This is a genomic window from Polaromonas sp. P4_F4, from assembly GCF_056401355.1.
Window position 1 is genome coordinate 1 of sequence record NZ_JBFUJO010000017.1, and the last position, 54381, is coordinate 54381.

General features: G+C 61.1%; 59 protein-coding genes and 3 pseudogenes (1 of these 62 only partly in view). 11 read left to right on the forward strand and 51 right to left on the reverse strand.

Features of this window, described 5'->3' with window-relative positions; all coding sequences use genetic code 11:
* Positions 1-197: 197 nt before the first annotated feature.
* Entirely contained in the window at positions 198-1109 is a 912-nt protein-coding gene (locus AC1DUR_RS17250; protein ID WP_477721768.1) for a LysR substrate-binding domain-containing protein, read from the forward strand.
* Positions 1110-1212: 103 nt separating this feature from the next.
* On the opposite strand, the gene AC1DUR_RS17255 is transcribed toward AC1DUR_RS17250, so the two are convergent.
* The 5 genes from AC1DUR_RS17255 to nbaC all read right to left on the reverse strand — a co-directional run bounded on the left by AC1DUR_RS17255 (position 1213) and on the right by nbaC (position 5900).
* Entirely contained in the window at positions 1213-1968 is a 756-nt protein-coding gene (locus AC1DUR_RS17255; protein WP_477721769.1) for a pirin family protein, read from the reverse strand.
* 398 nt (positions 1969-2366) lie between these two features.
* A complete protein-coding gene (locus AC1DUR_RS17260) occupies positions 2367-3719 on the reverse strand; it encodes an amidase (protein WP_477721845.1) in 1353 nt (450 codons plus the stop codon).
* Between the two features lie 17 nt (positions 3720-3736).
* The gene (locus AC1DUR_RS17265) at positions 3737-4216 is read right to left on the reverse strand and encodes an OsmC family protein (protein WP_477721770.1); all 480 of its coding nucleotides are present in this window, start codon (positions 4214-4216) and stop codon (positions 3737-3739) included.
* A gap of 8 nt (positions 4217-4224) precedes the next feature.
* Complete coding sequence (locus tag AC1DUR_RS17270) at positions 4225-5289, reverse strand: maleylacetate reductase (RefSeq protein ID WP_477721771.1); 1065 nt, start codon at positions 5287-5289, stop codon at positions 4225-4227.
* Between the two features lie 20 nt (positions 5290-5309).
* Entirely contained in the window at positions 5310-5900 is a 591-nt protein-coding gene (nbaC, locus tag AC1DUR_RS17275; RefSeq protein WP_477721772.1) for a 3-hydroxyanthranilate 3,4-dioxygenase, read from the reverse strand.
* 367 nt (positions 5901-6267) lie between these two features.
* On the opposite strand from nbaC, the pseudogene AC1DUR_RS17280 reads away from it, so the two are divergent.
* Positions 6268-6390 (forward strand): annotated as a pseudogene (locus tag AC1DUR_RS17280) (hypothetical protein); the annotation flags it as partial.
* Here the strand turns inward: AC1DUR_RS17280 and AC1DUR_RS17285 are convergent.
* From AC1DUR_RS17285 to AC1DUR_RS17360, 16 genes and pseudogenes are all read right to left on the reverse strand, one after another.
* The gene (locus AC1DUR_RS17285) at positions 6377-7252 is read right to left on the reverse strand and encodes an alpha/beta hydrolase (protein ID WP_477721773.1); all 876 of its coding nucleotides are present in this window, start codon (positions 7250-7252) and stop codon (positions 6377-6379) included. The pseudogene AC1DUR_RS17280 and the gene AC1DUR_RS17285 overlap by 14 nt on opposite strands.
* Positions 7249-7398, reverse strand: coding sequence for an SDR family oxidoreductase (locus AC1DUR_RS17290; protein WP_477721774.1), 150 nt, complete (start codon positions 7396-7398; stop codon positions 7249-7251). Before AC1DUR_RS17290 ends, AC1DUR_RS17285 begins: the two co-directional genes overlap by 4 nt.
* A 68-nt stretch (positions 7399-7466) precedes the next feature.
* Positions 7467-8123 (reverse strand): annotated as a pseudogene (locus AC1DUR_RS17295) (SDR family NAD(P)-dependent oxidoreductase); the annotation flags it as partial.
* A complete protein-coding gene (locus AC1DUR_RS17300; RefSeq protein WP_477721775.1) occupies positions 8039-8341 on the reverse strand; it encodes a hypothetical protein in 303 nt (100 codons plus the stop codon). The gene AC1DUR_RS17300 and the pseudogene AC1DUR_RS17295, both read right to left, overlap by 85 nt.
* Before the next feature lie 117 nt (positions 8342-8458).
* Positions 8459-8785 carry a 2Fe-2S iron-sulfur cluster-binding protein gene (locus AC1DUR_RS17305; RefSeq protein ID WP_477721776.1) on the reverse strand — a complete coding sequence of 109 codons (327 nt, stop codon included), beginning with the start codon at positions 8783-8785 and terminating at the stop codon, positions 8459-8461.
* Positions 8786-8813: 28 nt separating this feature from the next.
* Positions 8814-10067: an NAD(P)/FAD-dependent oxidoreductase gene (locus AC1DUR_RS17310; protein WP_477721777.1), complete on the reverse strand. Its 1254-nt coding sequence runs from the start codon at positions 10065-10067 to the stop codon at positions 8814-8816.
* A 19-nt stretch (positions 10068-10086) separates the two neighbouring features.
* Positions 10087-10563 (reverse strand): aromatic-ring-hydroxylating dioxygenase subunit beta, encoded by a 477-nt coding sequence (locus AC1DUR_RS17315; RefSeq protein WP_477721778.1) that lies wholly within the window; start codon positions 10561-10563, stop codon positions 10087-10089.
* Complete coding sequence (locus AC1DUR_RS17320) at positions 10563-11882, reverse strand: aromatic ring-hydroxylating oxygenase subunit alpha (protein WP_477721779.1); 1320 nt, start codon at positions 11880-11882, stop codon at positions 10563-10565. Before AC1DUR_RS17320 ends, AC1DUR_RS17315 begins: the two co-directional genes overlap by 1 nt.
* Positions 11883-11912: 30 nt before the next feature.
* The gene (locus AC1DUR_RS17325) at positions 11913-12620 is read right to left on the reverse strand and encodes an ABC transporter ATP-binding protein (protein WP_477721780.1); all 708 of its coding nucleotides are present in this window, start codon (positions 12618-12620) and stop codon (positions 11913-11915) included.
* A complete protein-coding gene (locus tag AC1DUR_RS17330) occupies positions 12617-13372 on the reverse strand; it encodes an ABC transporter ATP-binding protein (protein ID WP_477721781.1) in 756 nt (251 codons plus the stop codon). The genes AC1DUR_RS17325 and AC1DUR_RS17330 overlap by 4 nt, the downstream gene beginning before the upstream one ends.
* A complete protein-coding gene (locus tag AC1DUR_RS17335) occupies positions 13365-14315 on the reverse strand; it encodes a branched-chain amino acid ABC transporter permease (protein ID WP_477721782.1) in 951 nt (316 codons plus the stop codon). The genes AC1DUR_RS17330 and AC1DUR_RS17335 overlap by 8 nt, the downstream gene beginning before the upstream one ends.
* Positions 14312-15304, reverse strand: coding sequence for a branched-chain amino acid ABC transporter permease (locus tag AC1DUR_RS17340; RefSeq protein WP_477721783.1), 993 nt, complete (start codon positions 15302-15304; stop codon positions 14312-14314). The genes AC1DUR_RS17335 and AC1DUR_RS17340 overlap by 4 nt, the downstream gene beginning before the upstream one ends.
* Complete coding sequence (locus tag AC1DUR_RS17345; RefSeq protein WP_477721784.1) at positions 15305-16474, reverse strand: ABC transporter substrate-binding protein; 1170 nt, start codon at positions 16472-16474, stop codon at positions 15305-15307.
* 52 nt (positions 16475-16526) lie between these two features.
* Positions 16527-17588 carry a maleylacetate reductase gene (locus tag AC1DUR_RS17350; RefSeq protein WP_477721785.1) on the reverse strand — a complete coding sequence of 354 codons (1062 nt, stop codon included), beginning with the start codon at positions 17586-17588 and terminating at the stop codon, positions 16527-16529.
* Positions 17581-17901 carry a Dabb family protein gene (locus AC1DUR_RS17355; protein WP_477721786.1) on the reverse strand — a complete coding sequence of 107 codons (321 nt, stop codon included), beginning with the start codon at positions 17899-17901 and terminating at the stop codon, positions 17581-17583. Before AC1DUR_RS17355 ends, AC1DUR_RS17350 begins: the two co-directional genes overlap by 8 nt.
* Before the next feature lie 4 nt (positions 17902-17905).
* Positions 17906-18778, reverse strand: coding sequence for an intradiol ring-cleavage dioxygenase (locus AC1DUR_RS17360; protein ID WP_477721787.1), 873 nt, complete (start codon positions 18776-18778; stop codon positions 17906-17908).
* Between the two features lie 130 nt (positions 18779-18908).
* On the opposite strand from AC1DUR_RS17360, the gene AC1DUR_RS17365 reads away from it, so the two are divergent.
* Positions 18909-19868, forward strand: coding sequence for a LysR family transcriptional regulator (locus tag AC1DUR_RS17365; RefSeq protein WP_477721788.1), 960 nt, complete (start codon positions 18909-18911; stop codon positions 19866-19868).
* A gap of 77 nt (positions 19869-19945) precedes the next feature.
* On the opposite strand, the pseudogene AC1DUR_RS17370 reads toward AC1DUR_RS17365, so the two are convergent.
* The 5 genes and pseudogenes from AC1DUR_RS17370 to AC1DUR_RS17390 form a co-directional block, all read right to left on the reverse strand.
* Positions 19946-20179 (reverse strand): annotated as a pseudogene (locus tag AC1DUR_RS17370) (DUF3363 domain-containing protein); the annotation flags it as partial.
* Entirely contained in the window at positions 20145-20621 is a 477-nt protein-coding gene (locus AC1DUR_RS17375; protein WP_477721789.1) for a transporter substrate-binding domain-containing protein, read from the reverse strand. The gene AC1DUR_RS17375 and the pseudogene AC1DUR_RS17370, both read right to left, overlap by 35 nt.
* A 40-nt stretch (positions 20622-20661) precedes the next feature.
* Positions 20662-20967, reverse strand: a complete 306-nt coding sequence (locus AC1DUR_RS17380; RefSeq protein ID WP_477721790.1) for an enolase C-terminal domain-like protein — start codon at positions 20965-20967, stop codon at positions 20662-20664.
* 11 nt (positions 20968-20978) lie between these two features.
* A complete protein-coding gene (locus AC1DUR_RS17385) occupies positions 20979-21671 on the reverse strand; it encodes a hypothetical protein (RefSeq protein WP_477721791.1) in 693 nt (230 codons plus the stop codon).
* Positions 21617-22375 carry a type IV toxin-antitoxin system AbiEi family antitoxin domain-containing protein gene (locus tag AC1DUR_RS17390; RefSeq protein WP_477721792.1) on the reverse strand — a complete coding sequence of 253 codons (759 nt, stop codon included), beginning with the start codon at positions 22373-22375 and terminating at the stop codon, positions 21617-21619. The genes AC1DUR_RS17385 and AC1DUR_RS17390 overlap by 55 nt, the downstream gene beginning before the upstream one ends.
* Positions 22376-22915: 540 nt before the next feature.
* On the opposite strand from AC1DUR_RS17390, the gene AC1DUR_RS17395 reads away from it, so the two are divergent.
* Entirely contained in the window at positions 22916-24526 is a 1611-nt protein-coding gene (locus AC1DUR_RS17395; protein WP_477721793.1) for a Fic family protein, read from the forward strand.
* Between the two features lie 90 nt (positions 24527-24616).
* Here AC1DUR_RS17395 and AC1DUR_RS17400 read toward each other — a convergent pair whose 3' ends face one another.
* From AC1DUR_RS17400 to AC1DUR_RS17430, 7 genes are all read right to left on the reverse strand, one after another.
* Positions 24617-25255, reverse strand: coding sequence for a hypothetical protein (locus tag AC1DUR_RS17400; protein ID WP_477721794.1), 639 nt, complete (start codon positions 25253-25255; stop codon positions 24617-24619).
* 539 nt (positions 25256-25794) lie between these two features.
* Entirely contained in the window at positions 25795-26112 is a 318-nt protein-coding gene (locus AC1DUR_RS17405) for a type II toxin-antitoxin system RelE/ParE family toxin (protein ID WP_041388545.1), read from the reverse strand.
* Positions 26109-26426 (reverse strand): YlcI/YnfO family protein, encoded by a 318-nt coding sequence (locus AC1DUR_RS17410; RefSeq protein WP_477721795.1) that lies wholly within the window; start codon positions 26424-26426, stop codon positions 26109-26111. Before AC1DUR_RS17410 ends, AC1DUR_RS17405 begins: the two co-directional genes overlap by 4 nt.
* 4 nt (positions 26427-26430) lie before the next feature.
* Positions 26431-27699 carry an integrase domain-containing protein gene (locus AC1DUR_RS17415; RefSeq protein ID WP_477721796.1) on the reverse strand — a complete coding sequence of 423 codons (1269 nt, stop codon included), beginning with the start codon at positions 27697-27699 and terminating at the stop codon, positions 26431-26433.
* A 5-nt stretch (positions 27700-27704) separates the two neighbouring features.
* Positions 27705-28442, reverse strand: coding sequence for an SIR2 family NAD-dependent protein deacylase (locus AC1DUR_RS17420; RefSeq protein ID WP_477721797.1), 738 nt, complete (start codon positions 28440-28442; stop codon positions 27705-27707).
* Between the two features lie 60 nt (positions 28443-28502).
* The gene (locus AC1DUR_RS17425) at positions 28503-29360 is read right to left on the reverse strand and encodes a DUF2726 domain-containing protein (RefSeq protein ID WP_477717915.1); all 858 of its coding nucleotides are present in this window, start codon (positions 29358-29360) and stop codon (positions 28503-28505) included.
* Positions 29361-29511: 151 nt separating this feature from the next.
* On the reverse strand, positions 29512-30849 hold the full coding sequence (locus AC1DUR_RS17430; RefSeq protein WP_477717916.1) for a hemolysin family protein: 1338 nt from the start codon (positions 30847-30849) through the stop codon (positions 29512-29514).
* A gap of 23 nt (positions 30850-30872) precedes the next feature.
* On the opposite strand from AC1DUR_RS17430, the gene AC1DUR_RS17435 reads away from it, so the two are divergent.
* Complete coding sequence (locus AC1DUR_RS17435) at positions 30873-31700, forward strand: symmetrical bis(5'-nucleosyl)-tetraphosphatase (RefSeq protein ID WP_477717917.1); 828 nt, start codon at positions 30873-30875, stop codon at positions 31698-31700.
* 107 nt (positions 31701-31807) lie between these two features.
* Here the strand turns inward: AC1DUR_RS17435 and AC1DUR_RS17440 are convergent, their stop codons facing one another.
* The 3 genes from AC1DUR_RS17440 to ypfJ all read right to left on the reverse strand — a co-directional run bounded on the left by AC1DUR_RS17440 (position 31808) and on the right by ypfJ (position 35432).
* Positions 31808-32794: a YihY/virulence factor BrkB family protein gene (locus AC1DUR_RS17440; RefSeq protein ID WP_477717918.1), complete on the reverse strand. Its 987-nt coding sequence runs from the start codon at positions 32792-32794 to the stop codon at positions 31808-31810.
* A gap of 96 nt (positions 32795-32890) precedes the next feature.
* A complete protein-coding gene (locus AC1DUR_RS17445; protein WP_477717919.1) occupies positions 32891-34369 on the reverse strand; it encodes a DEAD/DEAH box helicase in 1479 nt (492 codons plus the stop codon).
* 163 nt (positions 34370-34532) lie between these two features.
* On the reverse strand, positions 34533-35432 hold the full coding sequence (gene ypfJ / locus AC1DUR_RS17450) for a KPN_02809 family neutral zinc metallopeptidase (RefSeq protein WP_477717920.1): 900 nt from the start codon (positions 35430-35432) through the stop codon (positions 34533-34535).
* A gap of 238 nt (positions 35433-35670) precedes the next feature.
* On the opposite strand from ypfJ, the gene AC1DUR_RS17455 reads away from it, so the two are divergent.
* The gene (locus AC1DUR_RS17455; RefSeq protein ID WP_477717921.1) at positions 35671-36315 is read left to right on the forward strand and encodes a DUF4136 domain-containing protein; all 645 of its coding nucleotides are present in this window, start codon (positions 35671-35673) and stop codon (positions 36313-36315) included.
* 111 nt (positions 36316-36426) lie between these two features.
* On the opposite strand, the gene AC1DUR_RS17460 is transcribed toward AC1DUR_RS17455, so the two are convergent.
* Positions 36427-37269 (reverse strand): 2-keto-4-pentenoate hydratase, encoded by an 843-nt coding sequence (locus AC1DUR_RS17460; RefSeq protein WP_477717922.1) that lies wholly within the window; start codon positions 37267-37269, stop codon positions 36427-36429.
* 94 nt (positions 37270-37363) lie between these two features.
* Here AC1DUR_RS17460 and pcp point away from each other — a divergent pair, with 94 nt between their 5' ends.
* A complete protein-coding gene (pcp, locus tag AC1DUR_RS17465) occupies positions 37364-38041 on the forward strand; it encodes a pyroglutamyl-peptidase I (RefSeq protein ID WP_477717923.1) in 678 nt (225 codons plus the stop codon).
* Positions 38042-38044: 3 nt separating this feature from the next.
* Here pcp and AC1DUR_RS17470 read toward each other — a convergent pair whose 3' ends face one another.
* The 4 genes from AC1DUR_RS17470 to AC1DUR_RS17485 form a co-directional block, all read right to left on the reverse strand.
* A complete protein-coding gene (locus AC1DUR_RS17470; protein ID WP_477717924.1) occupies positions 38045-38293 on the reverse strand; it encodes a hypothetical protein in 249 nt (82 codons plus the stop codon).
* 93 nt (positions 38294-38386) lie between these two features.
* A complete protein-coding gene (locus AC1DUR_RS17475; RefSeq protein WP_477717925.1) occupies positions 38387-38758 on the reverse strand; it encodes a hypothetical protein in 372 nt (123 codons plus the stop codon).
* Positions 38759-39196: 438 nt separating this feature from the next.
* Positions 39197-39670, reverse strand: coding sequence for a hypothetical protein (locus AC1DUR_RS17480; RefSeq protein ID WP_477717926.1), 474 nt, complete (start codon positions 39668-39670; stop codon positions 39197-39199).
* Positions 39671-39938: 268 nt separating this feature from the next.
* Positions 39939-41324, reverse strand: coding sequence for an FAD-containing oxidoreductase (locus AC1DUR_RS17485; protein WP_477717927.1), 1386 nt, complete (start codon positions 41322-41324; stop codon positions 39939-39941).
* Between the two features lie 294 nt (positions 41325-41618).
* On the opposite strand from AC1DUR_RS17485, the gene AC1DUR_RS17490 reads away from it, so the two are divergent.
* On the forward strand, positions 41619-43643 hold the full coding sequence (locus AC1DUR_RS17490) for a spermidine synthase (protein ID WP_477717928.1): 2025 nt from the start codon (positions 41619-41621) through the stop codon (positions 43641-43643).
* A 170-nt stretch (positions 43644-43813) separates the two neighbouring features.
* Here the strand turns inward: AC1DUR_RS17490 and AC1DUR_RS17495 are convergent, their stop codons facing one another.
* Positions 43814-44104, reverse strand: coding sequence for a GYD domain-containing protein (locus tag AC1DUR_RS17495; RefSeq protein WP_477717929.1), 291 nt, complete (start codon positions 44102-44104; stop codon positions 43814-43816).
* Positions 44105-44478: 374 nt separating this feature from the next.
* Between AC1DUR_RS17495 and AC1DUR_RS17500 the strand changes: the two genes are divergently transcribed.
* A complete protein-coding gene (locus tag AC1DUR_RS17500) occupies positions 44479-45570 on the forward strand; it encodes an alpha/beta fold hydrolase (RefSeq protein WP_477717930.1) in 1092 nt (363 codons plus the stop codon).
* Between the two features lie 188 nt (positions 45571-45758).
* The gene (locus AC1DUR_RS17505; protein ID WP_477717931.1) at positions 45759-46031 is read left to right on the forward strand and encodes a DUF4242 domain-containing protein; all 273 of its coding nucleotides are present in this window, start codon (positions 45759-45761) and stop codon (positions 46029-46031) included.
* 124 nt (positions 46032-46155) lie between these two features.
* Here AC1DUR_RS17505 and dcd read toward each other — a convergent pair whose 3' ends face one another.
* The 4 genes from dcd to queE all read right to left on the reverse strand — a co-directional run bounded on the left by dcd (position 46156) and on the right by queE (position 49260).
* The gene (dcd, locus tag AC1DUR_RS17510; protein ID WP_305634601.1) at positions 46156-46722 is read right to left on the reverse strand and encodes a dCTP deaminase; all 567 of its coding nucleotides are present in this window, start codon (positions 46720-46722) and stop codon (positions 46156-46158) included.
* Positions 46723-46867: 145 nt separating this feature from the next.
* Entirely contained in the window at positions 46868-48181 is a 1314-nt protein-coding gene (guaD, locus tag AC1DUR_RS17515; RefSeq protein WP_477721798.1) for a guanine deaminase, read from the reverse strand.
* 54 nt (positions 48182-48235) lie between these two features.
* Positions 48236-48628 (reverse strand): 6-pyruvoyl trahydropterin synthase family protein, encoded by a 393-nt coding sequence (locus tag AC1DUR_RS17520; RefSeq protein ID WP_477721799.1) that lies wholly within the window; start codon positions 48626-48628, stop codon positions 48236-48238.
* Positions 48625-49260, reverse strand: a complete 636-nt coding sequence (gene queE, locus AC1DUR_RS17525; protein WP_477721800.1) for a 7-carboxy-7-deazaguanine synthase — start codon at positions 49258-49260, stop codon at positions 48625-48627. Before queE ends, AC1DUR_RS17520 begins: the two co-directional genes overlap by 4 nt.
* Before the next feature lie 48 nt (positions 49261-49308).
* Here queE and AC1DUR_RS17530 point away from each other — a divergent pair, with 48 nt between their 5' ends.
* Entirely contained in the window at positions 49309-49461 is a 153-nt protein-coding gene (locus tag AC1DUR_RS17530) for a hypothetical protein (RefSeq protein ID WP_477717935.1), read from the forward strand.
* 142 nt (positions 49462-49603) lie between these two features.
* On the opposite strand, the gene AC1DUR_RS17535 is transcribed toward AC1DUR_RS17530, so the two are convergent.
* The 5 genes from AC1DUR_RS17535 to AC1DUR_RS17555 form a co-directional block, all read right to left on the reverse strand.
* The gene (locus AC1DUR_RS17535) at positions 49604-50863 is read right to left on the reverse strand and encodes a YbfB/YjiJ family MFS transporter (protein WP_477721801.1); all 1260 of its coding nucleotides are present in this window, start codon (positions 50861-50863) and stop codon (positions 49604-49606) included.
* A gap of 63 nt (positions 50864-50926) precedes the next feature.
* Positions 50927-51967: an adenosine deaminase gene (locus AC1DUR_RS17540; protein ID WP_477721802.1), complete on the reverse strand. Its 1041-nt coding sequence runs from the start codon at positions 51965-51967 to the stop codon at positions 50927-50929.
* A gap of 218 nt (positions 51968-52185) precedes the next feature.
* Positions 52186-53346: a BMP family ABC transporter substrate-binding protein gene (locus tag AC1DUR_RS17545; RefSeq protein ID WP_477721803.1), complete on the reverse strand. Its 1161-nt coding sequence runs from the start codon at positions 53344-53346 to the stop codon at positions 52186-52188.
* A 66-nt stretch (positions 53347-53412) separates the two neighbouring features.
* A complete protein-coding gene (locus AC1DUR_RS17550; protein ID WP_477721804.1) occupies positions 53413-54333 on the reverse strand; it encodes an ABC transporter permease in 921 nt (306 codons plus the stop codon).
* On the reverse strand, positions 54333-54381 hold the 3' portion of the coding sequence (locus tag AC1DUR_RS17555) for an ABC transporter permease (RefSeq protein WP_477721805.1). The gene runs 1064 nt beyond the window's last position; 49 of the gene's 1113 nt are visible here — the last part of the coding sequence; its start codon lies beyond the right edge, outside the window — the gene reads right to left on this strand; its stop codon occupies positions 54333-54335. Before AC1DUR_RS17555 ends, AC1DUR_RS17550 begins: the two co-directional genes overlap by 1 nt.

Genomic DNA, 54381 nt, shown 5'->3' on the forward strand with positions numbered 1-54381 from the left:
AACCTGAGTTGCTCAGTTCACGTTCAGATCGGCGCCGCATGACTTGTTTATTCGCGTTTGAGTTCTGCACCGCAGAAAGAGCGAGACGGCACGCTCGGTTCCAGATCTGGAACGAGCGTAGTAAAGTCAGGTCCTAGTTCGGTGACGCTGGCGGTGGTGTGAGTTGTACCGTTCTGTTTCAAAAGGAATGAGCCAAGATGGAAGATCTTGACGATCTTTATTACTTTGCTTGCGTGGTCGAGAGGCGCGGATTCGCGGCCGCTTCGCGCGCACTTGGTATTCCCAAGTCTCGTCTATCGCGTCGACTCTCTGAACTGGAGAAGCGCTTGGGCGTTCGTCTATTGCAGCGTAACTCGCGAGCCTTTGCCGTTACCGATCTTGGTGCACAGTTCTATAAACACTGCCAGGCCGTCGTTCTGGAAGCTACCCGCGCATACACATTGGCTAACGACAGCCGAGTTGAGCCTATGGGAGTTGTACGCATCTCTTGCCCTACGGGCTTGGGGCGGACGCTTGTGGTTGATCTGCTCCCGGCGCTTTGCCGAAACTATCCCAAGCTGCGACCCGTGGTGCGTATCAGCGGTGTCTTTGTCAATCTTATCGAAGACAGCGTTGATGTCGCGGTACGCGCCAGTACAGTGCCATTGGAGTCTTCGGGAATGGTGTGCCGCACTGTTTGTACTATCCCCTACGCTGTTGTCGCCAGTCCTCTATACCTCTCCCAGCGCGGTACCCCCAAAACGCCTGAGGATCTACTCCGATTTGATCACTTGACTCGCGATTGTTCGGAGCAGCCCGTTTGCTACCAGTTCTCCGGAATCGGAGGTAGAAGAGATACCCATGTCCAACCTTCGCTGCGCTGCGATGACCTTCTAATGCTGCGAAGCTTGGCAATCTCCGGCATCGGAATTACTACTCTTCCAGAGTATCTTTGTCACGAGGCACTTGCTGCAGGCCAACTGGTCAAGGTGCTGCCTGCATGGGGAATACCGGACGCCACACTTTACCTGCTCTTTCCCTCACGTGAGGGCCTGTCCACTGCTGTGCGAGCATGTATCGACTATCTGTTGATTCACCTTCCGAAGGCACTTGATCCTAAGGCAGCATAAGACGCAACGCCCCTGATGTGGATTGTTGTGATCTGTCAACTTACCAGCAATGGCCGCTCGACTCCTAAGCTCACGTTTACATCACTGACCAGATGGAGATACCTCAGGCTTGGACGCTGCCAGTTAGCATCACGAAATGGGCGTTCTCAGTGCCTACAATCCGAGCAATCGATCCTGCAGCAGTTGCTCGAAGTGCAATCGCGAAGCCTTCATTCAAGCGCACCCGTTCGTCCCCAATCTCGAGCTGGATAGCACCGCGAACTATGTAGAACCATCCCCCCCAAGTCTTGGTGACCGGTACTTCGACGGATGTACCAGCGTCCACATATCCATCCAAGAATGAAAATGGCTGGGGAAGTCGAGCCGGCGAGGACAAGCCGAAAAGTTCCCCGGCCACTACTCGGACCAACACGCCCTTCTGACGGTACTCCGGAACATCGGCTGAGTTGAGATGAACGGCGTATGGCGGGATCGCTTTCTTACTCAGAGGTAGATCAACGAAAATTTGCAGAGCATGGACGACCGCGTTGTCGCTTTCAGGTTTTTCGTCGTGCTCGGCGCCTTGGCCGGCCACCATCCAATGCATATCGCCTTGACGTATAGGGAGATTGTTCCCCATCGAATCCTCGTTCAGGTGTGCACTCCTGGAGTCCTGAAATACGTAAGTGACGGCCGAGATCCCTTCGTGACGATGAAGGCCGAATGTCTCCCTTCGCATCCAGAAATGGTCGACCATAAGCAATGGTCCCATCGGTTCGCTGAACACGCGCGGGCGGAAACTATGAGCGAAGAAGTGATCGCCGAAAGCCAATGGGGCGCCTCGTCTTGGTTCCGACATTACTGAAATATTCGATGTCATGCGACACTCCAAATTTGATTGCATTGTTCTGGTGGCGATGTCAAACACTCACGCACTGAGGGGCTCCTCTCTATCTGGAAGAACACGAGTGCGTAGTCCTCAATGTCTCGATCGATCAGCCTCTTTGTTCGTATGGCCCGATGCGCATCCACAATCACTTCGGTGACGTTCAGCGCCCCCCGTCGCATGCTGAACGATCACGCCACTGAAGTCATTCTGGTTGCTGGAAGGGGTACTCCATTTCCTGCCGAACAAACACCTTTCCAAAGACGTCATGCCAGTACTCTGCTCTATGCAGCGGTGAAACGGTGCTGGTCGAATGAACTGTCTGCTGCATGGACGCCTTTGAAACTCATTGCATAGGCCAGTAACCAGGTACGCTTCCTGTCGTACTCGTACTAGTTGTCTCCAGAAGTATGGCTGGCCAGAAGTGCCTCGACGGCCAATGCGATTGAAAGCACGCGGCCATCCGACATAGCGCTTCCGCCGAGCATCAGTCCAACTGGTGCCGCTCCATCCTCATGGCAGGGCAGTGAGATAGCACACCCGTCGAATAGGTTGAACAGCTTCGCATTACGCATGACGCGAAGATTCGTCGCATAGTAGAGCTCATCAGAGGCTTCAAGAGGCGCCAAAGGCGGAGCAACCATGGGAGCCGTCGGCATAATCAACGCCGCACAGTCCGATATCTCGGTGCTGACCTTCGCGGACCACCTCTGGCGGGCTAGCAGTAGGCTTGCGTAGGAGCTGTTGGAGATGTCGGCTCCCGCTTCGATGCGTAGGCGGACTCTCGGGTCGTAATCGGCGGCGTGCACTGCCAGAAGATCCCGGTGATGCAGCCACGCTTCGCGAGAGTAGATCTCGCCAAAGCTGTTGCTTTCTTCCAGCGACGACAACCTACGCTCCACAATGAGGACACCCGCACGCGAGAGGATTGCTAGCGAGCGCTCGAAGCTCGCCGCAACAGCAGGCTCCAGGTCATTGAGGACGAAGTTCGAGGGCAGCAACAAGCGCAACCCTCGAAGGTCTGTCGGGAACAGGTAATGACTCGCGCCTTCCGCCATCACCCGGTCCAGCGTCACGCAGCATCCTACGCTGCGGCCGATACTACCGACCGAGTCCAAGGGGGGGGCGAGCGGAAACACACCTGCATGAGAGATCCGTCTCGCAGTCGGTTTGAATCCGACCAATCCGCAGAAGGCTGCCGGGATGCGGACTGATCCTCCCGTGTCAGTGCCGATTGCGGCTAAGGCCATCCCATCACTGACCGAGACAGCCGCGCCGGCCGATGATCCGCCAGGGATACGCCCCGTGTTCCGATCATAGGGGCACAGCGGCGTGCCGAAGTGTGGGTTCAAGCCTAATGCGGAGAAGGCGAACTCGGTCATGTTGGTACGACCGGTGAAGAGCGCACCGGCCGATGTCAGTCGGCGAACGACCTCGGAATCCTCATGCGCTGGTTGAGTTCGACTCAACGCCTTTGATCCTGCAGTTGTAACCTGACCAGCTTCGTCGAAGTTATCCTTGAGGGATAAAGCAATACCCTCTAGAATCCCGCGAGGCTTACCTTGCGAGCGACGCGCGTCTGATACTCGGGCTTGCTGATGGAGCTGGTGGTTCACTCGAACGTAGGTACGGTTTCCCTCACCATGCGACGCATGGATGGCTAAGTGGATACTCTCGGCAAGCGAAGCCGCAGTTAGCGATCCGCGCGCCAGAGCCATACTCGTCGCTGTCAAAGTGCCTAGCATCTCGCTCATGCGCGTGCTTACTTGCTTTGAGCCGCAGTGCGCTGCCACTGCACATCGAGTTTGGCCGAAGTGTCCTTGAGCAGATTGAAGACGGGGCTGCGCGCAAGCGTTTCCTGCGCCGCAGCGGCGAGGGCTTCAGCTGATTCATTGGTCGCTACCGACACAACGGCAGTGACCTCGTTGAAGTAGGGCAGCACGCCCTGCATACCGAGCCGCCCCCGGATGTCGATCGCAAACTCCGCGCTCAGTTCTGCGCCTGAATACTGAAAGCCACGGACGGATGCAATACGTTGAAATGTGATGGCGAGGCAACCACATAATGCACCAAGAACAACTTGAAGAGGTGACGGGCCAGTGCCAGTACCATTAGGCGAAGCCTCGTCTATGGAGAACTCTCCGGAGTCTCCGATTACGACGGTTCTGATCGCGCCGAAGTTCTTTGCTTTGATTGATTTCCGTCGCACGATGGGTGCGCTCATTTCTTGTTCAGAGAACATTTGATACCTCAGGTTTTCGGCTGTTTTCCGTGAAAAGCATCTTCCAGGAGTCTTCGGATTGCCACGTGCTCGACTGGGCGTGGACTGTAGTATGGGGACAGCATCGCCAGTTCAGCGGCACGATCGAGGTCAGATTGCTGCATGCCAATCTCTCGTAGCGACGTTGGGCCACCCAGGCGTTTAACGAAAGACCACAACTCGCTTGCTGCGCTTGCATCGCTGCCGAGGGCACGCGCCACGCGTGATATCGCCTCAGAGGCGGCCTGCGCGTTGTAATCTACCGCGTAGGGGAGTACCACTGTGTGCGTTTCGGCATGAGGTAAGCCGAAACTCCCTCCCAATGTGTGGCACAGCTTGTGGTGCAGCGACATGCCGACTCCCGCCAGCGCCATACCGGCAAGCCACGAGCCATAGAAGGACACCCTACGAGCCTCGGGATCTCCGGGATTAGCGATCACAATAGGCAAGCTTTGCGCGATGGCACGAATGCTTTCTTCAGCCATCAATGAGATTATGGGGTTGGCGTCCTGCGCATACAACGCCTCTACGCTATGTGCCATTGCATTCATTGCGCTGGTGAGAGACAGTTTTGGTGGCATCGAGACGATAAGCATCGGGTCGTAGATGACCGTCTTGGGCAGACTCGCAGGATCACGATGTCCATGCTTGACGCCGTTCTCCGTCATCCCATAGATCGGCGTTACCTCCGAGCCGGAGTAAGTTGTCGGCACTGCGATGATCGGGAGCTGTTGCTCCACCGCCACTGCCTTTGCCAGGCCAATTGTGGACCCTCCACCCAACGCAACAATGCTGTCCGCTGCACTAGCCTTCGCTCGAAGTCGGACGGCCTGGGCTACCTCGATCCGCACGTGCGGTGCTTCTTCGTTGAAGTGGTCGACGAGGCGAGAGCCCAGTGCCTTGACAACGGCTTCGGCTTCCGCCTGCTTGCTGGGCGTGCTGATAAGAAGCACGCGCTTGCCACCGAGCCGCTCGACTTCCTGCTCAATTCTCAGCAAACCTCCGAGCTCGACGATTACCCGCAGGGACAACGCTTCGTATATGAACCGATCCATTCTTAGTACTTTCCTTGCCGTTATCGCGGCATGTCGCAGTCACGCAAAGGGTTCCCCTGCTCGTCCCAGTGCTCAAACGTGCGTGGATCCGGTAGAACTGCAGTGCAGTGCTTGCAGGTGCGAAGCTCGACGTCGTCATTGAAGGCGAAGATGATCTCCTTGAGACCCTTCTCGATGTCTTCACACCAGAAATCGTGGCGATGCAGAAGATTGCCGCAGTTCTCGCAGAACCAGGCGGCGGAATCCTTCTCATCAGGCTTGCGGGGTACTTCGATGACCAGGCCGACGCTTCCAGGTGGACGCCGTGGCGAATGGGGGACGTTCTTTGGCAAAAGGAATAGTTCCCCTTCATTGACCCTTTGGACCTTCGTGCTTCCATGCTCGTCGATATAGTTAACGAAGATGTGCCCTTTCAGCTGAAAGAAGATCTCATCCCAGGGATCGATGTGAAAATCGTTGCGCGCATTCGGGCCGCAGATGATCTGGTAGACGAAATCGGTGTTCTTGAAGACTTCCTTGTTGCCAATAGCTCCATTGACTGCAGGCATGTACTTGTCAATCCATGCTTGTTGATTGAAGGCTGGTTTGACATTGCCAGGGGATGGAAACATATTCGACTACTCCAAGTTGTGCGCCAGAGGCAAGCTTCTCTGCAAGAAACTTCCCGGCAGAAATGTGAACTTTGCGATACCGTTACAGTTCGGCAAGGTTAGCAGCTCATCTCCGAAGAAGATAGCTCGGTGGCGTCAACGCACCGTTCTATATTCGGAACGGTGACGTGGCGATCCTGGCCTGCTGCTTTCGAAACAGAAGGAGCGGTGGAAGGCGTATGTCGTCAGAAGGGGTAGTGAGGAATGTCCGGTGAAACCGTGAGCCACTTCCAAACCATGTACTCGTCCCTCCAAACCAGGTTTCCCGTGCGGGAGCCGTTACCGGAAGCACCCATTCCGCCAATCGGCGCCGACACCCAGCACGACGGTTGCTGAAATCGCCTATCGCAGCGGCTTTATTCCCCACTTCAATCATCTCTACAAGCGGCGATTTGGTTTAACGCCGAGTGAATACCGGGCGACAATTCGCCAAATCCCTAAGCAGCGATAAAGAACTCGCGCATGAGTGCAAGCAGCAAGCCATCTTCGCCCTGTAGCGAATCTAGCACGCTGAAATGGTCTTGCCCTTCCACTGGCAGGAACCGGCTTCGATTACCTGCGCTGGCCCAGCGCCCGGCCATCGCTTGGCTTTGCTCCTGGAACGCCGAGGTTTCGTCACCCCCTGCCAAGAAGAAGCCCGCCGGCAGTCGGTTCGAGTGCACTCGGTAGAGAGGCGAGCAGTCGTGGGCCTCCACAGGGTCGAGCGCCAGCTTCTGGTTGAGTGAGGTGCTCACCAACGGGATGAGGTCGAAGATGCCGCTGATGCAGATGACGGCCTTAACTTGCGTGTGCCATGCCGAGGACGGGTCCGCGGCAAGCTCGATTGCGAGATGAGCACCTGCAGAGTGGCCGCACAAGAACAGAGGCAGACTCTTCTGGTTCTCAGGCAGTGTCCCCATGAGGGTCGGGACGGCCGCACGCACCGCCTCGGTAATCTGCGGGATACGGACCTCCGGGGACAGCGGATAGTTAACCATGACTACATTGCATCCAGYATCGGCCAAAGCCGGAGCGAGAAAACGGAACTGCGCCTTGTCGCGTGAATGCCAGAATCCCGCGTGAAAGTAGAGCAGCGTGCCTCGCGCATCGCCGACTGCGGGGCAGAGATCAAGGGTCTGCCGCTCATGCGGACCGTAACGGAGATCCAGCTGCCAGCGATGTGAGTTCAGGGCTTGGACGTTGAGTGGTTCGAATCCGGCAAGTAGCGAAGCAAAACTGTCACGGAATTGCCCCGATAGGTACTGGTACTCGGCGCCACGGTCGTCTTGCGGTCTCGCAGATTGGAGATTCATCGCCTCCGGTCCGGCGCTCATGGCGTGAGCCTTCCGCCATTGAGATGCAACACCTGGCCGGTCATATAGCCAGACGCCGGGCCAGCCAGAAAAAGGATAGGCCCCACCACATCGGCGGGCACCGCCACCCGCCCCAGGGGAATGGTTGCAACGTACTTTTCCACCATGGCGTCGAACCAGCTTCGGTCCGCGTCGCCGTCCTCTCTTGCGGGCCGCCAACCAGAAAATCGGTTTTCTCTACCGCGCCCGGAGCGACCACATTGGCCCTGATTCGCGGTGCACACTCCGCCGCAAGGGCCTTCGTGAGACTCACCAGCCCGCCTTTGGACGATGCATAGGCGCCCATCCCAGGCATCACCTGGTAGGCCAGGGAAGACGCCACGGTAACGATCGCTGCCTGCTCGCTCTTGCGCAGCATGGGCAGAAACGCATTGGCGAGCAGGTAGGCCGAGGTCAGATTCACGGACATCAGGTGGTTCCACTGGGACAAGGAAACCTCGGCAAGCGGTCGCCGTGGCAGGATCGGGTATCCGCAAAGGAAAACGAACGAGTCCACGCGGTCCCATTGTGTTGCGACTTCCGCGGCGGCCGCTTGAATTGTGGCAGGGTCGTTGGCGTCGAAGCCGATGTAACGGGCGCCTTCGACCTTCGTGTCGTCGCGCATGCCTCCAGGCAAATCCAGCACGACGACTTCGACGCCGCTTGCGATAGCTTGGGCGACCAGCTCGCGCCCGATGCCGCCGCATCCGCCTGCGACCACCATGCGACTCGAGCGAGCCGGGCCCAGTCTGTTTTCGTATGACACCATCATTTCACCTCCTGAAGATCGATACCGTATTTGCCCGGACTGATGACGCCATTGGGGTCCAGCGCCTGCTTGATCGCCCGGCATGCCCGCCGCAGCGAAGGCATCATCTGCTCCATGTGCAGGTCGGCGTAGTCGGCTGGTGCGCGGCCCACGCCGATGCCTCTCTTGGCAAATTCGAGTGTGAGCTCGCGATAGCAGGCATCTGCCCTTGCGTTCTCGTTCGCGTCCTCCTTGTTCCAGACCAAGACATGAAGACCGCGGGCGAAACGTGCTGACGCCACGTGCATCACGACGTAGTCCATTCCGTGCTTCTCGTAGATGGAACGGCCCAACCGGTCGAGTTCCATATCGTTACTGGAAATGCTCCTATGGATTGGTTCTCGTAGTACGAATCAAGCGCGTATCAAATTTGACGTCGGTCAGCCCTGAGGAGCCAGTTCAACACGCAAGCCGGTTAACGTTGGCAGCAGCACGATCTGGCAACTCAGGCGCGACGTTCCCTCTCGATAATGGTCTGACTCGGAGAGCAGATCGACTTCATCCTCATCAGGTGGACTAACTTGTGGAGAACCGTCGCTGACATATACGTGGCAGGTTGCACACGATTTCGTCCCACCACATGTGGCTGCCACAGGAAGCCCCCGCGCCTTAAGGGCCTCCATGAGCGTTAAGCCCGGCGTGCCCGTAACTGTAAGTTGGCTGATATGGCCTTTCCGATCGGTGGCTTCGATTTGTATATCGAACATAGGTGATTCCTTAAACATGGAACAGGATTTACTTAGCCGGTTCTTCTTCTGTCAACCGACCCGTTCGGATATCGCGCAGACTGACAAGTGGGTTGCACAACAATGCGGCTGGGAACGTACGCCTTTCAGCGATCATTTTCTTGGCTGCGGCGAAGTCACCCGGTGCATTGACACATTGAATCGCCGTCATTCGATCGGCGTTCTGATAGATGACGCTGAAGCGGCCGCTCTGCGGTTCACCGCGCACCAGTTCTGTGTCGCCTGGCAAAGTCAGTCCCGCCATTTGCAACTTGATGTCGAATTGATCTGACCAGAACCAAGGTACTTCGTCATGTTCTGCGGATTGCCCAGACATCGCCGCTGCGGCTCGCCTAGCTTGCGAGATAGCGTTCTGTACTGACTCCAACCGCTGAGGCGTGTCAAACCCTTCGCGGCAACTGACTGTGCAGTCGCCGGCAGCGAACACATTGGGGTCGGTGGTACGTCCGTCGCGATCGACCATGATCCCGCGATCGACCCGAACGCCATCGTTGCGTGCCAGCCCATCGCTGGCTTGATTCCCAACGCTCACAAGCACCATGTCAGCGGACAGTCGGCGGCCATCCGCCAGTACAACGGCGCTGACGCGCTGTTCACCCTCGATATGCGTTACGCTCGCCCGCGTCAGCACGCGCACGCCCCGTTTTTCATGCTCGCCTTGCAGGTATCGAGCGACCACCGGAGAGAGCGACCGTGACAGAACCATGGATTGGTTCTCCAGAACAGTGACCTCACAGCCGGCTTGGCGCGCCGTTGCCGCGAACTCCATGCCAACATAGCCGCCGCCGATGATGACGATCGGTCTTCCCTCCACCAGGTAATCCCGCAAGCGATCCGTATCGTCCAGCGTCTTGAGCTCACAAACCCCATTCAGCTCGGAGCCGGGGATCGTCAATCGGCGTGCCTCACCGCCCGTGGCCAGCAACAGCTTGTCGTAGCCAAGCATCGCGCCTTTGCCCAGGTACACGCAGCGTTGCGCGCGATCGATCTCAGTGACCTCGGTGCCCAAGCACAACTCGATGTTTTGCTCGGCGTACAGCTGAGCGGGGCGGAGCCAAAGCCTGTCGCGCGCCAGATCGCCCATCAGATAAGACTTTGACAGTGGGGGACGCTCGTACGGTGGCCAAGTCTCCCTGCCGATAACCACGATGCGTCCCGCGTACCCGAACTCGCGTAGCGCGAACGCGGCTTCGGCACCAGCCAAGCCGGCGCCCACGATGACGATGCTGGAGTCGGATGTCATAGCCTTCGAGCCTCTGTCCTCACAGCGGAACGGCCAGCATGTTGTCGATGCTGAACGAGTCAACTATCACCAACCGCTTGCGCAGCTTGAGTTCCCCGTCGATCTCCGCCAGAACGTCTTCGTAGCGTCCGACAATGTAGATAGAAGAGTTGCCCTCAAGATCGCTCTGCATGACCAGCAGGTTAGCGCTGGCGAGGATAGTGCCGTCGGCAGCCTTGTTGGTTCGCACGTTGGTGATGTAGTGGCGCATATACATCTGCCGGTAGGTCAGCGAGTCCTGAATGAGCATTTCCACGCGGTCTTTGACCATACCGTGCGTGTAGCAACCCAGCAGCGGAGCGGGCAGGCCCGCATCGTGATTCTCGCGCGAGACCACGCGGTAGTCGCAGTTGTCTGAGGCGAAATACCCAGGCCACTCGGCAAACCGACGCTGATTCAAGGCGTCTGCGTAGTCGAAGTTGAAGCGCTTTACGCGTTCTTGCAGGAAGAGAGACATTAAACGGGCTCCGTTTCGAGGTTCGAGTTGCCGGCTGGGGGAAAGCCCATCAAACGGTGATAGTGCTTCCAGAAGCCGCGAATAGAGATTTCCTGCGACAGGTAGTCCGTGTCTTTAATCTCACCTACGCCACCCATTTCGAGCACGGAGTGGTCGCCAAGGCGGGCCTTCGCACCTTCTTGCACCAGACGCAGTGCTTCGCCGTCCTCCATAGAGATGTAGCCGGCCGGGCCGATGAGGTTGACCGCGAGCAAGCGGTTGTGCAATTGTTCCGATGTGTCGCCTTCGAAGCCCAGGTAGGTGATGTGCAGTTCGACCGCATTCGGTCCCTTGGGGCGTAGGTGACGAATGGCGTATGTGTTGTCGACCTGGGCCACAATCAGAGTCGGGAACATGGACAGGAGCGTTGTCTTGTAGTTGTCGCCTAGGTCAAGCGGGACCTGCAGCAATGCCGGGTCATGCATCTTCAGGTCGGGCATGAGCTTGCCTGTGTCAGCGTAGGCTCCTTCGAGCTTGCCCAGATCGGCGTTGTCGTCAGCACTCATGATCGAATGATTCCAGGTGTTCTTGCCATCTTTGTCGAGCTTGATACCGCCCTGCATCGCCGGTGTCTGGATGCCAAACGAAACTTGGAACAGGTGCAGCAGCGACGCGTGGTAAGGGTCGCGGACGTTCTCGTTGTAGAGCTTCCAGTTTCCCTGGATCTTCTGTCGCAGGTAACCAATGACCTTGGGCTTGCGCTGAACGAGAAGGCGGTCAATCTGCGCCAGGCTGTGCGGGCCGATAAAGTCGTCGAGCGCCTCGGTAGCGTCGCTGTAGGTGCCGAAGATCAATCCGCCTCGAGTTGCCACGCGAAGCGTGCGCAGACCGTGATCCTTCTTGTCAAAGCAGGGCGGCATGCCGCCTTTTCCGTTGTGACCCTTCTCCAGCGGGACGCCGGTGAGGTCGCCCGCGAGGTTGTATGTCCACAGATGGTAAGGGCAGGTGTGGCGCTTGGCATTGCCGCGCACTTTGTCGACGATGCGTGAACCGCGATGCGCGCAGCTATTTTCGAACGCATGGACTGATCCGTCCTTGGCGCGTGTCACAACGATCTGGGTGTCGCCGACCCAGGTGGTCAGAAAGTCTCCCCACTCCGGTATTTCGCATTCCATTCCCAAGTAGTTCCAGAGCGCGCCGCGGAACAGACGTTCCATTTCCAGGCGATAGATTTGCGGGTCAGTGAATACGTCATAGGGCACGCGTGAGAAGTCCGCGGCCGGCCATTCCAGAGGCCTGCCGAGTCTCGGCGGTGTCGATGCTGAGGTGCTATTGTTCATACGAAACTTTCCTTTGAATTCAAGTGGTTTTCAAACACCGAGATATCGGTGCCAGAGATCGCAGTCTTTAGCCAATGCGGTTGAATCCCCTTCCCAGGCCACGCGGCCTCGTTCGAGAATGGTGTGGCGATCGACCAGTTGGATGAGTCGCTCGACGTACTTGTCGATTACCAGGATGCTGAGCCCAGTGCCCCGCAACAGCGCCAGACAACGCCAGATCTCGGCACGCACCAAAGGCGCGAGTCCCTCGGTGGCTTCGTCGAGGATCAACAGGCGCGGATTAGTCATCAGCGCCCTTCCGATGGCAAGCATCTGCTGCTCGCCGCCAGAGAGCTGGTTTCCCATATTGGTGGCCCGCTCACTCAAACGTGGAAACAACTCAAGAACGCGAGGGAGCGTCCAGCGACCGTCGCCCGATCGATTGGCGGCAAAGGCCGTCAGGTTCTCGTGCACGCTCAGGTTCGGAAATATCTGTCGGCCCTCAGGAACGACCGCAATGCCCAGCTGCGCGATTTCGCTCGTTGACAAGCCGTCAATGCGCTGGCCGAGGAAGTAAATCTCGCCGCGGCGCGGCGGCGTCAGGCCGAGAACCGAGCGCACCAGTGTGGTCCTGCCCATGCCGTTTCTCCCGAGCAAGGCGTGTGCACTGCCTGCTTGGATCTGGAGACTGACCCCGGACAGCACCTGGCTTTGCCCATAGGCCGTGTCGATGTCGATAATGTCAAGCAGAGCGGTCATGCGATGTCCTCCTCGCCCAGATAGGCCCGGACGACGTCTGGATTGCTACGAATCTCCTCGGGGGTTCCCGTAGCGATGATGCTTCCGTAAACGAGCACGGAGATGCGATCCGCCAAGCGAAACACGGCGTCCATGTCATGCTCGACGAGCATGACGGTCATCTGCCCGCGCAGGCCCTCGATCATCTCGACCATGCGGCTTGATTCCTGCGGACCCATGCCGGCCATCGGCTCGTCCAGCAGCAACATGCGCGGCGAAGTTGCCAACGCAATGCCTACTTCCAACAGCCGTTGGTCACCATAGGACAGGCTTGTCGCCGGACGCAGTGCATGCTCAGTCAGCGCCAGCCGATCAAGAACAGCCGCGGCTTCATCGCGCAACGCGGTGTCGCGCTGAATTGGACGCCAGAATGAAAGGCTATGGCCGCGCCGAGCCTGCACGGCGAGCGCAACGTTGTCTATCACACTTAGGCAACGGAATACATTGGTGATCTGGTAAGAGCGAGCAATGCCAAGCTGCACGCGCTCATTGACCGGCAGGGTCGTGATGTCGTGTGTATCCAGGGTGATCGTGCCAGCGTCGGACTTCAGCGTGCCGGCGATCTGGTGAATCAGCGTAGTCTTGCCGGCGCCGTTCGGACCGATCAACGCGTGCACTTCGTGAGGCCGAACCTGCAAATGTAGATCGTCGGTAACGCGCAGACCACCGAACTGCTTTCGAAGGCCACGGATTTCAAGCAATGATTTAGACATTCTGCAACTCCTTGCGTGCGCCGCCGGGGAGACGCCAGCCAGCCACACGTGCCAGCACGAGCGCGAGCAGCAGGAGCCCCATCGGCAACTGCCACCGTTCGGTGTAGTGGGACAAGACCTCCTCAAGACCAAGGAAGACGGCTGCGCCGACAACACCGGCCCACGGACGCCCGAGGCCGCCGACGATCACCATGACCATCAACATGCCTGATTGCGACCAGTGCATCACTGACGGACTGATGAAGCGATTGAGCTCGACGTTGAGCACGCCTGCCAGGCCGCATAGCACGGCAGCAATCACGAAGGCCACCAGCTTATAGCGATAGACGGGAAAGCCGATCGTGCTCATGCGCTCCTCGTTCTCACGCACGCCTATCAAAACGCGGCCGAAGCGCGATTGAATCAGCCGATGAACCAACAGCAACGCGAAAGCCAGCAGCACCAGGGCCAGGTAGTAGAACCCCATGTCCCCGCGTGTCGGCCACCAGGCTTCCCATCCGAAACTCGAGCGCCGGCTCATCGAGAGCCCATCGTCGCCACCATAACCGCGCATGGAGACGAAGACGTAATAGACCATCTGAGCCAGCGCCAGGGTGATCATCAAGAATTGAACGCCTTGTGTGCGCAGACTGATCGCGCCCGTGACGGCGGCCAACAGCGCGACGGTGCCAAGCGCCATCGGCCATGCCACCCATGCATTGCCAATGCCGTGTTGGGCGGCGATGGCCACCACGTAGCCGCCGATGCCGAGGAAGGCGGCATGGCCGAAGCTGACCATACCGCCGTAGCCGAGAACTAGGTTCAAGCTAGTCGCGGCCAAGGCGTAAATCATGATGCGCGTCAACAGACCTAGATAAAAATCCTGCCCCGTCGCGACGAGCAGCGTCGGCAATACGGCGAGACCTAGACCGACCAAAATGAATGCAATGAGCCCGCGCCTCATGATGACGCCCTCTCTTGCGTTGCGCTTGTCAGTAAAGACAGGCGGCGTAGCCACTTTGGCAACATGCTTGTCGCGCCGGGGCAGAACAGGCCCATGGGCTTGACCATTAGCACCACAGCCATCAACAGGTACACCGACATCGACGCCAACGCGGGTCCGAGGTCGGAGGCGATTTGCGCGGAAAAGACCCTGCCCAGAAGGCCCGGCAGCCAGGCGCGACCCATCGAGTCAACCATACCGACCAGCAGCGCGGCAATGAAGGCGCCACGGATCGAACCGACGCCGCCGACGACCACCACCACGAAGGCAAGAATCAGAACCTCCTCACCCATTCCGACCTGGACCGACATCAGCGGCGCGAGCGCGGCGCCCGCCAGCCCGGACAGAGCCGCACCGAGCGCAAAAATCGCGGTGAACAGCCGCCGCACGTTCACGCCCATCATCTGCACCATTTCACGATTTGAGGCACCAGCTCGCACCCACATACCGACCCTGGTGCGCGAGACGATCCAGTACAACAGCAGGGCCACAACGACGCCTGCGACGATCGTGGCCATCCGGTAGGTCGAGTAACGCAGATCGCCGACGATGGGAACTGAACCCGACAACGCAGCAGGTATGTCGTAGGGCAGGGGCTGTACCCCCCACACAATGCGGACGGATTCGTTGAAGATCAGAATCAGCGCGAAGGTGGCGAGCACCTGGGTCAGGTGATCCTGGCGGTAGAGCCGCCGGATCAACACGATTTCCAGCACCGCGCCGAACAGTCCCATGAATAGCAGGGCGCCCAGCAAGCCGATGACGTAGGAGCCGCTGAGCGCGGTCAGCGTCGCTGCGCTGTAGGCGCCCAGCATGTACAACGAGCCGTGCGCGAGGTTGACCAGGTTCATGATCCCGAACACCAAAGTCAGGCCGGCGGCAAACAGGAACAGCATGAGGCTGTATTGCAACCCGTTCAGGAGTTGTTCGATCCACAGCATGGTTTCCACTCACCTTTTCTTGCACGCCGCGCCGTAGGCGTCGGCGTGGTCGCTCAGGACGCGCGACTCGGTCTTGTTGTAGAGGCGACCCTTGGCGTCGCGCGAGACTACGCGAACGAAGTAGTCCTGGACGGGAAAGCGGTTAGCACCGAGACTGAACTTGCCGCGAACCGACTTGAATTTGCTTTCGGACAAGGCCTTGCGCAGCGCTTTTGGATCGTCCACGTTGCCGCCGATCGCGCGAACCGCAGCGTCGACCATCATGATTGCGTCGTAGCCTTGGGAGGCGTAAAAACTTGGCAAGCGGCCGAAAGCTTTCTCGAAGGCGGCGACGAACTCGCGGCTCTGTGCGGTGTCGGTGTCGGTGGACCAGTGGCCGGTGTTGTAGAGGCCGAGCATTGCATCGCCACTGGCGGCAAAGGTGTCCTGGTCGGCCGAGAACTGGTTGGTCAGAAGAGTTGTCTTTTCTGAGATCCCTGCGGCGCGGTACTGCTTGGCGAAGTTGATCCCCATGCTACCGGGCAGGAAGAAGTACACGGCGTCAGGTTTTTGCTCGCGCAGTCGCGCGATTTCCACTGCGAAGTCAAGTTGACCAAGCTTGGGGTAGAGCTCCTCGATCACCTCGCCTTTGAAGAATCGTTTGAAGCCGGTGGCGGCGTCACGCCCAGCCGGGTAGTTCGGTGCTACCAGAACCACGCGCTTGTAGCCCTTGTCGTGCGCATACTTTCCAGCGGCCTCATGGACAGCGTCGTTCGGCCAACTCACACTGAAAAAGCCGCTGTCGCATTGCTCCCCTGCATACTGTGACGGGCCAGCATTGGAGCTGAGATAGACGCTTCCGTTCTCCAGCGCGACTGGCGCCGCCGCAAGAAGGATGTTGGAGTAAATGATGCCCGTCAGCACCTGTACCTTGTCCTTCTTGATCAGCCGCTCGGCGATTTGCTTGGCGGCGCCGGGGTTGAACTGGTCGTCTGCCACAATCAGCTGAGTCTGCTGCCCCCCAACCTTGCCCGAGAGTTGTTTGACGGCGAGTTCAATGCCGTCTCGCATATCGACGCCCGGTACCGCCTGGGCACCGCTCAGGGTTGTCATGACCCCGATGCGAAGTTCTGCTGCGCTGGCAACGGCCATGCCCGTGCACGCTATGAGTAAAAGGCCCCAATGGGTGATTCGGTTCATTGCTTGTCTCCTGTAAAAAGTATGTTGTCGTCTCGCTCGGTAGCAAGACTGTTCATGACTCGGGTGGTGCTCCGGCCCAGGCGCGCCGCAACAACCCGGCAATGGCTTCACGGTCCAGTGGGCGCGGGTTCCAGTAGGGGTTTGTCAGGGCAAGGTCGGAGATGCGTTCCAGATCGGAGGCTGCCACGCCCAGATCGCGTAATGCGGTTGGCGCGCCGAGCTCATTTGCAAGCTCATACAGTCCCACACTGGCCTGGGGCCGTCCGATCGCGCGAGCGACGCGCCGCATCGCCTCGGGCGCGGCCGGTGCGTTGTAGGCCAAGGTGTGCGGCAACATCACGGCATGGGTTTCTGCGTGCGGCAGATCCAAGCTGCCGCCGAGCACATGGCACAGCTTGTGATGTAACGCCATACCCGCTTGCCCAAGCACCGTGCCGCACAGCCAGGCGCCGTACAGACAGTCGCCGCGCGCTGCGAGATCGCGCGGCGCCGCAACCACCCGGGGCAAGCCGGCGGCGAGGGCCCGAATACCCTCCTCGGCCATCAGGTTCAGCACAGGATTGCTGTCACACGCGTACAACCCTTCGGCGGCATGTGCGATAGCGTTCAAACCACTGGTGACAGACAGGGCCACGGGCAACCCAGACGTCAATTCGGGGTCGTAAATTACAGCGCGCGGCAGTACGCGCAAATCGCGCCCGGTTCGCTTGGCAGCGCCCTCGGTCAGCCCATAGATCGGCGTCATTTCCGAGCCGGCATAGGTAGTCGGAACTGCGACTATAGGTAGCCCTATGTCGAGCGCGATCGCCTTTGCCAACCCGATCGTCGAGCCACCGCCGACCGCCACGACACCATCCGCGTTGAGTGAAGTTGCGTACGCACAAGCCTTGTGAGCGACCTCGATGGGCACGTGCATGCGCGCACCGTCGAACAGACCTACGCAACGCTTGCCCAACAGGGCCGCGGCCGTCTCGGCCAGATCACGTTGATTGGGTGTGCACAGCACAAGCGCGCGTTCAATTCCCATCGCCGCCACTTCATCCGCGAGGCGGCCAAGACCGCCGGTAGCGAACACCGTGCGCATGGCCGATGCGTTGTAGACGAAGTCAAGCATGGCCCAAGTCCTCGCCAGGAACGTAGTCAACCTGAAAACGAGCCACGCGTAGGTCACCGAGTTCGCGCCTGACGCGCAGATGCTCGGGATGCTCGGCATAGGCCTCGAGTGCCTGGAGCGAATGGAACTCGGTGTAGAGAACCACGTCGCAGGCGTAGTCGGTACCACTTACGTCGATGCCGACCTCCAGTTTATGCAGGCCCGGGATCAGCGAGCGCAAGCGCTCGAACTGCTGTTTGACCTGCTCGCTGGCGGTGCGCCTGGCGTCGGACGTGTCACCGCGAACCTTCCACATGACAATGTGCTTGATCATGGCATCAGTCCTCCCGACGCATCGGGTTCAGCACGAAGTCGAAGTCCAAGGTGTAAAACGGGGTAGCAAGCACCTGGCCATCGGGGGTGGGCCCCGCCGGGTGACGGAGCCAATCCGCCACCAGCGACGAACGCACGCCAAACACGGCATCCGAGTCCAGGTACGGGTCCCCGTCGCGGAACACATGGGTCACCAATGTTTCATAGCCTGGCGCGCTGATTCGAAAGTGCAGATGCGCAGGCCGCCATGGGTGACGGCCCAACGCTGCCAACATCTGTCCGACCGGACCGTCGTGCGGGATCGGATAGGGCGTCGCAACGATGCTGCGGAAGTGGTAGCCACCATCTCGTGCGGATCGCAGCGTGGCGCGTGCGCGATGTTCGTCCATCGGCTCGTACTGCACGTCATACAGGCCGTTGGCGTCCGCCTGCCAGACCTCGATCACGGCACCCGCGATCGGCTCGCCTGCCAATCCACGAATACAACCGCGCACAAAACAAGGCTCCCCCTCGGCACCGTTCGCCACATCGCCGCCGAGTGGTCTTTCCGGGGCGCCTTCGACATGAAACGGGCCGAACACGGTGGCCTCGGTGCAACCGAGGGGCTTGCGATGGTTTTGGGCGGCTACTAAGGTCGACAAGCCCAGCGTGTCGGACAGCAGGATGAACTCTTGCCGCGTCGGGCTGCAGGTATGGCCTACGGCCGTGAGGAACTCGATACCCGCCACCCATTCGGCCTCAGTGAGGTGGACCTCCCGCGCGAACCCATGCAGATGTTGGACAAGACTGGTGATGACCGTCGTCAGGCGCTCATTCGTGAGGTTCGCGTGGCGTGCGATTACCGCCTGGGTAATCGTTGTCTCGTCGAGGTTTCGCATAGTCCTTGGTCTCCTGATGCCTCCGCTGTAAACAATCTCTTCGGGAGGATGGGATGAATGTTATTGATGACTTAAATGGAAATAAATGCCAAAATTGAAAATAATATTTTCATCCAATGAAAGAATTCCCATGAATCAGTGGACCGAGTACGAGTTTTTTGTGCGGGTGGTAGAACTAGGTAGCCTGAGCAAAGCAGCGGAAGTAATGGGCTTATCCAATCCTTCGGCAAGCCGCCAACTCGCCGCGCTGGAGCGCCGCCTCGGGGCTCGGCTGATCGAACGCAGTACGCGCCGTTTGTTCGTTACTGACGTCGGTCAGGACTTTTACGGCCGCTGCAAGGCCGCCCTGGACGACATGCGAGAAGCTGTCGAGGCAGTCAACGCGACGACGTCTAACCCGATTGGCGTACTGCGCGTGACCGCATCTTTGTCGTTGTCGCTGCAGCACATCGCACCGCTGCTACCAGGATTCGCACAGCGCTACCCCAACGTTCGCGTGGAGTTGGTCGCTGCCAATCGCTACTACGACATCATCGACAACAACATCGACGTGGCAATTCGGACGCGCGAATACGAACCGGATTCGAGTCTTGTGATCCGGGGTCTGGCGAATACGCGACGTCTGCTCGCCGCCTCGCCGGCCTATCTCAATCGCCAGGGCACGCCCAACGACCCCCAGGCATTGGCTGAGCACCAGTTGCTGCTGTACACCTACCATAAACCCGACGAACTGACGTTCCGGCGCGGCGACGAGGCCGTCACGATTCCGACCAAGGCAATGCTGGAAGCCAATGACGGCCAGATCCTGCGTGTCGCGGCCCTGCAGGGGCTGGGTATCCTGGCGCAACCGATGTACGTGATCTACGACGACCTTGTCGCTGGTCGCCTAGTTCCGCTATTGACCGACTGGGAACTGCCTCGGCTATCGATCAACATCGTTTACCAGCACCGCAGCCACGTGCCAGCGAAGACGCGCGCCTTCATCGACTTCCTGGTCGAAGATTTCCAGCGACAGGACTACCAAAAGCGCTGGGATTCGATGGTGTCAGGTCAGGCCGATCGAACCGACTCTTCTTCAGCGCGGCAGTAGTTACTCCGTCTTTGGCGGCATCCACCAGCAACAGCAGCACTACAGATTCGATACCCCTGCCCCGAGTAACGCAACCGTTACGCCACACTCGGCCCGCGCTGCCGCCCGAACGTCCAGGACGCACCACCGCCGCGTATGACTGTGGTCAAGGTCTTCCCCAAACGGTGTTCAATCGCCGGCTTCCATGGCACCAAGCTGAAGCAGATGCCATCGTCGAGCATCGCGAAGCGCCCGCTGACAAGCTGTACGCTACGACGATATACCCCGTTCGCACGTTCACCGTCGGCCAGAGGCCGATGTGTCATGCCGGTTGCCCTTCTTCACGAGGAGCGCGTCGACACTGGTCAGTTCAGGATTGCTGAAGCTTACGATCTTGCAGCGTTCCTCAGTAATCACGACGCTTGAGTCGACAATGTCGAAGCGATTCRCGATGAGTCCCGGAATGAGGGAACCAAAGTCTCCCGTCACGAAGTTGACCTTCACACCGAGTGGCTCGAATACGGCGCGAACGATGTCGACATTGAAGCCTTCCACCCCGCCGTCCGCCGTCTTGTAGCCCCACGGCTTTCCGTTGTGAATTCCCGCCGTCATCGTCCTCTCACTCAGGATCCTGTCCTTCGCGGTGGCGGCGTGCACCGCCGCTTGCGGCCAAAGGGCAGCCAGCACACAGAGTGCCGCTAGAGTGAGAGCTGAGCGAAGAGACCTGACCATGATTATTCCTTTGCCTGCGGGCGGATTTGATGGCGCATGCATGTATATGCATGCTTGTTGAGAGATTTGCTTCTGAGCCCGCTCAGCCAGCCTTGACGGTTTCCCAGAGGAACGGTTCGACGACCTTTTGATTCAGGTTGATCCCTAGTCCGGGCAGGTCGGGGATATCAATCTTCCCGCCCTTGATGCGCGCCTCGGGCGGGTTGTCGGTGAGTTCGACGTAACCGGGCATGGTCTGCCAGTACGGATAGACCTCTTGAATGGCGAAGTTCGAGATGCAGGCGCCGATCTGTAGTGCCGCTGCAGTGGCCACGGGACTGCCACACACGTGCGGCTGAACGCGCATGTTGTAGGCCTCAGCCATTGCCGCGATCTTCTTCGTTTCCATGAGGCCCCCGGTCAAGCAGATGTCCGGCTGAACGATGTCGACGGCATGTGCCCCTGAGGGTCAGGCCGGACGAGGCTCTGTCGCCGGCTGGCCTCTTGCGACAGCGCCGCCTCAGGTGCTTCCTCCAGCCGCGAGGCACCGATTCGCAGATAGGCTTCCGTCCTTCGGCTCCGTAGCCAGGCTGCTTGTGCGAAGCCGGCCACCGCCACCACAACGAGGCAGAGCGGAAGCGAGTTGATGAACGCGTCCGAGACACCGGTAAGCAGGCTGTAGTTGGTCACCGCGAGATAGGTACACGCGCTGATTGCGATGCCGCCGAGGATCGGCGCCACGGTCTTGCCGAAACTGAACTCGCGCCGCCGCGCGAAAAACAGGGGAATGCCCAGGCTGGTCAGCGCAAGCAGCGACATGAGCCCCACCGACCCCAGGCCGGCAAACAGGGTCGAGAGGTTCTCGAGAGGATCGAGACCTGTCAGTCCTGCGACGACCAAGACCGAGATGCAGATTGCCGAAAGCAGGACCGCGGCGACATGCGGCGAGTGAAAGGTGGGATGCGTCTTGGCCAGACGTCGTGCCAGAAAGCCATCGCGCGCCAAGGCGTAAACATAACGGGTGGCGCAGTTGAAAAGGCCGAGGGTCGCCGCGAGCTTTATCCATGAGGTTTCAGGCTCAGCAGGTTGCCATCTTTCATGCGGGTGATCCATCGTTTGTCGCTGCCGACAGGCAGCGTGTACTGCTTTTGCAGTGCTTCCACGTCGACCACATTGGTTTCGCGTGCCCAGGTCAGGAACAGGCGAACGGCTTTGATGCTGGTACAGGACTGCAACAGCTCGCCCAGAACCTCTTTGCGCAGGTTGCGAAGACCATCGAACAGGTTACGCGCCTCCTCCAGCCCCTGATGCGTACCGACTTCGTAAAGCAGTTCAAGGACGGCTCGCTCGGGGACTGAGACGCGCAAGCCATCAGTCACGCCCGGCGGCGTAGTCAAACTTTTGCTGGCAAGCGTGCCATCCGGCAAGTTGAACAGCCTGGCCGATACGTAACGCGATGGGAATCGGGAAGTGAACCACACCGGCAGCACAAAGCGCACGTCACCCCACAGCACCACCGCCTCGCGCGTCGCGAGGTTGTGGCGCACGCCCTGAAGCGTCAGTGCGCTCCTGCCTGCCACATGCAGGCCAACGACACGGGTTTGCAGGAGCTTGATCGCGCCATGCGCGCTCAGGGTGTCACCGGCAAACGCATAAACGCCCTGGCCCAACCGGTCCAGCCAGCCGCTTTCAGCGTAGTGGGCCGCGAGTTGGGCAGACACACCGATACGCTCCAGAGTGGCCAGATCGAACGGCATCCCGCGCGGCAGACTGGTCTGGAGCTTCTTGATTAGAGCGTGTCGTGGAGTTCTATCCATGTACTAAAAATAGCACGCATTCTAATCAAACTCAAGAATGAGATTGAATTAATCATATTTTTTAGTGTCTTGTACTACTTTCAAGACATTATCCAATCAAAAATCATCACATTGACTCTCAACAAAGACGGGCTAACCAGTGTCCGTAATGTCCACTGCTCTTATGCGAAGTTCGATCCAAAGATTGGACAACCAGACCCCGATGGCTAAGACCCCGTCAGCCGCCCTCCTCCAAGCGTGAACGCGGTAGCTTAGTTTTCAGCGCCGCCCGCATATTTCACGCTACCCCCTGTACGGTCTGATTTGCCTGCGCGCAGCTGGCGCAGCAGCCCAGAGTCTTGGGCGTTTCCCGTCCAAACTCCGCGACTTTTTTCAATGAATCCCGCCACCCCCTGCTTATTGTCATACGCATCCAGTGGACAATAAATTGATTTTGAGCAAAAATTGCAATAAATAATCATTTTTTTACAGCCGCAATTCACTACACCTCACCAAACGTCACCGGTAATCATTTTTGAGCAAACCGGAGTCGGTACCTCAATGACATCCTTCGACAACACACTCCCCTCCGATCCGATAGGGGCCGCTTGGCTGGCCAGGGAGTTCGATATCCTGCCCATGGGCCGATTCCCTGTCCTGAGTCAGGTTGGCAGCCGACGTGCGAGCCAGGTCGAAGATGGATTCCGAGTTGAAACGTATCCGGAGGTTATGCGTCCCGGGGCGGACCCTGCGTCGCACCTGCAGTTTCACCTGCGTCATGAGGTGATGCACCTGGAGTTCCTCGCCCGCGTTTTCCCGAAGACTGGGCCGGCTCCAGTACAGGGTTGGATCATCGCAGAGCCTACCGGGCAGTACGCTCGACGCGCCGCTTTTCTCTACGAGTGGCTCACAGGGGAGCAACTGCAGGTCCCCGAGCGACTGGGGGGCAACTACGTTGACGCGATCGACGGCGACGTGATGTTGGCCGCCTCCCCAGAGAAGATCGTCAAGGTTAGCCGGTGGCGGATCAACGACAACCTGCCGGGCTCTAGGTTTTTTTGCCCAACTGTCGCGAAAACGGATGCATTGAACGCGGCCGCGGCGCTCGATGTCCGGGCGCTGTTCGAGGAGCTCACGAATGAGTTTGGCGAGGAACTGCTGCTGCGTGCGGCCGCATGGATGACCCTGCGCGAGAGCAGGGCCAGCTTCACCATCGAGGGTGAGGCTGACCGCGGAACCAGGATCCAGCGCTTCGCGGATGTCATGGCCCGCCGCACTGGCCAGGGGGAATTGCCCCTGACAGATGGCGCCCTGGCTGAGCTGCAGCGTGAAATCCTTGGACCGGTGACCACACTTACTCGCCTCGGCATTCGGCAATCACCTGTCTTCGTCGGAGAGACAGTCCGGTACCAAGAAGTGGTGCACTATGTCGCTCCGCCGGATTCAGACCTGCGAGACATGCTGGAAGGCCTGCGCGTCTTCCTAGACCGCACCCAAGGGCAGTCCTCTGTCCTGCGCAGCGCTGTGGCGGCCTTTGCCTTCGTCTACATCCACCCGATGGCCGATGGCAATGGGCGTGTGCATCGATTTCTGATCAATGACATCCTGCGCCGGGATGGCGTCATTCCGGAGCCTGTGATCTTGCCTGTGTCAGCCGTCATCACCGCCGACGCCGGCGAACGCCGCTCCTATGACCAGGTACTCGACCAGGTGTCCCAGCCCTTGATGCAGTCCATCCGTGACCAAGTGGAATTTGCCAGGGTCCACACACCATACCCCGATGGAGTTGTCTCGAATTTCGTTTTCAATGCCCCGGAAATGGCCCGGCCGATCTGGCGCTATCCCGATATGAGCCCGCACATCGTCTATATGTCCAAGGTGATCGCGCGCACCATCTCTGAGCAGATGCGTGAGGAATCTAAATACCTGAGTGGCCACCATCGTGCGCGGGAAGCGATCAAGGAGGTCGTCGAGATGCCAGATCACCAGGCTGACCGGCTCCTGCGTTCCATGGAGCAGAACGAGGGCCGGTTGAGCAACGCGCTGGCCAAGGAAATGCCGGTGCTGACGCAACCTGGCATCTGGGAGGCTATCGCCGATGCGGTGAATCAGGCGTTCAAGGGCGATGAGCCGCTGGATAACAGTGTGACCAGCCGGTACAGGCCGAAGTAGATGCGCACGAAACCGGTGCCATAGGTCAAAGCGGCACAGGGTCCAAAGATGAGCCGCCGCTGGTCGGTTGGTGCTTGATTGGCTAAGCACTCACTTCGAACGCCAGTTTTCTGGCAAGGCTACCAAAGAGTGATTTCTAAGCAGCAGTGGATTGCCTGCGCGCAGTTGGCGCAGCAGCCCAGAGTCCTGGGCGTTCTGGTCTCCATGCATCACTTCGCTGGCCCACCGGGCAAGCATTTCCTGTGACATCGACTCGCGGCCGATAACATTGCGTCGAAAGGCAGGTCGAATCAAGCTCTGTCCCTGCTTGAAGCGGTAGAGCAAGCACAGCCAGTGCCCGCGCACGGAGCCATAACGCGTACGAACCACCTTCAGTGTTTGGGACTGGGCCACGTAATACATGTTCAGAACCATGGCGCGACGAGTTGCATCCTCGCTGGCGGTGGCCATCCCATCTGCTGCACGCAGCAGTTCGCGATGAGCGTAGCTGACGGCCGCATTCCGCCTGATATGGGACCCTTCCAGAATGTCCGCCGCCTGAATCAAGTCGTCAGGGGTGACCGCACAGGTTCCACTCCAGCCGGTGCTGATGTCGAAGGCGTAGATTTTGGCCGATAGATGCGCAAGGGCTGCACCGCCCTCGCCCCAACTTTCGGGCATGCTCACCGACCATCCCGGATTGCTGCCCACCAGCAAGTTTGCCCAGAACTGATCTTCGTTTTTTTGCATGCAGTCCCTGGGATTACAGGTTGGTCTCGGGGCCGTTGATTTGACCGGAAATACCGGCGCYATGGTGCATGACCAGATCAGCGTCGTACTGGATGCTGGCTGCAGGCCAGCATCACCGCGGACACCATGGCTGCTTTGAAGAGGGAGGCGGTCGTGTCATATGGGGTTCTTGCCGGAATCGATGAAATGGGTAATGGGTTGAAACCAGCTTCACACGGATTGCGGGTTTGTCAATGGAAGGGTCTGATGGAATTCGTTGCGGTAGGCCCGTAGCTTCGTTCAGGCCGATAAGACTGCGCATATGACGCAAGTGCATGACGGCTGTCTTCTTTCGACCCTCTTGGGTTGAAAGCTCGACGAACTTTCGAACCGGTGCCACGATCAGGGCGCTTTTGATAACTTCAACGTGTCCGCAGGCACCCGCCCGGCCACTACTTTTCGAATTTTGATGCCATGGCCAGCGCCAACGAAAAAGGCCCAGCCATCCAAAAGATGAACTGGGCCTTGAGGTTTGATAAAGATTGCTGCGCTGAGTTTGCTCAGTGGTAATCGCTTTCATGTTGATGCCTGATAGCACCGATGATGACTCGTTGAGAGTCAAGGATTTCGAACAACGCAACATAGCCGGAGCCGCCGAACGAAATTATGAGTTCACGCACGAATACGCTTTCCCCAACCTTTCGGCAACTGAACGGACTGTGAGCCAATAGCAGGCATGCCTGCTGAATCGTCTCTATTGCGCGAGCTGGAATATCCAGATCCCCAGTTGGGCTGTTCAACTCACGCGCTAATACGTGATCGAACAATCTCTCTAGGTCTTCAACGGCCTCACGGCTGAAGATAACCTGATATGTCATGCTCGCTTGGATTTCCTGGCTGCAGCCAACTTCATCTCCAGTTTGGCAATAACGGCCTCTGCAGGCACGCCATCATCAGAGGAGACGGTGCTGTGAATCGCAGCCATGCCACGACGCATGAATTCTGAATGAACTCGACGCCGGGTCACCTCATTGCGAACTGCAGTTTCCACCAATGATGCCAAGCTTTCTCCTCCTGCAAGGGATTGCTCAATATCTTTGCGAAACGAAGGATCAATTCGCACGGGGGGGATAGTTGCGGTTTTCATGCCAGCAGTGTATCGCTTATGTGATGCATTGGCAATACTTTGCATTTTCCTATCTCCTTAGCCGCGATACAGGTGTTTGATACGCCGATTGCGTTGCTAGGCGAAGGTCGGCCGAAGCAGATTGAGGGGCAGGCGACGTTCTCAAACACCGAACCATGAGTTCAAAGGTGTCGTCGGGCGAGCCGGCTTCAAAGTGCTCGCTGAGGTCAATGGCGCGGTCGTACATGCCCATGAGGCGCTGCTTGAGCATGAAGCGGGCATCCCCATCCAGGGGCTGGCGGCTGGCGGTCTGGACGATGAGACGGAATTTCTCGCTGGCATCGACCTCCAGGCCCATGGCAAAGCGTCCCCCCATCCAGACGGCGACAACGCCGGCTTCTTTCATGGCGGTCTGGAATCCAGGGTTCTCCTCGGTGCGCTCCACCCAGTCACGGATGCGCTGTTTGCGGCCCTTCTCCATCATGGGCAGGGAGCCGGTGTAAGCCTGGGTGATGTCGGGGCGGAAGTGGCCGAGTTCGCGGCTGATCTGTTCCCGGGCGGCCAGATCGGCGCTGCGCACCTCGTCGGTGACGTGCAGAGGGGCGTTCCTGGTCACTGGCGCACCCATGCCTGCCAGGCGCGCATACCGGCGGGCGGCGTACTGGTGGCGCAGGCCGTGGGCGGTGACGCCGAGCTGGTCGCGGGTGATGCCAACCTTGCGGCACTGGTAGTAGAAGTGGTCTTTGCTCTGGTCGAGGCGCTTGCCCTGGATGGACAGGGTTCCCTTGCGATTTTGCTGGGCGTAGAGTTTGGCCCGTTCAAGTACATCTCGTTGCCACTCGCGCATGACAGGGTCGTCGTCAAAGTCAACGACGCGTGGCAAGCCGCCTTTGGTGCCATGAAGTACACGCAGGTAGGTGCCGCAGTCTGACGCCTGGGGGTTGAGCTGGATCGACTCCTTCATGCGCAGGCCGAATGCCGCCTGTACCTCCAGTTGGATGGCGGTGATGGCGCTTTCCTTGCGCAGCTCGGCCAGTACCTTGTGCAGGTCTACCTGGTTTTCATCCCAGGCCTTGCTTTTAGTGGGGATGTTCTGGCGGGTAACGGCTGTAGTGACGCCCTGTTGGTTGAGCCAGGTCTTCAAGTCCTGGCCCTTGGGAATGGCGCTGTCTTTGCCGATGAAGGTGAGGAAGCGGCGCAGGATGCTGATCTTGTTCTGGATGGTGGAGGCGGCTTGGCCCTTGCTGCCCCAATGTTTGATGAGTTTAACGGCGTGGCTTTTGCCGATTTCACTAATATTCTGGACGCCTGCGCGAAGCTCGGACAGTTCATCGAGCATGCGAATCAGTTCGTCGGAGTAAACGGTGCGAGTGCGCTCAGAGACGGGGCGGGAACGGCCGATATTGCCATGCCAGCGCCGATCTCCACAATCACAACGCGCGCTTGACTGTCAGAAATCGCCTCCAGCCATTGCATCTCACGCCTGCGCTGCAATTCGGCTCGCCGCTCCACCCAGTTCCAGTCGCTAAACATCAGAATATTCGGTCGGGCCAGACCCGCGCAATGCGGACAACGTGGTGGGGCGTTCAGGAGACGGCACGCATCGGCATCTACTTCCGGGGTGAACTCTGCGGCACTCCACACCCCCGATTCGCAATCCATGCATTGCAGGTGATGGATCGAACCGTGGCATTCATGAATCTGCTCCTCAGAAAATTCTGCCTTCTGAAATTGCCCGTCCACGTTACTGGTAAATATCCAGGTGCCCAGGGGCATGCGCTCACCCCATTGCCGCAATATCCCAAAACCGGCATGGGGAACGGTCTTACGGTACAGGTCGAGGCGATGCCCGTAGAAGCCCCAAGCCAGACTGGCATCCTGAAGAAAAGTGCGTGGACTGGCCACCTCAGTGAAATTGAGATTCGCCTTGGCCAGCGCCGGATAGGCCTGCCAGAACCCCTGATTGCCACGAAAGTCTGGCAGGCCAGAGTCAACCCCCATGCCAGCACCTGCGCCAATCACCAGAGCATCAGCTTCGGCAATGAGTTCAGCAGCCTTTCGATATTGGGCCATGCTATTCATTTGTACTGCGCTGAGGTGGGGATCTTCACTGCAACCCTGCCGCGCTTAACCAGCAGGAACTTACCGCTTCTTGCTTTCGGGCAGCTGCCCATCTTGCGGCATGATGAAGGAGTCTTCCCACTGCACCGCGAAATTGTCACCCGCGTCCTCTTGCACGCTTTCCTCCACGTGGTCTGCACTGGCGCTGAGGGGGTCGAAATTGGTGAAGCGTATCTTGCGGTTGCGCTCAAGCTTGGCGCGCAGGCTGGCGCGGGCAGCCGCCACGGCCTCCATGTCGATTTCAGAGGACATTTCTGGCTTGGCGCCGCTGGCCGGACGCAGGGTGTCGGGCACCGTGGGCAAGGCCCCGTTGTCGAAGTCCATGTCCGCGAACGACTGCGACATCGGTGGCCGGCTGTTCAGGGCGAGGTCTTCATCCGAAGGATCGATTTCACCCAGGAAGGCAGCGCGCACCTCTTCCAGCGAGGGGAGTTTTCCCGCCCGGACGACGGCATACGCGATACGGCACTCTTCAAACAGCTTTTGCTTGAGGTCACGGTTACTGGCACTCAACCCGCGGGGTCCGGGGACATCCAGGCAGCCGATGACGGTGCCGTCGGAGGCGCACACGGTGAACGTGCAATAAACACTGTTAAGCAATTCATGGGAACGCAAGCCCTCGGAGACATTGCGGGGCGACGTGAAACGGATGGCGGAAACCTTGACCAGCACGTGCTGGTCAAAAAAAGCACGTTTCAGCCAGTGCCAAACATCCTGTTCCTGCTCCGTCAGAAGGGGTCTGGGCCGAAGCTGCCAGCGTACGGGAATGCGTCTTTTACTCTTCGCAGCGCGTGCCGCCCAGCGGCGATGGCACAGCGCGCCCAAAGCCATTCCGGACACCGCCGCGGCAGCCAGTGTCAATGCAAGAGAATTCAACATGCGCGCCCTATTTTTTTAGAGTTTAAACACAGCACCCAGAAAGTTACAACTATGAAGGCGCCGATTGTTGCGGCAATGTCTGAAATATGAGCAATAGCGCCCCGCGCGGCGCGAGTCCCCGCAAACTCCAACCAATTCGGAGTCATTGGGCCTAAGCGTCCGTGGACTCGGTCGTCCGGCTGGCCAGCACCTTGTCAATGCGCTTGCCGTCCAGGTCAAGGACCTCAAACCGCCAGCCTGCGCAATCGACTTGCTCGCCCGTCTTCAGCAGGCGGCCTGAGACGCTTTGCAGCAGGCCTGCCGCGGTGTTGTAGCGCCCCCTGTCCTCTTCCGGGAGCTCCCTGATATCGAGCCGGACCTTGAGTTCGGACACCGGCATGACGCCATCAATCAGCCAGCTGCCGTCTTCGCGCTGAGTCGCCCAGGCATCGATCTCGGCACCAGGCTGCAATTCACCGGTGATGGCCTCCAGCATGTCCATGGGCGTCATCAGCCCCTGCACCACGCCGTATTCGTCGACCACAAACACCATGCGGGTAGACCGGGCACGAAACTGCTCAATCAGTTCCATGCCCGTGAGGGTTTCGGGAACGAACACGGCCGGCACGGCATAGGCGCCAATGCGGTCGGCCACCGAGGGGGTTGCATTCTCGCCCGGCTCGGGGGGAGAGGACAAAATCCTGCCGCGCAGGCCCAGCAGCTTGGCCACATTGACCACGCCGATCACGTCGTCGAGGCTGCCCCGACACACCGGGTACCAGGAATGGCCGGTGGCCCCGGCTTTGTCAATGGCCTCGGCCACCGTGTCGGAGGCATCCAGCCATTCGATGTCGGAGCGCGGCAGCATCAGGGAGGTGAGCAAGCGGTCGTCGAGCAAAAACACGTTTTGCACCATCTGGTGCTCGTGTTCCTCGATCAGGCCGGCGTCAACACCCTCTTCCAGGCTGGCGGCGATTTCTTCCTCGGTTACGCCGCGCTCGCCCGCGTTGTCAACGCGCAGCAGCTTGAGCACCGCGTGGGTGCTGAAGGACAACAGCCTGACAAATGGCTTGGCGCCCGTAGCCACCCACATCATGGGCCGCGACACCAGGCGCGACACCGTCTCGGGGTAGAGCTGCCCGATGCGTTTGGGCACCAGTTCGCCAAACACAATGGTGATGAAGGTGATCACGGTCACAACCAGAGCCGTGGCGGAAATATCGGCGGCGCGCGGCGCGGCCCCGAAACTCTGTATCCAGACGGACAAGCCGTCGCTGAAAGCCGCCTCGCCAATAATGCCGTTGAGCATGCCGATGGAGGTGATGCCCACCTGAACCGACGACAGGAATTGTGTGGGGTTTTCCAGCAGGCCCAGCGCCGCGTGCGCCCCCTTGTCCCCTGATTCGGACATGGCGATCAGCCGGGCCTTGCGACTGGATGCCAGGGCCAGCTCGGACATGGCAAACACGCCGTTGAGCAAGGTTAAAAAAACGATCAGCAGGAAATCCATGAATCCGGAGGGAGAATAAACACATGTCACTTTACTGTATTGGCGACCTGCAGGGTTGCAATGCGCCATTTCAGCGGCTGCTGGAGAAGATTGACTTCTCCCCAAGCCGCGACACGCTGTACCTGCTGGGCGACCTGGTCAACCGCGGCCCGCACTCGCTGGCCGTGCTGCGCCACCTGAGCCGCCTGGGCGATGCCGCCCAGTCCCTGCTGGGCAACCACGATTTGCATTTGCTGGCCTTGTGGCAGGGCATGGGCAAGCTGCACCGCAGCGATACCGCACAAGACATCCTGCAGGCCAGCGACCGCGGCGCCCTGCTGGAGTGGCTGCGCCACCGCAACATGGCCATCCATGCGCACGGCTGGCTGATGGTGCATGCCGGTGTGCTGCCCCAGTGGAGCACCGCCAAAACCATGGCACTGGCCGCCGAGGTGGAGCAGGCCTTGCGCGGGCCCGATCTGAAGGGATTCTTGAGCGACATGTATGGCAACACCCCTAACCAGTGGCACGAGAGCCTGCAGGGCGCGGACCGGCTTCGGGTCGTGGTCAATGCGCTGACGCGCTTGCGCTTTTGCACTCCGCAAGGGGTGATGGAGTTTGCCACCAAGGAAGGCGCAGAGGCGGCGCTGCACGGCTACCTGCCATGGTTTGATGTGCCGGGCCGTCAAACCGCAGACACGCCGGTCATGTTTGGCCACTGGTCAGCGCTAAAGGCACAAGACGCCCAGAAATCGGGCAGCCTGCTGCTGCCGCTGGACACGGGTTGTGTCTGGGGCGGGAGCCTGACCGCCGCCAGGCTTGGGGCAACGCCAGCGGCGTATGAACTGATCTCGGTGGCCTGCGCAGATTGAACACCTTCCCACCGTCCCGCTCGCGAACCTCGTCAACCCAGGCCCGCGCGACGCTGGCCGCCAGGCTGGGAGCCCTTGCCTCTTACCCTTCCTCTTACCGTTCGCCTTTACCCTGACACCTCAGACCGAACCACCGCGTCGCCCGCAGGCGGCGCCACGTTGCCGGAAGCCTCGTCAGACCAGGCGCGCGCCACGCTCGCAGCGAGCAGAAGCACCGCAGATGAAAAATAAATCCACATCAAGATGACCACCAGGGAGCCTGCGGCGCCGTAGGCAGATACCACGGCTGCGGTAGACAGGTAAAAAGCCATCAGGTGCTTGCCGACCGCAAACAGCAGCGCACCTACCGCCGCCCCCCTCACCAGGTAGCGCATGGCCGGCTTGGGCCCAGCGCTCATTCTCATCAGGGCCACAAACAGCGCCACGGAAAAGCCGAAGGACGCCACTTCATTGATGGCGTAGGCGAATTTCTCGACAGGCCAATACTCGCCCGCCCAGCCCGACAGAAGGTTTAATAAAGTGGAAACCACGAGCGAAACCAGCAACAGGAAGCCGATGGCCAGGATGTAAGCCACACCACGCAGGCGCAAGGAGGCGGTGTACCACCACTTCTGCTGGGGCGCCTTGCCGCTGCCCTGTCGCCACAAACGTTCGAACGCGTCCTGCAACTCGGCAAACACGCCGGTGGCGCCGGAAAGCAGCAGGCCAAACGCCACCAGCGAGGCGGTAATTCCCTGCGAGGGCTCCCGCGCGCTGGAAAGCGCCTGCTGGACCACCTGCGCGCCCTGGGCACCCACCACACTGCGGATCTGGTCGACCAGGCTGATTTCAATAAAGCTCTGATCCACCCACCAGCCCAGCACCGCCACCAGCAAGACCAGCAAGGGCGCCAGACTGAGAATGCCGTAGAAGGACATGGCCGCACTCATGCGCAGGCCATCGGCCTCAATCCACTGATCCACAGCGCGCCAGAGCGGTCTGTAGATATGCTGGAGCCTGTGCTGGAGCGATGAAAGGCCAACCGCCGGCAGGCCCGAAAGGCGCCGGTGAGCGGACTGGTTATCGGTATCGGTGTCGGCGGTTTTTGCCGTCATTCAGACAGCATGAGGATACGGCGGCAGAACCCGCGCCGGACGGCCCCGCGAAGAATCGTAGGTGCGCGCCGACGGTCCGGCCGGACGGGAAAGATCTCAGTCGCTGGTCTTGAACAGCGCAGCGACTTTTTTCTTGGGCTTGATGTTGGCCGAGACGCTGCTGCGCGCAGGGCCGGCCTTGGCGGTGGCTTCCCAGGCTGGTTGGGCGTCCGCTATAACGGTCGCCTCGTAGGGCTGGTCAAAAAACGGATCGCGCGGCGCCGCCGGCTGGCGATGCGGCATGTATTCGCGACGCTCCCTGCGCTCCGGCCGGTCACGCGGTTCCCGCGAAACAAACGCTTCACGCCCCGCGCCCTCTTCACCGTCGCTGCCCTGGCGGTACATGCGGCGGCCGTCGTTGATGCGGCCCTGCTCGCTGATGCGCGGGCGGTCTTCATCAAACTCGATCGGCTCCAGCTCGATCTTGGTCTTGATCAGCTTTTCAATATCGGCGACCAGGCGCTGGTCGCTGCTGGCGACAAAACTCACGGCCAGGCCTGAAGCCCCGGCACGGCCGGTGCGGCCAATGCGGTGCACATAGTCTTCGGCATTGAATGGCACGTCGAAGTTGAACACCGCCGGCACATCCTTGATGTCCAGGCCGCGCGCAGCGACGTCGGTACACACCAGCAGGTCCACCTCGCCTTTTTTGAATGCATCCAGCGCCTTCAGGCGCTCGTCCTGGCTTTTGTCGCCGTGCAGCGCGGTGGTTTTAAGGCCTTCGCGTTCCAGTGAACGGGCCAGGCGTGCGCAGCCGAGCTTGCTGTTGACGAACACAAAGGCCTGCTTCATGCCGCGCTCTTTGAGGATCTGGTGCAGTGCACGACGCTTGTCGTCAGCGCCCACACTGTAGAAGTGCTGCTCGACTGTCGAGGCGGTGGCGTTGGAGCGCGCCACCTCGATCGTCACCGGATCCTGCAGGTAGCTGGAGGCCAGGCGCTTGATTTCAGGCGAGAAGGTCGCCGAGAACAGCAGCGTGATGCGCTGCTTGGGCAGGTAGCTCAGAATGCGCTGCAGATCCGGCAGAAAGCCGATGTCGAGCATGCGGTCGGCCTCGTCGAGCACCACGTATTCAACCTGGTTGAGTACGGTATTTTTGGCTTCGATGTGGTCGAGCAGACGGCCTGGCGTGGCCACCAGCACTTCAACGCCTTTTTTGAGCTCCAGCGTTTGCGGCTTCATGTCCATGCCGCCAAACACCACCGCACTGCGCAGGTTGGTGTGCTTGGCGTAGAGCTTGACCTGTTCGGCTACCTGGACGGCCAGCTCGCGTGTGGGCAGCAGCACCAGCGCGCGCACCGGGTGGCGCGCCGGCGAGGTCGAGGCGTTCTCGTGCTTGAGCATGCGCTGCAGCAGCGGCAGCGAAAAGGCAGCGGTTTTACCGGTACCGGTCTGTGCGGCGCCCATCACGTCTTTGCCCTGCAGGACGACCGGAATGGCCTGCTCCTGAATGGGCGTCATGGTTTCGTAGCCCATTTCGGCTACGGCGCGGGCCAGCGGTTCTGCCAGCGAAAGATTGGAAAAGGAAGATGTCATTTAACCCACTATTGTCGCACTTTGGGCGAAATCCCCCTTTTTTGCCCGCCAACCGGGGTATTGCCGCCCGGATGCAGCGACGCGGGCAGCAAGCCAAAAGCCCCGTCAGCTATTGATTTAATAGCTACACACCCAGGAAAACCACGACCCGCAGCCATATTTCTTATAAATTCCGGGCGCTGAAAGTGTCGCAGGCCTTGATGCTGCCGGTTTTCAGGCCGGCGTCGAACCAGCGCTGACGCTGGGCGCTGGTGCCGTGGGTGAAGCTCTCGGGCACGACCGCACCGCCGCTGGAGCGCTGCAGCGCGTCGTCGCCAATTTTGGCGGCCGCATTCATGGCCTCCTCGACATCGCCCTGCTCCAGGATCTGGCGCGCGCTCTGCGCGTTGTGGGCCCACAGGCCGGCAAAGCAGTCGGCCTGCAATTCCAGCCGCACGCTCAGGGCGTTGTACTCCGCCCGGCTGACCCGGCCGCGCATCTGCTCCATCTTGCTGGTGATGCCCAGCAGATTCTGCACATGGTGGCCGACCTCATGCGCAATCACGTAGGCCTGCGCAAAATCGCCCGGTGCGCCCAGGCGGTTTCTCAGGGTTTCGTAAAAGCCGAGGTCGATATACACCTTCCGGTCGGTCGGGCAGTAAAACGGCCCCATGGCGGCCTGACCCTGGCCGCAGGCGGTTGGCGTGGCGCCCCTGAACAGCACCAACCGCGGCTCCTGATAACTTGCGCCACCTTTGGCAAACACGTCTTTCCAGACGTCCTCGGTGTCGGCCAGCACGGTGGAGACAAACTTCGCCATTCGGTCATCGGCAGGCGGCCGCTGGGCCGGTCTTTGTTGCGGTACCTGCTGCACCTGCGCCGGCGGCGAACCGCCGCTCAGGAGGCTCAATATGGTCAGCGGATTGATGCCGAAAATCCAGCCGCCGACCAGCGCCACCACAATGGTGCCAATGCCGATGCTGCGGCCGCCCAGCAATCCGCCGCCGCCAAAACCACTGCCCCCGCCACCCTCGTCGCGCCTGTCCTCAACGTTGTCGGATTCCCGATTGCCTTCCCATTTCATGATTGCCCCAGTTGCATAGAGAGAGAGAGAGAGAGAGATAGAGAGAGGTGGTGAGGCCGAATAGCTCGCATGGTCCGGACAGCCCGGACGCCTCACGAACGCCTCAAAATTGCTTCAACGCATGAGCCAACTTTACTAGAGAGCCATGCGCTGCGTGGAACAAAATTGAACCCCGATGTATCCACTCTTTATGGCATTTTTTGCACATTTTCACCCTGCGCGGTCAATTCGCCTTGGCATGGCGCTGCTCCTGGTGACCTTGGTGGCCCTGCTGGCCGGCTGCGCCAGCCCGATCACGGCCAGGGTCACCAGCTTTAACCAGTGGCCCGCCGATGCGGCGGGCAGCACGTTCAGCTTTATCAGCCCGGTCGACAGCACCCGCGAACTGGAGCAGGCCACCTATGAAAGCCATGTTCAGGCTGCGCTTGAAAGGCAGGGCCTGCGGCGGGCACCGCCCGGGCAGGTGGGGCGCATCCAGGCCGAGGTGCGGGTAGTCAGCCACAGCGATCAAAAAACCTGGCTGCAACCGGTCTACCACGACCACCCTGTTTTTTTGCCCCCGTACCGTGATGCGGCCGGACGTGTGTTTCCGGGGGCCTGGGTGCCCGATCCGTTCGGGCCGCGCTATGTGGGTGACCGCCAGGTGAGCCGCATCGTGTGGCTCGGCAACTTGCGCCTGCGCCTGCTGGACTCACGGGGAAGCCCACCGGGCAAACCGCACACGGTGTTCGAGTCGCGAGCCAGTTATGAAGGTGACAGCGACGATTTGCCGGCACTGATGCCCTACCTGGTGCGGGCGGTATTTGACGATTTTCCCGGCCAGAACGGGCGGACACGCAACGTGAGCTTTGACAGCGAAACCGGTGCGTTGATCAAAAAGTAATCCTCCTGAGGCTGGAAAGGCTGCGCCGGGCTGCCAGCGGCTCCGCGCTCCAGCGCGCGCCAGCCAAAAGACTTCAGGGTTTCAGGGGATCAAGGCTTGAGGCCATCAATGTCATTCAAAACGCAGGCGCAACCCCTCGAGGTCCTCTGCCACCGGGTCTGGCGATTGAATGTCCGTGTGCCATAGTTGCCCGGCCTGTACCGGCCAGGCATCGGTCAAACTGCCCGTGGTGACCAGATCACCGGCCAGCAGTGGTGGCGCGCCCGGGGTGGTGCGCAGCGCCTCCACAAAATGCAATAAAGCCTGCAACGGCCCATCCAGCACGTTGGCGCCCACGCCTTCTTCCTTCAGCGCCCCATCCACGTAAAGCCTCAGCCGCAAGCCGGCGAGCGCCTGAACCAGCGCGTCCGGCGCAATACCTGCGGTCAATTTCACGGGGTAGCCCACCAGCAGGTGGGCATGGAGGCCGGCATCCGCCACCGCCTGCGCGGCAGTGAACTTCCAGCCCGGGAAATGGGTGTGCACAATCTCAAAGCCGTGGGCTATCCAGTCAATGGCGTCCACCAGCTGCGCCAGCGTGCATGCGGGCGGTGGCGGGAAGCGCAGGCAAAACACGATCTCGGGTTCGATGCGGGGCTCGCAGAGGCCCTCCAATCGCACCTTGCCGATGTTCGGCGCCCCTGCATCAATCAGCGTCAAGCCACTTTGCCAAACAGTGCCCCAGACGGGCGCATAGACCTCATAGCGCGGCCACATGCTGCGGTTGGTAAAGCCGACTTTGTAGCCTGCGGCGCGCTCTCCGGCGGCACAGCGCGCCTCGCGCACAGCCAGAGCCGCAGCGTAGGCTGTGCCTACATCTGACGGTACCGTCGCAGGCCAGCGCAAAGGCTCCGCGTGAAGCCGGGCACGCGACAGGTCGGACACGAGGCTGGAAAGCGGGGGTGGGGAACTCATGGCCGCATGTTAGCCACAACCAGACCCACCGCGCAACGGGGAGCCATTTCGCAGACCCCAGCGAGACACCCCAGCCATACTTCACAATGGCAACATGGACACGGCCTCCACCCCTCCCCGCGTGCTGCTCACCGGTTTTGATGCGTTCGGGTTTGGCGAAGCCGGGCCGGCAGGCCCTGCGCTCAACCCCAGCTGGCTGGCCGTCCAGGCACTGCACGCCACACGCATCGCGGGCCACGAAGTGATTGCGGCACAGTTGCCGACCCGGTTCGACACATCGGTGACGGAGCTCATGCGCCTGTTGCGTCTTTACCGGCCAGCGCTTGTGATTTGCGTCGGGCAGGCAGGCGGGCGAAACGCCTTGTCGCTGGAAAGGGTCGCCATCAACGTGAACGATGCCCGCATCCCCGACAACGCGGGCATGCAACCCGTCGACACGCCAGTCGTACCGGGAGGCCCGGCGGCCTACTTCAGCACGCTGCCCATCAAGGCCATGCTGCAGGCCCTGCAGGACGCGGGCCTGGCTGCCGAGGTGTCGCAGACAGCGGGCACCTTCGTCTGCAACCACGCGTTTTACGCGCTGATGCATGCGCTGGCCACGCAGCGCGGCTTCAAACGCACGCGCGGGGGCTTTGTCCACGTGCCTTACCTGCCCGAACAAGGCTCGCCCAGCCTGCCACTGGAAGACATGGTGCGCGGGCTGCAAGTGGCGATAGCCACCGCGCTGGCAACGCCGCACGACATCACAAAAAGCGCAGGCGCAGTCAGCTAGGGACTAGCCCGGCGGCGTCGGTCTGCCCCGCTGCTCCGGCGCATCGGCGGCGGGGTCATTGCGCATCAGCCGCCAGGCCAGCCAGATGCCGATGGCCGCATTGCCGATGGCGAAGCCACTCACGAGCAAGGCGCCCCAGGCATTGAGCGGGCGGTTGTGCGCTACCCAGGCCAATGCCGTTGACAGGCCATTGAGCACGAGCATGATCCAGAACAGGGGGTTGCGTGGCTGGAACAGACGGGAGAACTTCATGGGAGTCCATGCTACCCGCTGTTGAGCACGGCTGGTCCGCACCGGCCTGGTCGCTTCGCCCTTCCCCGCTTGCCGCGCTTCAGCGGGCCGTCATCAGCGGGGCGTGAACATCGCGGGCCTGAAGTCCTGCATCTGATGGGCCGCGAGGGCACCGCTCCCATCGTCGAAATTGCTGGCCACCGCCTGGCTGTTCTGCCTGGGCTCGGCGACCTCGGAAGGAAGGTTGGCGGTCTTCGCCTGCTGCAGGCAACTGTGGCGCGCAGCCCCCATGCTGCTTTCCATGCAGTGGGCAGTGGCGATTCGCTCCGAAATCCGCTGGGTCTCGCGTACCTGCGCTTTTTTGACCTGTTCATCCGCCACCATCGCCAGGGCAACCAGCTGGCACAGAATCACGAAGCCACCCGCCACGCCGAGCAGGGTCTTGTACGGGATCTCCTGAATTTTTCGCAAATGATCTGAAAACATCGCTCGCTCCCATTTTTGTCTGACGACTCCATGCTGAGGCGAAGCTTTCAAAAGGCCACCCGGTGCAGCGCCCGTGACACTGTAGGATGGAAACGCGAAGCAGGCTTGCAGTCCCGCGCCTGCGGATCGGCCTTCACGGCGCGAGTTCTGCCACCATTGCACCGACCCGTACCAGCCGGGTCTGGATGGTGGTCGATGCGGGTCTGCAAGGGCGCCTGGCCAGGGCATCAGCTGGCGGCATTACGTCATTGGCATGCAGCCCATCAGATTCGGGTGGGCATTAAAAAACCCGCCGGCACCGGCCGTCTGGAAGCGGCGGCTGGGCGGGTCGAGTCGGTTCGGAATTTGGCGGCGAGAACACCACGCAGCAATCGTCACCGACAAGCCGGCCTATTCGGCTTGTTCGGCTTGTTCAAAAAGTAAAAAAAAGCGAACCGGTTAATTACTGGCCACAGATGGGGGAGTGCCCACACCACGGTTCGGTTTTCCTTCAGCATCTTCCCGGCGGTCGAATGTCAGCAGTTTTCCCATCACCACCTGTATCCATTGCGGGTAGGTGTATGCGGTGCCCTTGTTATGGTCAATGATCGCACCGATACCGCCACCAAAGAGAATGTTGCCAGCCATGCCCGCATTCGCACGCGAAATCGCGACACCGCGGCCATCGGTTTCACCGGGTTTGACACAGGTGACCTGCAAATCCTTGGAGGAACGGCGCACGTTGACGGTGGCAGGCGTTTTGACGCTTTGCTTGCCATAGTCGTTTTCCAGGGTGCACTCTGCATCCTTGATCTCGACGCCGGCCGCACTGAAGGTTTCAAAGCGAACCGGCGCGGAGGTGTCGTTGGTGATGGATGCGCAACCGGTCATGGCGACGCAAGCGACAAGGACGGAATACAAACGAACAGACATGTCTTACCTTTTTTGAATGAGGCTCAAAATGTAACTTCATGTTTCAGCCTTTCATCGCACGGTGAACATGTTTTTATTACCCTTGCACGCGTCGAAAGTTCAAGCTAAGGGTGAGCGTCATCCTGCCTGGTGGATTGAAACGACGGCTGAATCGGCATTCGCGCCATGCCGGCGCAAGCGGCTTTGTTTGCGGCAACCGCTGGTACAGGTGAAGCACCCTTTGTTGCTCTTTGCCTCTCTGCCTCTATGCTCCTATGCCGCCCTGCCTCTATAGCGCTTCCAGCGGCTTCAACTGCTGCAGCAACGTTGGAATCAATTCGCTGACAGTGGGATGGATGTGCATCGCACGGGTGATGGCCGTGTAAGGCTGGTCGGCGGCCATGATGTCGACCAGTGCGTGAACCACTTCGTCGCCGTTGAGCCCGAGGATGGCGGCGCCCAGCAGGCGCTTCGTGTCTGCGTCGACGAGGGCCTTGATGAACCCCTGCGTCTCGCCGGCTTCGCGGGCGCGGCCTACGCGCTGCATGGGCATGCGCGCCAGCAGCGCCGCCCGCCCGCTGGCGCGCACTTCGCGCTCTGTCAGGCCCACGCGGCCGAGCGCGGGGTCGATGAAGAGCGCATAGCACGGGATCCGGTCGCTCACGCGGCGCGGGTCGCCATCAAACAGGTTGGCGGCGACGATCTCGTAATCGTTCCAGGACGTGTGGGTAAACGCGCCCCGGCCATTGCAGTCACCCATGGCCCACACCCCTTCGGCACTGGTGCGAAGCTGATCGTCAACGATGATGTAGCCGCGTTCATCGAGCTGGATACCCGCGGCGTCCAGCCCCATGCCGTCTGTATTGGGGCGCCTGCCGACGGCCAGCAGCACATGGCTGGCAATGAGGGCGGGCGACTCCGTTGCGCACACGGTGCCGACCAAAATTCCGCGCCCTTCCCGCGCCAGCGACAGGCACTCCGCCTCCAGCTGGAACCCGATGCCCTCTGCCTCCAGGATGGCACGAATGCCATCCGACACATCCTCGTCCTCGCGGGACAGCAACTTGGCCGAACGCTCCACCACGGTGACCCGGGCCCCAAAACGCCGCATCATTTGCGCAAATTCGAGGCCGATATAGCTGCCGCCGACAATGACCAGATGTTCCGGCACTTCGGTCAGCTCCATGATTGACGCGTTGTCCAGATACGGGACGTCATGGACACCCGCCAGCTCCGGAACGGAAGGCCGGCCGCCCACATTGAGGAATATCCGCGGGGCCGCCAGCGTGCGCTCGCCGACCTTGACAGTGCGCGGCCCCACAAATGCTGCATCGCCCTGAATCACCTCGGCATTTTTCAGGCCCTGCATCCACTGGTAGACACCGTTGCGCGACTTCAGGACGATCTCGTCTTTTCGTGACTTGACGCGCGGCATGTTGACCTGGATATCGCCGGCGGAAAATCCGAACTCGGCGCCACGCCTGGCCATGTGGATCGCCCGCGCACTGGCTACCAGTGTTTTGGTGGGTATGCAGCCGTCATTGACGCAGGTGCCGCCGAAATGGGCGCGCTCGATCACCGCCGTGCGCAAGCCTTCCTTGGCGCAACGCTCTGCCAAAGCAGGCCCCGCCTGCCCGGCGCCTATGACGATGGCATCGAAAGATTCGACTTGCATGAGCTTCTCCGGTTTCCGTGGATGGGCACGGACACAAGCACAAGGGAGGCGCCCGGATGCAATGCCCCGGGAGTGCCCTATGGCAGGTTCATGACCACCCAACCAACAGTATCCGCCTCTGTGAATCCTCTGTGAATGATAGTGAGCCTTCTTCGTGCTGACTACAGCTTGACTACGGCTTGACTACAGTTGGCAATCACTGTCAGGACCGACCGAACCCGGCAATTGACCATAACGCCCAGACCCACAGATACTCGGGGGCAGGAGTGCAGCCTGACGCTGCCTGCCTGTCACATGCCTTTATTTGCCACAACGGTATTCCTGTCGGCCTTCCTGCTGTTCCAGATCCAGCCCATCGTGGGCAAGATGATCCTGCCCTGGTTTGGCGGATCATCATCGGTCTGGAGCACCTGCATCGTCTTTTTCCAGGCTGAGCTGCTGCTGGGTTACGCGTATGTGCACTGGCTGCACGAGAAGCTGCCCGGGCGGCGGCAGGCGCTGGTGCATGCGGGCTTGCTGCTGCTGAGTCTGGTCACGTTGCCCGTGGTGGCCGATCCGGCCTGGAAGGGCACGGCGCTGGCCCATCCGGGCCTGAGCGTGCTGGCGGTGCTGGCCACGGCAGTGGGGGCGCCGTACCTGTTGCTGTCAACCACCGGGCCGCTGATGCAGGCCTGGTACGCCCGCTCGCATTCGGCGTCGCTCACCACGGCACGGCCGTACCGGCTGTATGCGCTGTCGAACCTGGCCTCGATGCTGGGCCTGCTGTCCTACCCGGTGCTGATCGAACCGCTGTTGCCCGTCGGGGCACAGCTCCAGTCGTGGTCGGCTGCCTATGCCATGTTTGTCGTGGCCTGCGTGGCCACCGCGGCGCTGGCATGGCACCGCATGGCGCCGCCAGCCATCGCCCACCCGGCCCCGCTGGCAACGACGCCGCCGCCGGGGTGGCGGGAATGCCTGCTGTGGGTCGGCCTGTCGGCCACGCCTTCCATCCTGCTGCTGGCCATGACGCGCCACCTGACGCAGGATGTGGCGCCGGTGCCCTTCCTGTGGGTGCTGCCGCTGAGCATCTACTTGCTGAGCTTCATCCTGTGCTTCGATGCACCGCGCTACTACGTGCGGCCGGTGTTTCTGGCCGCGCTGCCGCTGGCATTGCTGGCGATGGACCGCGTGCTCGACAACGGCATGGACGTTCCGCTCCTGGTCGGGCTGCTTTGCGCCTGCCTGTTCATCTTCTGCATGGTCTGCCATGGTGAGCTGGTCAGGCGCAAGCCGCCGGTGCGGCACCTGACGCTGTTCTACCTGATGCTTTCGGTGGGCGGGGCGCTGGGTGGCCTGCTGGTCGGCCTGGTGGCACCCGCGATTTTCACCGCCTACTTCGAGTTGCCGCTGGGCCTGTTCCTGTGCGCAGCCCTGGTGGTGACGGTGCTCTGGCGCGAACTGCGTCCCGTCTGGCGCGGGCTGCTGCTGGTGGCGCTGCTGGGCTATGGCTGGCGGCTCGGCGACATTTCGCAGGAGTACGTTCAGGGCTACCGGCGGGTGGTGCGCAACTTCTACAGCCAGCTGCGCGTGCAGGACAACACCGATGCCGCGCTCGGGCCGCAGCGCACCATGCTGCATGGCCGCATCAACCACGGAGAGCAATACACCGCGCTGGCGCACCGGCGCCAGCCGACGGCCTACTACTGCGAGAAGTCAGGCATTGGCCGGGCCATCCGCGCCCTGCCGCAGGCGCAGCCGCTCAAGCTCGGGGTGGTCGGACTCGGCGCCGGCACGCTGTCGGTTTATGGGCGTGCGGGCGACGAGATGCGCATCTACGAAATCAACGAGCAGGTGCTCGACCTCGCCCGCAGCGAGTTCAGCTACCTGGCCGACACCCCCGCACGCATCGTGCCGGTGCTCGGCGACGGGCGACTGATGCTGGAGCGTGAATCACCGCAGCAGTTCGACCTGCTGGCCATGGATGCTTTTTCAGGCGACTCGATCCCGACGCACCTGCTGACCCTCGAAGCAATCCAGACCTACCTGGGCCATTTGAAGCCCGAGGGGCTGCTGGCCATCCACATCACCAACCATTACCTGGACCTGCGGCCGGTGATGGCGGCCGCAGCGCAGCACTTCGGCAAAGCCGCGCTGCTCTATGAGCTGGAGCCGGCGGACAACGATGCCTATTGCCGCCATTCGATCTGGGTGCTGTTCATGCCCCCGGAAAGCGCGGCCAGCCTGCCGGCCGGACTGCAGGGTGGTGAACGGCTGGTATCCCGTCCCGGTTTCGCCCCCTGGACCGACAGCTTTTCAAACCTGCTCGGGATTCTGAAATAAGCCAAAGCCCTGCCTGCGGCCTCGGCCAGAAGCAGCGGCCACGACGAAGCTCCCTGGAAAACACATGGCCATACACGCCCCCGGCGGCGCCATCAACCCGCACGTCGATCACCATGTGTCCGCCACTCAGCAACGTATTGCCGCGCTGAGCATCACCGCGGCAACGCTTTTCAGGGCAAGCCGGCGAGCAGCTTGCGCATTTCGGTAACCGTGAATCCGCGCAGCGTCTGCGTGCGGACGTTCCCCAGGCTGGCGGTTTGCAGGCTCAAGGCCATGAGAGCGTCTTCGGGGCCCTCGGTAACCAGTACCAGGTCGTAAGCGCCCAGTGTCCAGTGAACACTTTTCACCGTGATGCCTTTGCTTTCGGCCACAGTCTTGAAAGCCTCGAAGCGGTCTGGTGAACCCTTGATCGTGCGGGCGCCCTGGTCAGTGAAATTCATCAATGTGATGTATGCAGGCATTGCCGTTCTCCTTGCTGTATTGAATGCGTGGATAAACCGGCGGTCGCTTGGGTATTGCCGATGCGCCGAGGAAGACCGCCATTGCCCCGGCCTCAGAGTACAAACCCTTTGCCAACCAAAACTATAGCCCCCGCATTCGGAAAATCAAGGGACGCGAGGGCCATTTTTTCGCGCTTTTTTTTGGGGCGGCCCGCGCGCAGTCAAAGCCTCCCACGGCCCACTTTTCACTTCGCACTGATCGCGTTTTTCGCACTTTCCTTTTTTTGTAACCCGGAAACACCCGGAAACACCATATACAGCCCTCCTCAGTGATTGACGGACCGGGTCAACAGGGATCAGAATCAAAAAGTCCGCCCTTTTCGGGGTTCGCAGGGATGAAACAACAAGTCCGCTTTTGCACCAGTGCCGACGGCACGCGCATTGCATATGCCATGAGCGGCAATGGGCCACCGTTGCTGATGTCGACCACGTGGCTGACACACCTTGAATACCAGCACCGCAGCAGCCTTGCCTGGCGCCCCTGGCTCGATGCCCTGTCGCAGCACTACACCCTGATTCGCTACGACCCGCGCGGCTGCGGCATGTCGGATCGGGCGGTGGCCGACCTCTCGTTCGAGAGCTGGATGATGGACTTGGAGGCGGTCGTTGCAGCGTCGGGCTATCAGCGATTTGCCCTGCTGGGGGTGTGTTGGGGCGGGCCGCTTGCGATGACGTATGCGGCACTGCATCCGCAGCGGATCAGCAAACTGGTTCTTTATGGAACGTATGCCCGGGGCAGGCTCCGGCGAACCGGCTCTCCACAGGAAATCGAAAAAGCCAGATTGCTGCTGGAGCTGACGCAATTGGGGTGGGCCCAGGAAAACCACGCATTCCTGCAGGTGTGGGCCACCGCATTCCAGCCCGGCGGCACGATGGAGCACTTGCGTTCGTGGTGTGAAATGCAGCGCATCAGCACCTCGGCGGAAATGGCGGTGGCGCTGAGCCGTGTGTCTTTCGACGTGGATGTCAGCGCCATGGTGCCCCGGATTGCATGCCCGACGCTCGTGATTCATGCGGATCGGGATGCGGTGGTTCCGATCGAGGAGGGGCGGATTGTTGCCTCGCTGATTGCCGACGCACGCTTCGTTCAGCTCGATAGCGTCAACCATATGCTGCTGCCGGCAGAGCCCGCCTGGGCGCGGTTTCTCTCGGAGCTCCGCGGCTTCCTGCCCGAGGGCATCAACGACCGGAGCGCCTCCGGCGAACAGGTACGTCTGGCCTTACTCACCGCGCGTGAGAACGACGTGCTCAACGCATTGGCGCAAGGCCAGAGCAACGCGCAGATTGCCGATGGACTTGGCCGCTCCGAGAAGACTGTACGCAATCACATCACGCGCATCTTTGACAAGCTGTCGGTGCAGACCCGTGCGCAAGCGATTGTGCTGGCGCGCGAGGCCGGGTTTGGCCGGGAGCGCGCCATGTCTTGAGGCGCTGAACCGGGACGGGTGTCCCGGTTGCGGTGTTTTTTTGAGGGGGCTTGGGACCAGGGACTCTAGGAGGTGCACTCCGCGCCGCCCATAGTGGGTGTACTGAAGTTCATTGCCGAACAGGATGAGGATGGATCCGGATCGGCGGATGTTCTCCAGTATTTGTTCAACTTTTCAAGGAAACCATCATGCCTAAATATGTCATTGAACGCGAAATTCCGAAAGCAGGAATGCTGCCCCCAAGCGAGTTGAAGGCCATCTCAAGAAAGTCATGCGACGCCCTGGAGAGCATGGGCCCCCAAATCCAGTGGGTCCAAAGCTACGTCACCGGTGACAAGATCTACTGCGTCTATATCTCGCCCGATGAGGACACCATACGCAAGCACGCGACCCTGGGCGGCTTCCCCGTCAACAGCATCGCCCGCGTACAGACGATCATCGATCCGACAACGGCCGAGTAGCGATCGCCGGCCTTCCCAGCGTTGTACCCGAAGGCCGGAGGTTTCCGGTGCAGCCGGCTGCCTCTGGCCTGCCTGACGTCGCCCTGCCCCCCGGCAAGCCCGTCAGCGTGCCCGCCTGCGCCAATCAAGCCTTGGGCAGCGTCACCCCATGCTGGCCCTGGTACTTGCCGCCGCGGTCCTTGTAGCTGGTCTCGCACACTTCGTCGCTCTCGAAGAACAGGACTTGCGCGCAGCCTTCGCCCGCGTAAATCTTGGCGGGCAGCGGTGTGGTGTTGGAGAATTCCAGCGTCACATAGCCTTCCCACTCGGGCTCAAACGGCGTGACGTTGACGATGATGCCGCAGCGGGCGTAAGTGCTTTTGCCCAGGCAGATGGTCAGCACGTTGCGCGGGATGCGGAAATACTCCAGCGTGCGGGCCAGCGCAAAGCTGTTGGGCGGGATGATGCAGCTGTCGCCGTGGAAGTCGACAAAACTTTTTTCATCGAAGTTTTTCGGGTCCACCACCGTGCTGTGGATGTTGGTGAACACCTTGAATTCGGGGGCGCAGCGAATATCGTAGCCGTAGCTGGAGGTGCCGTAGCTGATGATCTTCTTGCCGTCGGCCTCGCGGATCTGGCCAGGCTCGAAGGGCTCGATCATGCCGGTGCTTTCTGCCATCCGGCGTATCCATTTGTCGCTTTTGATGCTCATTGGGGAAATTCCTTGGGTTGGCTAGATTGTAGGCAAGCCATGGCCGGCGCCGGCCAGCGCAAGTTACCCATGAATTGGACGGTTTGCCCAGCCTGCTTTTCATGGCACGGGCAGGGAGCCGATTTGGCTCCTCAAAACCAGCCGGTCAGGCTGATTCCGCCTGTGAAATCACGGTTTTCTCGATCAGCCGGTCATCGCCCAGCACGATCAGGGAAAAGAGCAGCTCGTCCAGGCTGCCGGCCTGGCCGGTCTTGCGGGCCAGCAGCGGCGTGGCCTGGGGGTTGAGCACCACAAAGTCGGCCTCGCAGCCGGGCAGCAGGTTGCCCACCACGCCCTGCAGGCCCAGCGCCCGGGCCGCACCGGCGGTGTGTTGCCACCACAGGTGCTGGGGCGGGAGCGACACGCCGGCTTTGGTCTGCCCCTCGCGCCCCACGTAATACGCCGCCAGCATGGTGTGAAAGGGGCTGAAACTGGTGCCACCGCCCACATCGCTGGCCAGGCCATACAGAAAGCCTGCGCGGTCGGCGCCGACATGGTCAAAAAAGCCGCTGCCGAGGAAGAGATTGCTGGTCGGGCTCACCGCTGCGGCGGTGCCGGTGCTGCGCATCAGGGCGCGGTCCTCGTCGTCGAGGTGAATGCAGTGCGCATAGACGGCGCGCGGCCTGAGCAGGCCGAAGTCCTCGTACACGCTCAGGTAGCTGCGCGCCTGGGGATAGAGCTGGCGCACCCAGGCGACTTCGTCCCTGTTTTCCGCCACGTGCGACTGAATCCACACATCCGGGTATTGCGCGGCCAGTTCGCCGGCGCCGCGCAGCTGGGCCTCGCTGCAACTGGGCACGAAGCGCGGCGTGATGGCGTAGCCCAGCCGGTCCACGCCATGCCATTTTTCAATCAACGCTTCGGTATCGATCAGGCTTTGCCGGGTCTCGTCCCGCACGCCATCGGGCGCATTCTGGTCCATCAGCACCTTGCCGGCGATCATGCGCAGGCTGTGCCGTTGCGCTTCACCCAGCAGCGCGTTGACCGATGCAGGGTGCGAGGTGGCAAAGGCCAGCGCCGTCGTCACGCCGTGGCGCAGCAGTTCTGCGATGAAAAACGCAGCGGCTTCCGCACTGTATTCGGGCGCCGAGAAGCGTTTTTCATGCGGAAAGGTGTAGTTCTCCAGCCAAGGCAGCAGGCCCTCGGCGGGCGAGCCGATCACGTCGATCTGGGGGTAGTGGATGTGCATGTCCACAAAGCCCGGCGCAATGATGCGGCCCGGCAGGTGTTCGACCTGCAGGCCGGGGTACCGGCTGTCCACCTGGGAGGCAAGCTGCTGGTAGCTGCCGATGGCCTGCACCACCTGCCGGCCCGCGGCGTCAGGGCCCACCACGAGCAAGCCATCCTGCTCGAATGCGGCCCGGCCCGGCTGGCTGTCGGGGGCGGCAAAGTACAGAAGGCTGGCGCGGTAGGCTTTCATGCCGCAAGGTTACCGCAGCGCGGCCGGTGGCGCATATGCCGCGCCGGATGAGCACTATCTGGCCGACGCCCCGGGTGCCCCTGGATTCCCACGCAGCGTGCAGCTGTCACCGACCGACTCGCGCCAGACGCGCACCGCCGCCAGCGACGGCAGGGCCGGCGCCAGCTGGCGCCAGATGAAGGTGCACAGGTTTTCCAGGGTGGCCGGGCCCAGGCCCGCGATGTCGTCGAGCATGTGGTGATCCAGCTGGGGGCGCAGCTGCTCGATGGCCCGGCGCACCAGCCCCAGGTCCACCACCATGCCGGTCCGCGCGTCGGGCTGGCCGGAGAGCGTGACCTCCGCGTTGTACGTGTGTCCATGCACGCGGCGGCTGCTGTCGGCCTCGACCTCGCGCTTGAGCGTGTGGGCCGCATCAAAAAAGAACTTCTGGCTGATTTCGTAGCTCATCGTATGCCCGTGATCTTGTGGGTCTGCAGGCTCAGCCGCCAGGCGGGCCGCTGCATGCACAGGGCAATGCAGGCCTGGGTGTTGTCGGCGCGCCGGGCGTTGTCCATGGGTTGCAGAAAACGGTGCGTGAAGCGGGCCGCCTCCAGCTCGGACAGCTCGAAGCCGGCCTGGGGCCACACCACCTTGAGCTCCTGGCCTTCCCGCTGTATCCACGGGGCGCCGGCCTTGGGGCTGACGCAAATCCAGTCAATGCCGGCAGGCGCGGCAATCGTGCCGTTGGTCTCCACCGCGATCTGAAAGCCGCGCGCATGCAGGGCTGCAATCAGGGCCGCATCGACCTGCAGCAGCGGCTCGCCGCCGGTCATGACCACCAGGCGGTGTTCGCGGTCATCCGCCGGCCACTGGGCTTCAATCAGGCGCGCCAGCGCATCGGCGTCGGCAAACTTGCCGCCCAGCGTGCCGTCGGTGCCGACGAAATCCGTGTCGCAAAACTGGCAGACCGCCGTGGCGCGGTCCTGCTCGCGGCCGGACCAGAGGTTGCAGCCGGCAAAGCGGCAAAACACGGCCGGACGCCCGGCGTTGGCGCCTTCGCCCTGCAGGGTGTAGAAAATCTCTTTGACCTGGTAGCTCATGCGGCCCTCCGGAACACGGGAGGGGGCGGCAGGGAGCAAGCGCGAGAAATGGAAGAAATGGGAGAAATAAAGCTGGCGGCCACGCGCGTCGACATGACAGTGGCTGCGAGGTTTTTATACATGGTAGTCCTCTACATGGCCCCGGAAACATCAGAAACAACAAACACCAGCACGCCGGGACAGCATGCTGGCAAGCTGTGATTTTAACGCGTCAAGCCGGACGGCGCCTTGTCAGCCGGTAAAGCCCGCCTCGACAGGGGAATGGGCGCCAGCGCCGGCACCGCAGCAGGCGCGGCGGCAGGCGCCCGCGTCGTCCTGACCCTCGCTCGATACAGGGCCGGGTTCACGCCGGCCGGGGGTAGGCCCTGCTCATCCAGCCGTAGATGGCCGCGCCGGCCAGCAGCGTGGCAGCCGCGATTTCCAGCGACAGCGTGAAGCCTTGACCCGGGTTGCGGGTGTGCCTGAGCAGCACGGCCACCAGTGGCGGCCCCAGGATTTGTCCCACACCGTAGGTGGCGGTGAGCAGGCCCATGAAACTGGCCGCGGTGACGGGGCGCAGGCGGCGTACCTCCTGCATTGCGAAGAAAGTGATCGCCGTGAACGGCAGGCCGAGCAGCAGGCTGCCCCCGGCAAAACCGGCCAGGCTGGGGCTCCAGATACTGGCGGCAATGCCAAGCGCCTGCGTGACATAGCAACCCGCCAGCAAGAGACGAAAGTCAATGCGGGGTGAAATGCGCGTGGCCAGCAGCGCACCCACCATCACCCCCAGCCCGAAGATGGGCCAGAACAGGTCCAGCCATGCCGATCCCGGCAGCGCGGTGCGGGCAATCACCGGCAAAAACGTGGCGGTGATGATGTAGCCGAAGCCCGCCAGCCCGTAGGCCAGCGTCAACAGCACCATCTCACCCCGGCCGTGCCGGACCGGCGTGTCGCCGGATGAGCCGGTCGCGCGCGCGCCGAGTGCCACCAGACGCTCGTCGCCCCCCCGCAGGATGCGCCATACGGCGGCCGCCAGCCCAAAAGCCAGCACGCCAAAAATAGCCCATCCGGTAGCAGCCGTCCAGTCCCAGGCCACCATGCCGCTGGCAAACAGGCCGCTCACCACAATGCCCGCGCCCGGGCCGACGTAAATCAGGCCACCCAGTGCCGGCGTGCCGAGCCGGGCCAGCCGCGACAGGCACCAGCCCGAGGTGAACACAAACACCACCGCGCTGGTCATGCCGGCGGCGAAGCGCAGCGCCGGCCAGGCCGCAGGCTGCTGCCAGGCCATGGCCAGGGTCAACGCACCGGTGGCCACCAGCCCGGCGCGCACCAGGGACACATAGGCCAGCGACGGCAAGCCCCGGAACCGGGCCCACAGCCAGGGCTGCAGCGTGCACAGCAAGGCGCCCAGCATGTAGCCGAAGTAGTTGGCGCTGGCGAGCCAGCTGGCCGAGGGCAGATCGACGACGCCGTCGTTCAGCATCATGGGCAGGAGCGGTGTGAAGGCAAAGCGGCCTATGCCCATGGCCACGGCCAGCGACACCAGCCCGGCCAGGGCGATGGCCCTGGGGCCAGGCAATGCAGGCGTCCGCTGCGGCTGCGGATCCGGCATCAATGCCATGCCCGGAAATTCATCATGGGCAGCATCAACGACACCTCTCGCTGGGCCGGCGCAGCGACCCGCTCATTGAAAGGTTTCAAAGGTTTCGTCCAGACGTTGGATCAGGGCCTGTCGGGCAGATGCGTCGATGAAACTGGCCTCGAAGCTGTTGCGGGCCAGTGTGTAGGCGTGCCCTGCATTCAAGTCCACCGAGGCAAAGGTTTGCGTGAAGTTGTCATTCATGTAGCCGCCAAAATAAGCCGGGTCATCCGAGTTGACGGTGGCCACCAGCCCCGCATCCAGCAACGCGCGCAGGTTGTGGCTGGCCAGGTCGGGAAACACGCACAGCTTGAGATTGGACAAAGGACACACCGTGAGCGGAATGCGGTCCTGGGCCAGGCGCCGCATCAGGGCCGCGTCCTTGCTGGACTGCACGCCGTGGTCGACCCGCTCCACCTTGAGCAGGTCCAGGGCCGTCCAGACATAGGCGGGCGGCCCTTCTTCTCCGGCGTGCGCAACCAGGTGAAAGCCCAGCTCGCGGCAGCGGGCAAACACGCGGGCAAACTTTTCGGGCGGGTTGCCCACCTCGCCGGAGTCCAGCCCGACACCGATGAATTTGTCGCGGTAAGGCAGTGCCTGCTCCAGCGTTTCAAATGCCTCCTCCTCGCTGAGGTGGCGCAGGAAACACAGGATCAGCGTGGCGCTGATACCGAGTTCGGCCCCGGCATCGACGCAGGCGCGATGCAGGCCGTTGATGACGGTCTCCATGCCGACACCGCGCGCGGTGTGCGTCTGCGGGTCGAAAAACAGCTCGGCATGGACCACGTTGTCCTGTGCCGCCCGCAGCAGGTAGGCGCGCGCCATGTCGTAGAAGTCCTGCTCTTTCAGCAGCACGCTGGCGCCGGCGTAATAGATGTCGAGAAAGCTCTGCAGGTTGGTGAAGGCATAGGCGCTGCGCAGCTCGTCCACGCTGCGGTACGGAATCGCCACGCCATTGCGCTGCGCCAGCGCAAAAATCAGCTCGGGCTCCAGCGAGCCCTCGATGTGGATGTGCAGCTCGGCCTTGGGCATTTTCCGGAGCAGCTCGGGCAGGCGGTCGGCGGCAATGGGTTTAAGCAGTTTCATGACAATTCCCTGAACGAAAAAGCTGCCCGAGGGCAGCTATGGCATCACGTTTTTGCTCCTTCCCCCGCTGGGGGAAGGCTGGGATGGGGGCAGCTGGCGGTACACAGAGCACTTGCAATAGATGCGCCGCCGGCCCTCACCCCAACCCTCTCCCAGGGGGAGAGGGAGTGAAGAGGCCCTCACCCCTGCTCTTTCCCGGAGGGAGAGGGAGTAAAAACTCAGTTACCGGGAACCTTGCCTTCCACGCCCTTGACGTAGGTCTTCAGGCCGCCCAGGAACTTGTCGTCGGCCACCACGTCCTTGCCCAGCAATTCCTTGCCGGTGTTGTCCATGATCGGGCCCTTCCAGATGGCAAAGCTGCCATCCTTGAGGCCGGCCTTGATTTCGTCGATGCGCTTTTTGGTTTCGGCGGGCACGTCCTCGGCGATGGACACCATGTCGATGGCGCCTTCCTTCACGCCCCACCAGATCTTGTCCGGCGAAGTCTGCCACTTGCCTTCCAGCGCGTCGCGGGTGGCCTTGATGTAGTACGGACCCCAGTTGATGATGGCGGAACCGAGGTGGGCCTTGGGGCCGTAGGCCGTCATGTCGGAATCCCAGCCGAAGGCGCGCTTGCCTTTTTCCTGGGCGGTCTTGAGCACGGCGGGCGAATCGGTGTTCTGGAACAGCACGTCTGCGCCGCCATTGATCAGGGACGTCGCGGCCTCGGTTTCCTTGCCGGGGTTGAACCATTCATTGACCCAGACCACCTTGGTCTTGATCTTGGGGTTGGAGCTCTGTGCGCCCAGCGTGAAGCTGTTGATGTTGCGCACCACTTCGGGAATCGGCACCGAGCCGACCACGCCCAGCGTGTTGGATTTGGTCATCTTGCCGGCGATCACGCCGGCCATGTAGGCCCCTTCGTAGGTTCGGCTGTCATAAGTGCGCATGTTCTCGGCGGTTTTGTAGCCGGTGGCATGCTCGAACTTGATGCCCTTGTTGTCGGCCGCCACCTTGAGCATGGACTCCATGTAGCCGAAGGTGGTGCCGAAGATCAGCTTGTTGCCTTCACCGGCCAGGTCGCGGATCACGCGCTCGGCATCGGCCGACTCGGGAACGCTTTCCACAAACTTGGTGACCACCTTGTCGCCGAATTCCTTTTCGACCGCCTTGCGGCCGTTGTCGTGCGCAAAAGACCAGCCGCCGTCGCCCACCGGCCCCACATAGGCAAACGCTATTTTCAGCGGCTCGGCCTTGGCTGGAGCCGGCGCCGAAGCCGCGGGGGCGGGCGCAGGTGCGGGTACAGGCTCATCCTTTTTGCCGCAACCTGCCAGGGCCATGGCAGCCACTGCGGATGTCGCAGCCAGTTGGAGCAAGGAACGTTTTTTCAGGTCAGTCATGTCGTCTCCTGTAGCGACGGGTTTGCAAAAAAAGGCCATTATGAGCCCGGAAATGAGTCCAAAAAATCAGGACCCAGGGTAAAACGGTTTGCCAATGGAGCCCGGCATGTTCACGCGTATCCACTGGGGGTTGCGTGAAATCAGTGCCAGCACCACGATGGTAGCCAGGTAAGGCAACATGCTCAGGAACTGGCTGGGAACATTCACCCCCGCGCCCTGCAGGTGGAACTGCAGCATGGTCACACCGCCAAACAGGTAAGCCCCAAGCAAAACCCGGGCCGGGCGCCAGGTGGCAAAGGTGGTCAGTGCCAGCGCGATCCAGCCCCGGCCGGCCACCATGCCTTCAACCCACAGCGGGGTGTAGACCGTGGAAATGTAGGCCCCGGAGAGGCCGCACAGGGCACCGCCCGCAACCACCGCCGCCAGGCGGATGCGCCGCACCGGGTAGCCCAGCGCATGGGCCGACTCGGGCGATTCGCCCACCGCCCTGAGCACCAGGCCGGCGCGTGTACGGTAGAGAAACCAGATCAGGCCAAACGCCAGCGCAATGGTCAGGTAGACCAGGGGGTGCTGGCGAAACAGCGCCGGCCCCAGCACCGGAAGGTCGCTGAGCACGGGAAGCTCCAGCGGTGTGCGCTCGGGCAACTTGGCCTGCACATAGGGGATGCCGGCAAAAGCCGAGAAGCCCACGCCGAAAAGACTGAGCGCCAGCCCGGTGGCGTACTGGTTGGTATTGAGCCAGATCACCAGCACGCCAAAGATGGCCGCCAGCACGGCCCCGGCCGCCATGCCCGCGGCAAAACCCAGCCAGGTATTGCCGGTGTGCACCACGGTGGCAAAACCGGCAATCGCCGCGCACAACAGCATGCCTTCGGCACCCAGGTTGACGATGCCGGCCTTTTCGTTGATCAGCAGCCCCAGCCCGGCAATGGCCAGAACCGTGCCCGCGCTGAGCGTGGCGGCAAACAGCAGTGCATAGGACTCCATCAGTGCGCCTCCCGGGGGGTTGTTTGCGGGATGACGGGGATGGGAGCC

Excerpts from the sequence above, each read along its gene's own strand:
- AC1DUR_RS17545 (WP_477721803.1), bottom strand. The coding sequence starts at position 53,346 with ATGACTGACCTGAAAAAACGTTCCTTGCTCCAACTGGCTGCGACATCC.
- nbaC (WP_477721772.1), bottom strand. The coding sequence starts at position 5,900 with ATGTTTCCATCCCCTGGCAATGTCAAACCAGCCTTCAATCAACAAGCA.
- AC1DUR_RS17345 (WP_477721784.1), bottom strand. The coding sequence starts at position 16,474 with ATGAACCGAATCACCCATTGGGGCCTTTTACTCATAGCGTGCACGGGC.
- dcd (WP_305634601.1), bottom strand. The coding sequence starts at position 46,722 with ATGAGCATCAAAAGCGACAAATGGATACGCCGGATGGCAGAAAGCACC.
- AC1DUR_RS17415 (WP_477721796.1), bottom strand. The coding sequence starts at position 27,699 with ATGCTCGATGAACTGTCCGAGCTTCGCGCAGGCGTCCAGAATATTAGT.
- AC1DUR_RS17410 (WP_477721795.1), bottom strand. The coding sequence starts at position 26,426 with ATGCAAAGTATTGCCAATGCATCACATAAGCGATACACTGCTGGCATG.
- AC1DUR_RS17430 (WP_477717916.1), bottom strand. The coding sequence starts at position 30,849 with ATGGATTTCCTGCTGATCGTTTTTTTAACCTTGCTCAACGGCGTGTTT.
- AC1DUR_RS17360 (WP_477721787.1), bottom strand. The coding sequence starts at position 18,778 with ATGCGAAACCTCGACGAGACAACGATTACCCAGGCGGTAATCGCACGC.
- AC1DUR_RS17335 (WP_477721782.1), bottom strand. The coding sequence starts at position 14,315 with ATGAGGCGCGGGCTCATTGCATTCATTTTGGTCGGTCTAGGTCTCGCC.
- AC1DUR_RS17385 (WP_477721791.1), bottom strand. The coding sequence starts at position 21,671 with ATGGATCACCCGCATGAAAGATGGCAACCTGCTGAGCCTGAAACCTCA.
- AC1DUR_RS17330 (WP_477721781.1), bottom strand. The coding sequence starts at position 13,372 with ATGTCTAAATCATTGCTTGAAATCCGTGGCCTTCGAAAGCAGTTCGGT.
- AC1DUR_RS17425 (WP_477717915.1), bottom strand. The coding sequence starts at position 29,360 with ATGTTGAATTCTCTTGCATTGACACTGGCTGCCGCGGCGGTGTCCGGA.
- AC1DUR_RS17260 (WP_477721845.1), bottom strand. The coding sequence starts at position 3,719 with ATGCTAGGCACTTTGACAGCGACGAGTATGGCTCTGGCGCGCGGATCG.
- AC1DUR_RS17485 (WP_477717927.1), bottom strand. The coding sequence starts at position 41,324 with ATGCAAGTCGAATCTTTCGATGCCATCGTCATAGGCGCCGGGCAGGCG.
- AC1DUR_RS17530 (WP_477717935.1), top strand. The coding sequence starts at position 49,309 with ATGGAAGAAATGGGAGAAATAAAGCTGGCGGCCACGCGCGTCGACATG.
- AC1DUR_RS17460 (WP_477717922.1), bottom strand. The coding sequence starts at position 37,269 with ATGAGTTCCCCACCCCCGCTTTCCAGCCTCGTGTCCGACCTGTCGCGT.
- AC1DUR_RS17490 (WP_477717928.1), top strand. The coding sequence starts at position 41,619 with ATGCCTTTATTTGCCACAACGGTATTCCTGTCGGCCTTCCTGCTGTTC.
- AC1DUR_RS17405 (WP_041388545.1), bottom strand. The coding sequence starts at position 26,112 with ATGACATATCAGGTTATCTTCAGCCGTGAGGCCGTTGAAGACCTAGAG.
- AC1DUR_RS17480 (WP_477717926.1), bottom strand. The coding sequence starts at position 39,670 with ATGTCTGTTCGTTTGTATTCCGTCCTTGTCGCTTGCGTCGCCATGACC.
- AC1DUR_RS17550 (WP_477721804.1), bottom strand. The coding sequence starts at position 54,333 with ATGGAGTCCTATGCACTGCTGTTTGCCGCCACGCTCAGCGCGGGCACG.
- AC1DUR_RS17365 (WP_477721788.1), top strand. The coding sequence starts at position 18,909 with ATGAATCAGTGGACCGAGTACGAGTTTTTTGTGCGGGTGGTAGAACTA.
- AC1DUR_RS17320 (WP_477721779.1), bottom strand. The coding sequence starts at position 11,882 with ATGAACAATAGCACCTCAGCATCGACACCGCCGAGACTCGGCAGGCCT.
- AC1DUR_RS17300 (WP_477721775.1), bottom strand. The coding sequence starts at position 8,341 with ATGGACTACGTCGTGATGCACGTGGCGTCAGCACGTTTCGCCCGCGGT.
- AC1DUR_RS17440 (WP_477717918.1), bottom strand. The coding sequence starts at position 32,794 with ATGACGGCAAAAACCGCCGACACCGATACCGATAACCAGTCCGCTCAC.
- AC1DUR_RS17305 (WP_477721776.1), bottom strand. The coding sequence starts at position 8,785 with ATGTTCGATATACAAATCGAAGCCACCGATCGGAAAGGCCATATCAGC.
- AC1DUR_RS17400 (WP_477721794.1), bottom strand. The coding sequence starts at position 25,255 with ATGCAAAAAAACGAAGATCAGTTCTGGGCAAACTTGCTGGTGGGCAGC.
- AC1DUR_RS17290 (WP_477721774.1), bottom strand. The coding sequence starts at position 7,398 with ATGGTGGAAAAGTACGTTGCAACCATTCCCCTGGGGCGGGTGGCGGTG.
- AC1DUR_RS17380 (WP_477721790.1), bottom strand. The coding sequence starts at position 20,967 with ATGGAAACGAAGAAGATCGCGGCAATGGCTGAGGCCTACAACATGCGC.
- AC1DUR_RS17455 (WP_477717921.1), top strand. The coding sequence starts at position 35,671 with ATGGCGCTGCTCCTGGTGACCTTGGTGGCCCTGCTGGCCGGCTGCGCC.
- AC1DUR_RS17255 (WP_477721769.1), bottom strand. The coding sequence starts at position 1,968 with ATGACATCGAATATTTCAGTAATGTCGGAACCAAGACGAGGCGCCCCA.
- AC1DUR_RS17475 (WP_477717925.1), bottom strand. The coding sequence starts at position 38,758 with ATGTTTTCAGATCATTTGCGAAAAATTCAGGAGATCCCGTACAAGACC.
- AC1DUR_RS17445 (WP_477717919.1), bottom strand. The coding sequence starts at position 34,369 with ATGACATCTTCCTTTTCCAATCTTTCGCTGGCAGAACCGCTGGCCCGC.
- AC1DUR_RS17540 (WP_477721802.1), bottom strand. The coding sequence starts at position 51,967 with ATGAAACTGCTTAAACCCATTGCCGCCGACCGCCTGCCCGAGCTGCTC.
- AC1DUR_RS17270 (WP_477721771.1), bottom strand. The coding sequence starts at position 5,289 with ATGGATCGGTTCATATACGAAGCGTTGTCCCTGCGGGTAATCGTCGAG.
- AC1DUR_RS17250 (WP_477721768.1), top strand. The coding sequence starts at position 198 with ATGGAAGATCTTGACGATCTTTATTACTTTGCTTGCGTGGTCGAGAGG.
- pcp (WP_477717923.1), top strand. The coding sequence starts at position 37,364 with ATGGACACGGCCTCCACCCCTCCCCGCGTGCTGCTCACCGGTTTTGAT.
- AC1DUR_RS17395 (WP_477721793.1), top strand. The coding sequence starts at position 22,916 with ATGACATCCTTCGACAACACACTCCCCTCCGATCCGATAGGGGCCGCT.
- AC1DUR_RS17505 (WP_477717931.1), top strand. The coding sequence starts at position 45,759 with ATGCCTAAATATGTCATTGAACGCGAAATTCCGAAAGCAGGAATGCTG.
- AC1DUR_RS17420 (WP_477721797.1), bottom strand. The coding sequence starts at position 28,442 with ATGAATAGCATGGCCCAATATCGAAAGGCTGCTGAACTCATTGCCGAA.
- AC1DUR_RS17390 (WP_477721792.1), bottom strand. The coding sequence starts at position 22,375 with ATGGATAGAACTCCACGACACGCTCTAATCAAGAAGCTCCAGACCAGT.
- AC1DUR_RS17265 (WP_477721770.1), bottom strand. The coding sequence starts at position 4,216 with ATGTTCTCTGAACAAGAAATGAGCGCACCCATCGTGCGACGGAAATCA.
- AC1DUR_RS17535 (WP_477721801.1), bottom strand. The coding sequence starts at position 50,863 with ATGGCATTGATGCCGGATCCGCAGCCGCAGCGGACGCCTGCATTGCCT.
- AC1DUR_RS17435 (WP_477717917.1), top strand. The coding sequence starts at position 30,873 with ATGTCACTTTACTGTATTGGCGACCTGCAGGGTTGCAATGCGCCATTT.
- AC1DUR_RS17495 (WP_477717929.1), bottom strand. The coding sequence starts at position 44,104 with ATGCCTGCATACATCACATTGATGAATTTCACTGACCAGGGCGCCCGC.
- AC1DUR_RS17520 (WP_477721799.1), bottom strand. The coding sequence starts at position 48,628 with ATGAGCTACGAAATCAGCCAGAAGTTCTTTTTTGATGCGGCCCACACG.
- AC1DUR_RS17350 (WP_477721785.1), bottom strand. The coding sequence starts at position 17,588 with ATGCTTGACTTCGTCTACAACGCATCGGCCATGCGCACGGTGTTCGCT.
- AC1DUR_RS17310 (WP_477721777.1), bottom strand. The coding sequence starts at position 10,067 with ATGACATCCGACTCCAGCATCGTCATCGTGGGCGCCGGCTTGGCTGGT.
- queE (WP_477721800.1), bottom strand. The coding sequence starts at position 49,260 with ATGAGCTACCAGGTCAAAGAGATTTTCTACACCCTGCAGGGCGAAGGC.
- AC1DUR_RS17325 (WP_477721780.1), bottom strand. The coding sequence starts at position 12,620 with ATGACCGCTCTGCTTGACATTATCGACATCGACACGGCCTATGGGCAA.
- AC1DUR_RS17315 (WP_477721778.1), bottom strand. The coding sequence starts at position 10,563 with ATGTCTCTCTTCCTGCAAGAACGCGTAAAGCGCTTCAACTTCGACTAC.
- AC1DUR_RS17355 (WP_477721786.1), bottom strand. The coding sequence starts at position 17,901 with ATGATCAAGCACATTGTCATGTGGAAGGTTCGCGGTGACACGTCCGAC.
- AC1DUR_RS17470 (WP_477717924.1), bottom strand. The coding sequence starts at position 38,293 with ATGAAGTTCTCCCGTCTGTTCCAGCCACGCAACCCCCTGTTCTGGATC.
- ypfJ (WP_477717920.1), bottom strand. The coding sequence starts at position 35,432 with ATGAAATGGGAAGGCAATCGGGAATCCGACAACGTTGAGGACAGGCGC.
- AC1DUR_RS17500 (WP_477717930.1), top strand. The coding sequence starts at position 44,479 with ATGAAACAACAAGTCCGCTTTTGCACCAGTGCCGACGGCACGCGCATT.
- guaD (WP_477721798.1), bottom strand. The coding sequence starts at position 48,181 with ATGAAAGCCTACCGCGCCAGCCTTCTGTACTTTGCCGCCCCCGACAGC.